At 46.5% G+C, this 57,671-nt stretch carries 53 protein-coding genes, 8 tRNA genes, 1 riboswitch and 1 other annotated feature (1 of these 63 running past the window's edge); of the genes, 41 read left to right on the top strand and 20 right to left on the bottom strand.

Annotated elements, in window-relative coordinates:
- From AAA939_RS04605 to AAA939_RS04615, 3 genes are all read right to left on the bottom strand, one after another.
- On the bottom strand, positions 1-337 hold a 337-nt coding region (locus tag AAA939_RS04605; RefSeq protein WP_338230428.1), incomplete at its 3' end, for a transposase family protein.
- Between the two features lie 212 nt (positions 338-549).
- Positions 550-1,077: a histidine phosphatase family protein gene (locus AAA939_RS04610; RefSeq protein ID WP_338207927.1), complete on the bottom strand. Its 528-nt coding sequence runs from the start codon at positions 1,075-1,077 to the stop codon at positions 550-552.
- 144 nt (positions 1,078-1,221) lie between these two features.
- On the bottom strand, positions 1,222-5,061 hold the full coding sequence (locus AAA939_RS04615) for a MucBP domain-containing protein (protein WP_338207928.1): 3,840 nt from the start codon (positions 5,059-5,061) through the stop codon (positions 1,222-1,224).
- A 644-nt stretch (positions 5,062-5,705) separates the two neighbouring features.
- Here AAA939_RS04615 and AAA939_RS04620 point away from each other — a divergent pair.
- The 4 genes from AAA939_RS04620 (at position 5,706) to AAA939_RS04635 (ending at position 8,049) form a co-directional block, all read left to right on the top strand.
- Positions 5,706-6,275 carry a helix-turn-helix domain-containing protein gene (locus tag AAA939_RS04620; protein ID WP_338207929.1) on the top strand — a complete coding sequence of 190 codons (570 nt, stop codon included), beginning with the start codon at positions 5,706-5,708 and terminating at the stop codon, positions 6,273-6,275.
- 80 nt (positions 6,276-6,355) lie between these two features.
- A complete protein-coding gene (locus AAA939_RS04625) occupies positions 6,356-6,475 on the top strand; it encodes a putative metal homeostasis protein (protein WP_157060957.1) in 120 nt (39 codons plus the stop codon).
- Between the two features lie 259 nt (positions 6,476-6,734).
- A complete protein-coding gene (locus tag AAA939_RS04630) occupies positions 6,735-7,226 on the top strand; it encodes a kinase (protein ID WP_338230518.1) in 492 nt (163 codons plus the stop codon).
- Between the two features lie 79 nt (positions 7,227-7,305).
- Complete coding sequence (locus tag AAA939_RS04635) at positions 7,306-8,049, top strand: helix-turn-helix domain-containing protein (protein WP_338207931.1); 744 nt, start codon at positions 7,306-7,308, stop codon at positions 8,047-8,049.
- Positions 8,050-8,232: 183 nt separating this feature from the next.
- Here the strand turns inward: AAA939_RS04635 and asnA are convergent, their stop codons facing one another.
- The 4 genes from asnA to AAA939_RS04655 form a co-directional block, all read right to left on the bottom strand.
- Positions 8,233-9,240, bottom strand: coding sequence for an aspartate--ammonia ligase (gene asnA / locus AAA939_RS04640; protein WP_338207932.1), 1,008 nt, complete (start codon positions 9,238-9,240; stop codon positions 8,233-8,235).
- A gap of 83 nt (positions 9,241-9,323) precedes the next feature.
- Positions 9,324-9,576: a binding site (T-box leader), on the bottom strand.
- Between the two features lie 123 nt (positions 9,577-9,699).
- Positions 9,700-11,106: a C69 family dipeptidase gene (locus AAA939_RS04645; RefSeq protein WP_338207933.1), complete on the bottom strand. Its 1,407-nt coding sequence runs from the start codon at positions 11,104-11,106 to the stop codon at positions 9,700-9,702.
- A gap of 36 nt (positions 11,107-11,142) precedes the next feature.
- A complete protein-coding gene (locus AAA939_RS04650; RefSeq protein WP_338207934.1) occupies positions 11,143-12,390 on the bottom strand; it encodes an RNA polymerase sigma factor sigma-70 region 4 domain-containing protein in 1,248 nt (415 codons plus the stop codon).
- Positions 12,391-12,439: 49 nt separating this feature from the next.
- A complete protein-coding gene (locus AAA939_RS04655; RefSeq protein WP_338207935.1) occupies positions 12,440-12,703 on the bottom strand; it encodes a hypothetical protein in 264 nt (87 codons plus the stop codon).
- 213 nt (positions 12,704-12,916) lie between these two features.
- On the opposite strand from AAA939_RS04655, the gene AAA939_RS04660 reads away from it, so the two are divergent.
- Together AAA939_RS04660 and recQ are read left to right on the top strand one after the other, a co-directional pair.
- A complete protein-coding gene (locus AAA939_RS04660) occupies positions 12,917-13,117 on the top strand; it encodes a helix-turn-helix domain-containing protein (RefSeq protein ID WP_338207936.1) in 201 nt (66 codons plus the stop codon).
- 231 nt (positions 13,118-13,348) lie between these two features.
- Positions 13,349-15,142, top strand: coding sequence for a DNA helicase RecQ (recQ, locus tag AAA939_RS04665; protein WP_338207937.1), 1,794 nt, complete (start codon positions 13,349-13,351; stop codon positions 15,140-15,142).
- On the opposite strand, the gene AAA939_RS04670 is transcribed toward recQ, so the two are convergent.
- Positions 15,139-16,317 (bottom strand): serine hydrolase domain-containing protein, encoded by a 1,179-nt coding sequence (locus tag AAA939_RS04670; protein ID WP_338207938.1) that lies wholly within the window; start codon positions 16,315-16,317, stop codon positions 15,139-15,141. The genes recQ and AAA939_RS04670 overlap by 4 nt on opposite strands.
- A gap of 133 nt (positions 16,318-16,450) precedes the next feature.
- Between AAA939_RS04670 and AAA939_RS04675 the strand changes: the two genes are divergently transcribed.
- Positions 16,451-17,329 (top strand): RluA family pseudouridine synthase, encoded by an 879-nt coding sequence (locus AAA939_RS04675; protein ID WP_338207939.1) that lies wholly within the window; start codon positions 16,451-16,453, stop codon positions 17,327-17,329.
- An 84-nt stretch (positions 17,330-17,413) separates the two neighbouring features.
- Here AAA939_RS04675 and AAA939_RS04680 read toward each other — a convergent pair whose 3' ends face one another.
- Positions 17,414-17,740, bottom strand: coding sequence for an ArsR/SmtB family transcription factor (locus AAA939_RS04680; protein WP_338230520.1), 327 nt, complete (start codon positions 17,738-17,740; stop codon positions 17,414-17,416).
- A gap of 391 nt (positions 17,741-18,131) precedes the next feature.
- Here AAA939_RS04680 and AAA939_RS04685 point away from each other — a divergent pair, with 391 nt between their 5' ends.
- From AAA939_RS04685 to AAA939_RS04720, 8 genes are all read left to right on the top strand, one after another.
- Complete coding sequence (locus AAA939_RS04685) at positions 18,132-18,896, top strand: flavodoxin family protein (protein ID WP_338207941.1); 765 nt, start codon at positions 18,132-18,134, stop codon at positions 18,894-18,896.
- 23 nt (positions 18,897-18,919) lie between these two features.
- Positions 18,920-18,991: transfer RNA gene (locus tag AAA939_RS04690), tRNA-Arg, on the top strand.
- Between the two features lie 150 nt (positions 18,992-19,141).
- Positions 19,142-20,143 (top strand): hypothetical protein, encoded by a 1,002-nt coding sequence (locus AAA939_RS04695; protein ID WP_338207942.1) that lies wholly within the window; start codon positions 19,142-19,144, stop codon positions 20,141-20,143.
- A gap of 86 nt (positions 20,144-20,229) precedes the next feature.
- The gene (locus tag AAA939_RS04700; protein WP_338208020.1) at positions 20,230-21,348 is read left to right on the top strand and encodes a YibE/F family protein; all 1,119 of its coding nucleotides are present in this window, start codon (positions 20,230-20,232) and stop codon (positions 21,346-21,348) included.
- Entirely contained in the window at positions 21,345-22,112 is a 768-nt protein-coding gene (locus tag AAA939_RS04705) for a YibE/F family protein (protein ID WP_338207943.1), read from the top strand. The genes AAA939_RS04700 and AAA939_RS04705 overlap by 4 nt, the downstream gene beginning before the upstream one ends.
- Before the next feature lie 53 nt (positions 22,113-22,165).
- Positions 22,166-22,750, top strand: coding sequence for a GNAT family N-acetyltransferase (locus tag AAA939_RS04710; RefSeq protein ID WP_338207944.1), 585 nt, complete (start codon positions 22,166-22,168; stop codon positions 22,748-22,750).
- A 168-nt stretch (positions 22,751-22,918) separates the two neighbouring features.
- Positions 22,919-23,587, top strand: a complete 669-nt coding sequence (locus AAA939_RS04715) for a histidine phosphatase family protein (protein ID WP_338207945.1) — start codon at positions 22,919-22,921, stop codon at positions 23,585-23,587.
- Positions 23,588-23,607: 20 nt separating this feature from the next.
- Entirely contained in the window at positions 23,608-24,264 is a 657-nt protein-coding gene (locus AAA939_RS04720) for a histidine phosphatase family protein (protein WP_338207946.1), read from the top strand.
- A gap of 520 nt (positions 24,265-24,784) precedes the next feature.
- On the opposite strand, the gene AAA939_RS04725 is transcribed toward AAA939_RS04720, so the two are convergent.
- The 3 genes from AAA939_RS04725 to asnB form a co-directional block, all read right to left on the bottom strand.
- Positions 24,785-26,266, bottom strand: coding sequence for a UDP-N-acetylmuramoyl-L-alanyl-D-glutamate--2,6-diaminopimelate ligase (locus AAA939_RS04725; RefSeq protein WP_338207947.1), 1,482 nt, complete (start codon positions 26,264-26,266; stop codon positions 24,785-24,787).
- A 191-nt stretch (positions 26,267-26,457) separates the two neighbouring features.
- Positions 26,458-27,660 carry an aspartate kinase gene (gene dapG, locus AAA939_RS04730; protein ID WP_338207948.1) on the bottom strand — a complete coding sequence of 401 codons (1,203 nt, stop codon included), beginning with the start codon at positions 27,658-27,660 and terminating at the stop codon, positions 26,458-26,460.
- A 6-nt stretch (positions 27,661-27,666) separates the two neighbouring features.
- Positions 27,667-29,565 carry an asparagine synthase (glutamine-hydrolyzing) gene (gene asnB, locus AAA939_RS04735; RefSeq protein WP_338207949.1) on the bottom strand — a complete coding sequence of 633 codons (1,899 nt, stop codon included), beginning with the start codon at positions 29,563-29,565 and terminating at the stop codon, positions 27,667-27,669.
- Positions 29,566-30,067: 502 nt separating this feature from the next.
- Between asnB and apf the strand changes: the two genes are divergently transcribed.
- Entirely contained in the window at positions 30,068-30,739 is a 672-nt protein-coding gene (apf, locus tag AAA939_RS04740; protein WP_338230521.1) for an aggregation-promoting factor, read from the top strand.
- Positions 30,740-30,761: 22 nt separating this feature from the next.
- Here apf and AAA939_RS04745 read toward each other — a convergent pair whose 3' ends face one another.
- Positions 30,762-31,262, bottom strand: coding sequence for a hypothetical protein (locus tag AAA939_RS04745; RefSeq protein ID WP_338207951.1), 501 nt, complete (start codon positions 31,260-31,262; stop codon positions 30,762-30,764).
- A gap of 214 nt (positions 31,263-31,476) precedes the next feature.
- On the opposite strand from AAA939_RS04745, the gene AAA939_RS04750 reads away from it, so the two are divergent.
- Together AAA939_RS04750 and AAA939_RS04755 are read left to right on the top strand one after the other, a co-directional pair.
- Positions 31,477-32,325: an alpha/beta hydrolase gene (locus tag AAA939_RS04750; RefSeq protein ID WP_338208021.1), complete on the top strand. Its 849-nt coding sequence runs from the start codon at positions 31,477-31,479 to the stop codon at positions 32,323-32,325.
- Positions 32,326-32,412: 87 nt separating this feature from the next.
- A complete protein-coding gene (locus tag AAA939_RS04755; protein WP_338207952.1) occupies positions 32,413-33,720 on the top strand; it encodes an APC family permease in 1,308 nt (435 codons plus the stop codon).
- Between the two features lie 505 nt (positions 33,721-34,225).
- Here AAA939_RS04755 and AAA939_RS04760 read toward each other — a convergent pair.
- Positions 34,226-34,552, bottom strand: a complete 327-nt coding sequence (locus AAA939_RS04760; protein WP_338207953.1) for an AzlD domain-containing protein — start codon at positions 34,550-34,552, stop codon at positions 34,226-34,228.
- Positions 34,549-35,250, bottom strand: coding sequence for an AzlC family ABC transporter permease (locus AAA939_RS04765; RefSeq protein ID WP_338207954.1), 702 nt, complete (start codon positions 35,248-35,250; stop codon positions 34,549-34,551). Before AAA939_RS04765 ends, AAA939_RS04760 begins: the two co-directional genes overlap by 4 nt.
- Positions 35,251-35,434: 184 nt before the next feature.
- Here AAA939_RS04765 and AAA939_RS04770 point away from each other — a divergent pair, with 184 nt between their 5' ends.
- Positions 35,435-35,653, top strand: coding sequence for a helix-turn-helix domain-containing protein (locus AAA939_RS04770; RefSeq protein WP_338207955.1), 219 nt, complete (start codon positions 35,435-35,437; stop codon positions 35,651-35,653).
- A gap of 685 nt (positions 35,654-36,338) precedes the next feature.
- Here AAA939_RS04770 and AAA939_RS04775 read toward each other — a convergent pair.
- The gene (locus tag AAA939_RS04775; protein ID WP_338207956.1) at positions 36,339-37,061 is read right to left on the bottom strand and encodes a DUF4811 domain-containing protein; all 723 of its coding nucleotides are present in this window, start codon (positions 37,059-37,061) and stop codon (positions 36,339-36,341) included.
- Positions 37,061-38,533: an MDR family MFS transporter gene (locus AAA939_RS04780; protein WP_338207957.1), complete on the bottom strand. Its 1,473-nt coding sequence runs from the start codon at positions 38,531-38,533 to the stop codon at positions 37,061-37,063. Before AAA939_RS04780 ends, AAA939_RS04775 begins: the two co-directional genes overlap by 1 nt.
- A gap of 129 nt (positions 38,534-38,662) precedes the next feature.
- Here AAA939_RS04780 and AAA939_RS04785 point away from each other — a divergent pair, with 129 nt between their 5' ends.
- On the top strand, positions 38,663-39,115 hold the full coding sequence (locus AAA939_RS04785) for a MerR family transcriptional regulator (RefSeq protein WP_338207958.1): 453 nt from the start codon (positions 38,663-38,665) through the stop codon (positions 39,113-39,115).
- Between the two features lie 426 nt (positions 39,116-39,541).
- On the opposite strand, the gene AAA939_RS04790 is transcribed toward AAA939_RS04785, so the two are convergent.
- Complete coding sequence (locus AAA939_RS04790; protein ID WP_338207959.1) at positions 39,542-39,886, bottom strand: hypothetical protein; 345 nt, start codon at positions 39,884-39,886, stop codon at positions 39,542-39,544.
- A 237-nt stretch (positions 39,887-40,123) separates the two neighbouring features.
- Between AAA939_RS04790 and AAA939_RS04795 the strand changes: the two genes are divergently transcribed.
- The 4 genes from AAA939_RS04795 (at position 40,124) to AAA939_RS04810 (ending at position 42,626) form a co-directional block, all read left to right on the top strand.
- A complete protein-coding gene (locus AAA939_RS04795; protein WP_057705115.1) occupies positions 40,124-40,771 on the top strand; it encodes a metal-dependent transcriptional regulator in 648 nt (215 codons plus the stop codon).
- Positions 40,772-41,025: 254 nt separating this feature from the next.
- Complete coding sequence (locus AAA939_RS04800) at positions 41,026-41,226, top strand: cold-shock protein (protein ID WP_003641227.1); 201 nt, start codon at positions 41,026-41,028, stop codon at positions 41,224-41,226.
- Positions 41,227-41,414: 188 nt separating this feature from the next.
- Positions 41,415-42,158: a threonine/serine exporter family protein gene (locus AAA939_RS04805; RefSeq protein WP_338207960.1), complete on the top strand. Its 744-nt coding sequence runs from the start codon at positions 41,415-41,417 to the stop codon at positions 42,156-42,158.
- Between the two features lie 12 nt (positions 42,159-42,170).
- Entirely contained in the window at positions 42,171-42,626 is a 456-nt protein-coding gene (locus AAA939_RS04810; RefSeq protein WP_338207961.1) for a threonine/serine exporter family protein, read from the top strand.
- 118 nt (positions 42,627-42,744) lie between these two features.
- Here the strand turns inward: AAA939_RS04810 and AAA939_RS04815 are convergent, their stop codons facing one another.
- Positions 42,745-43,776: an LCP family glycopolymer transferase gene (locus tag AAA939_RS04815; RefSeq protein WP_338207962.1), complete on the bottom strand. Its 1,032-nt coding sequence runs from the start codon at positions 43,774-43,776 to the stop codon at positions 42,745-42,747.
- Between the two features lie 270 nt (positions 43,777-44,046).
- On the opposite strand from AAA939_RS04815, the gene AAA939_RS04820 reads away from it, so the two are divergent.
- A complete protein-coding gene (locus AAA939_RS04820) occupies positions 44,047-44,709 on the top strand; it encodes a phosphatase PAP2 family protein (protein WP_338208022.1) in 663 nt (220 codons plus the stop codon).
- A gap of 69 nt (positions 44,710-44,778) precedes the next feature.
- On the opposite strand, the gene AAA939_RS04825 is transcribed toward AAA939_RS04820, so the two are convergent.
- The gene (locus AAA939_RS04825; protein WP_338207963.1) at positions 44,779-45,576 is read right to left on the bottom strand and encodes a lp_1002 family arylesterase; all 798 of its coding nucleotides are present in this window, start codon (positions 45,574-45,576) and stop codon (positions 44,779-44,781) included.
- A 61-nt stretch (positions 45,577-45,637) separates the two neighbouring features.
- On the opposite strand from AAA939_RS04825, the gene AAA939_RS04830 reads away from it, so the two are divergent.
- The 16 genes from AAA939_RS04830 to AAA939_RS04905 all read left to right on the top strand — a co-directional run.
- Positions 45,638-46,213 (top strand): GNAT family N-acetyltransferase, encoded by a 576-nt coding sequence (locus AAA939_RS04830; protein ID WP_338207964.1) that lies wholly within the window; start codon positions 45,638-45,640, stop codon positions 46,211-46,213.
- The gene (locus tag AAA939_RS04835; RefSeq protein ID WP_057706114.1) at positions 46,200-46,724 is read left to right on the top strand and encodes an RrF2 family transcriptional regulator; all 525 of its coding nucleotides are present in this window, start codon (positions 46,200-46,202) and stop codon (positions 46,722-46,724) included. The genes AAA939_RS04830 and AAA939_RS04835 overlap by 14 nt, the downstream gene beginning before the upstream one ends.
- A 192-nt stretch (positions 46,725-46,916) precedes the next feature.
- Positions 46,917-48,599, top strand: coding sequence for an acetolactate synthase AlsS (gene alsS, locus AAA939_RS04840; protein WP_338207965.1), 1,683 nt, complete (start codon positions 46,917-46,919; stop codon positions 48,597-48,599).
- Positions 48,600-48,657: 58 nt separating this feature from the next.
- A riboswitch (Lysine riboswitch) is annotated at positions 48,658-48,839 on the top strand.
- 135 nt (positions 48,840-48,974) lie between these two features.
- Positions 48,975-50,423 carry an amino acid permease gene (locus AAA939_RS04845; protein WP_338207966.1) on the top strand — a complete coding sequence of 483 codons (1,449 nt, stop codon included), beginning with the start codon at positions 48,975-48,977 and terminating at the stop codon, positions 50,421-50,423.
- Positions 50,424-50,651: 228 nt separating this feature from the next.
- On the top strand, positions 50,652-51,410 hold the full coding sequence (locus tag AAA939_RS04850; protein WP_338207967.1) for a M15 family metallopeptidase: 759 nt from the start codon (positions 50,652-50,654) through the stop codon (positions 51,408-51,410).
- Between the two features lie 202 nt (positions 51,411-51,612).
- Positions 51,613-52,248, top strand: a complete 636-nt coding sequence (locus tag AAA939_RS04855) for a deoxynucleoside kinase (protein ID WP_338207968.1) — start codon at positions 51,613-51,615, stop codon at positions 52,246-52,248.
- A gap of 292 nt (positions 52,249-52,540) precedes the next feature.
- Positions 52,541-53,818 (top strand): serine--tRNA ligase, encoded by a 1,278-nt coding sequence (gene serS / locus AAA939_RS04860; RefSeq protein WP_338207969.1) that lies wholly within the window; start codon positions 52,541-52,543, stop codon positions 53,816-53,818.
- 836 nt (positions 53,819-54,654) lie between these two features.
- Positions 54,655-54,736 (top strand) — tRNA-Leu (locus AAA939_RS04865).
- Positions 54,737-54,739: 3 nt separating this feature from the next.
- Positions 54,740-54,812 (top strand) — tRNA-Thr (locus AAA939_RS04870).
- 21 nt (positions 54,813-54,833) lie between these two features.
- A tRNA-Gly gene (locus tag AAA939_RS04875) sits at positions 54,834-54,905 on the top strand.
- A gap of 8 nt (positions 54,906-54,913) precedes the next feature.
- Positions 54,914-54,999, top strand: a tRNA-Leu gene (locus AAA939_RS04880).
- 9 nt (positions 55,000-55,008) lie between these two features.
- Positions 55,009-55,082, top strand: a tRNA-Arg gene (locus tag AAA939_RS04885).
- A gap of 14 nt (positions 55,083-55,096) precedes the next feature.
- Positions 55,097-55,170, top strand: a tRNA-Pro gene (locus AAA939_RS04890).
- 53 nt (positions 55,171-55,223) lie between these two features.
- A tRNA-Pro gene (locus AAA939_RS04895) sits at positions 55,224-55,297 on the top strand.
- Between the two features lie 238 nt (positions 55,298-55,535).
- Positions 55,536-57,332, top strand: coding sequence for a UvrD-helicase domain-containing protein (locus tag AAA939_RS04900; protein WP_338207970.1), 1,797 nt, complete (start codon positions 55,536-55,538; stop codon positions 57,330-57,332).
- A gap of 231 nt (positions 57,333-57,563) precedes the next feature.
- Positions 57,564-57,671: the start of a CtsR family transcriptional regulator gene (locus AAA939_RS04905; RefSeq protein ID WP_057706107.1), read on the top strand. 360 nt of this gene lie beyond the right edge of the window; only the first 108 of its 468 coding nucleotides appear in the window; it begins with the start codon at positions 57,564-57,566; the stop codon falls past the right edge of the window.

A 57,671-nucleotide genomic window follows, 5' to 3' on the forward strand; every position in this document is an offset into this window, starting at 1 on the left:
AGATAATCATTTGCTTCGTATCTTCTGATATCTGGCAATGCGGTTTAACTAATGATGTTTGTGCGCTAAAAGTATGCTTACAGGATTTACACCGATAACGTTGCTTACGCAATTTTAAAATAATTGGTCGTTCTTTGACTGGGGGCATTCTGACATTAATTAGATTAGTCCCAAAACGTACTACTTCGGGCTGGCCACAAAGTGGGCAGTTCTTTAAAGGATAGGTCAGTTTAGCGTGAATGACCTGTTTGCTTGGATTACTACTATCAATATCAGTACAAATAATATTTGGGTCTTTAATTTGAAGAGTATCTTCGATAAAATGATTTTGGGACATCTTTTCTCACTTGCCTTTACTTTTACTTTGGTCGGTACGGGTGGTGCATTGGGGGAAGTTGTCCTTTTATTTTACACAAAAACTGGGTGTTGATGGATTTCCATCAACACCCAATATTCTAGAGCCTTTTAATTGCGATTAAAGTGAGGTGTATCGGTGGGCAGATTCATTGAATAAATAGCCGTTGTCACTGATATATGACTGACAGAAGGTTAAATATTCAGCTGCTGAACGTCACAGTAATCCAAACCGTCCCATGGGCCCATTTGACTGATGATGGTACCATGACTAACATAGGCGATACAATCATATTGGGTGGCGTAGCGTTTTAAAACTCCCATGAAACGGTTTTGCATGTCTTCAATCGTATCGTAATGGTAAGGACAATCTGCTGGACGTTCGTGGGGATGCTTCAAAAAAGCTTGGTAGGCGGCTTCAGCCAACTCATCGTTGTCGATCCGAGCACCGGTATTGTCGGGTTGCCATTCGCGTAAATCTAATTCAACTTTTAGGGGAATATCATGATAGCGAACGAACTCTAAAGCCGTTTGAAGGGCGCGGGTATAAGGTGAAGCGAGCACTAGTTGAACTTCTTTGAAAAGCGGATCCTTTGCCCGTTCCCGTGCAATTTGAATGCCCCGGTCGGTCAGTGGCCGTAGTTCGCGACCGTAACCACGTAATCCCGCGGCGGCAACTTGGTCGTAAGCAGGTTCAGAGTGTCGAATTAAGTAGACTTTCATGATCAAAAACTCCTTTGAATTAGGTTTATTTTGTTAACCCAAGTATACGCCGGTGGCGGGTGTTATCGGGAAAAGAAAAGCGCTTCGTTAACCATTAATATCAGTGGTTAACGGAACGCTTTTGGAATGTCTTGAAATCAAGGTTTAATCTTTACGCTTTTTAAGACCAAGGGTTGCTAAGAGGGAGAGGACCCCCATCCAAAGCAAGCTAAGCGCTGAGGCCTGTTCGTTAGTTTGTGGTAAAGCGGTCGTATCTTTTTGAGCCGTTGCCTTAGCTTGAGCGGGCTGAACCTTAGCTGGTTTAACAGCAGTCTTTGGTGTTGTGACTTGGTCGCGGTCGACCGTAGTGACCTGTCCTGGTTTGTCCGGTTGTGCTGGTTGAGTCGGTTGTTCCGGCTCAGTTGGCTTTTCGGGCGTGGTTGGCTTTCCAGGATCCACGTGGTCGCCGTCACCACCATCCGTTGTTGGCACGGCGTCGTAAACATAGGTCACGTCTTGGTTGCCTTCAGCAAATTGGCCGTTAGCGTTAGCCGGAGAAGTGACGAGTCGATAACCGTTAAAAGTTAAAGCAGTCGTCTGGTAAGCCGTACCGGTATTTCCAGTAAGGGTAGTTGTCTTCAAGGTCTTTCCATCGGCAGTGACATAGTGGACTGTGACGGTTCCCGTGGTATTAGGGTCAACTGGTTGATCCTGAGTGTAAACGTAGGTCACCGTTTGGGCAGCGGTACTGAATGTCCCGGTTGGATTGCCGTGGACAACCTTGAACGTGTAACCGTCGATGGTTAATTGTTCAGTCGTGTAAGTGTCGCCGAGGAAGCCGTTTAAAACGGTCTCTGGATGAATAGCTTTGCCGTTTTCATCCTGATACTGGACGGTGACGGCCTTACCGGCATTACGCGTGTAAATGTAGGTAACGGTTTGTGAGGCGTCTGTAAAGGTTCCTGTTGTGTTACCTTGAACGGTCTTGAACGTGTAACCATCGATGGCTAATTGTTCACTCTGGTAAGTGTCGCCGAGGAAACCGTTTAAAACGGTCTCTGGATGAATGGTTTTGCCATTTTCATCTTGATACTGAACGGTGACGGCCTTACCAGTATTCCGAGTGTAAATGTAGGTAACGGTTTGTGGTGCATCCGTAAAGGTTCCCGTTGCGTTACCTTGGACAGCTTTAAACGTGTAGCCGTCGATGGCTAATTGTTCAGTCGTGTAAGTGTCGCCAAGGAAACCATTTAAAGTTGTGTCAGAGTGAATAGTTTTGCCATTTTCATCCTGGTACTGAACGGTGACGGCCTTACCGGTATTGCGCGTGTAAATGTAGGTGACAGTTTGTGGCGTATCAGTGAAGGTTCCAGTTGCGTCACCTTGAACAGCCTTAAACGTATAACCGTCGATAGCTAATTGTTCGGTGGTATAGGCGTCGCCTTCGTAGCCGGTTAACGTTACATCGGCATGTAATGATTTGCCATTTTCGTCTTGATATTGAACGGTGACGGCTTGACCGGCTGTGCGGGTATAAATATAAGTGATTGTTTGCGGTTTGTCGGTAAAGAGACCATTGGCGTTACCTTGAACGGTCTTAAACGTGTAACCTTTGATTGCCAATTGTTCGCTGGCGTACGGGTCGCCTTCATAGCCGGATAGAACGATGTCGTCATGTAACGATTTGCCATTTTCATCCTGGTATTGAACGGTGACAGCTTGGCCAGCGTTGCGGGTATAAACGTAAACGATGGTTTGTGGATGGTCGGTGAAAATTCCAATGGCACGGGTCTGAAGTTCTTTATAGGTATAACCTGGAATGGCCAGTTGCTGATCTGGAATTTCCAGTCCCATTTTACCTTGACCGGATAAGTTCAAGTCATCGGAGAGTTTATTGCCGTTCTCATCTTGGTACTTGATGGTCACGTCGCCAGCGTCGCTTCGTTTGTAAACGTAAATGATATCGTGGGCGGAATCGGTAAACGTTGGGTCACCGATAACTTGGTCAAAAGTATGGTTTGGAATATCGATGGTTTGATCTGCTACAACGGTGTTGAGCTGTTCTTTACCGCTTAAAACCTTGTCAGGCGCTAACGAGTTACCATCGGCGTCTTGGTATTTGATGGTGACATCAGCGGCATCTTTACGAGTGTAAACAAAGATGTAGGTCTGGCTTTCAGTGGTCAGTGTTCCGGTGGCGTTAGCGGGTGAGATGTAGTCTTGGATTGCGGGTGCTGGAATATCGAAGTCGAGTCCCAGCAGGCCTTTACCAGGGACTGTTTGGTCAGGCGCTAAGGTGTTTCCGTTTTTGTCTTGGAATTTAAAAGTTATATCGCCGGCGTCCATCCGGGCATAGGTGAAAATCACCGTTTGGGCGGCATCCGTAAAGGTCCCGGTAGGATTACCACTGGTGCTGACCAATTGGTAGTTGGTGAACGACTTGCTAGGAGCCGTATAGGTTTCACCGATGAGCCCGGTTAAAGTTTGATCCGAGGCTAAGGTGTTGCCGTCAACATCTTGGTATTTGACGGTAACGGGTTGGGCGGTATCGGTTAGTTCGTATGTTTGCGCGATTGCGAAGTAAACGGTACCGACACTGTAAGAACCAATCATGTAGAAAAAATCTTTGACTGGAACGACGGTAGACCCATTAAACTGGCCGTTAGCATCGCCGGCCCACCAGTTACCAGGTTGTGATTTCAAACCAGTAAAGATTAGGCCCCCCTTGCCATCCTGGGTGGTGTTGTCAACACCAGCACCGTTGAAATAATACTTGTAAGAAAAATGTAAATTAGTACTGTTATATGTTACTGGTTCGGCAATTCCGTTAGAACTACTTAGAATGACGGTTGAGCCGTCTTGATTGCGAAACGGGCTAGGCAACGTGTAATTAGGATTGTTTTTATCGATGAAAATTGGATTGAGGTTGACGACGACTTGGTTACCGTATGACAATTTAGTTAAGTTGGTTAAGTCTTTTAGGCTAGAAAAGTCAGAAATGTGGTTGAAATCGACGTACAGCTTCTCCAAGTTTACTAGGTTTTTCAAAGGTGAAATATCAGTGACCCGATTGTCTTGAATATCGATTGCTGTTAGGTTTGTCAATCCGGCGAGTGGGGTAATGTCAGCTACGTCCCCATAATAGTGAACAGGGATACTACTATTTAACCCCTTATTGAGGGTAACGCTTGTTAGGTTAGTGGCGTATTGTAAACCGTCGAGTGAATAATCCGTTTTACCGTCAATATAGGTATCAGTTCCGTAATAGGTTTTGAGCAGCAACATATCATCTTTAGTAATATCAGCCGCTGAATTCCAAGTACGATCCTTATTTTGCGCGCGGAGCTGACGTAGGACTTCTTGTTGCAACAGCTTATTGGGCATCCAAGTATCGATGCTTTCATCGGCTATCGCCGCCATCCGTGCGCGTGGCGCCATTGCGGGCTGAGCTGCTTGTTTAGTTGTAAGCTGATCTTCAGGCGTTTCTTTTTGGACGGATTCCGTCGACGCTTGTGAAGCTTCGGCTAAAGCAGTGGTTGCGGGTGCTTCCGATTTTGCGCCAGTTGATTGTACTGGCTGCTCGCTATTAGCGGATTCTTTTGCAGCTGGTGACGCCGCACTACTCGTTGGGGCAGTAGCGCTATTTGCCGGTGCTTCGCTAGTTGGTGCGGTCGATTTAGTGTTTTGCTCAGATGCGGGTTGGGTGCCTTCACTGGCACTTGATGTACCAGTATTATTGGCAGAATTGGGCGTTGTTGGCGCCTGTGAAGTAGTTGGTTCAGTTTTTAAATTAACGTTATTTTGTTGTAGCGGACTGGCCGTGACGGTCTGGCTACTTTCAGCCTGACTAGGTTTTGGTGTTGCCGTGACCTCGTCTGCAGATACGGTTTGATTGGTGATTGCGGTGACAGTTAAAAGCATGGTCGTAACCCCAGTGATCAGCCAACGCGATTGGCGCTGGTTATTAAATTGCTTATTTAACTGTTTGTTTACTGATTTTTTCAAAGTATCCCCATCCTTTAGAAAGAAAATCGTTTTAATTAATTATTATATAACCCAGTTAATAGTTAGAGTGTAGCACCGTTAATGCTGATAGTCTAATTAATGATAATTAAATTAAAATATCATTTTATTGTGATTTGATATAGGTTATGGTCTCAATTATTAATAATAAATGTGTTGGTTAGTTACAGCTTGATAAGCCAACGTTTGATGAAATAGCAGGTGTGAAAACGTTATGCCTAAAGGATTAATACGATGAACTAACGATATTGAGATGTACTGAGGGTAGTATGCAATTAAGATGGTGATGACTGAATTATTTAGATGGAAAATAGTAATTATCTATTACTAATTTTTATATCAATCAGGGTTAACTTTAGAAATATTTGTGTATGTATAATCTGATAACCGCGTGTTTTTCCGTGTTTAGCTAGTATTCATCCGACTAACATGGGATTGGTAAACTCAACTAATCATTTGCTAACCTGACGTGTAAAATGGAAGTGTTATGGTGATATTGCAGTAACTTTATCAAAACTACAAACCTTGATTTAACAAGGGTGCAACGGCACGTTGCGGGTGGTATTTGGTGAGGCAACTAATTGGTGCGGGGGAAAGGATTTTATTTTAAGTGGAGGTGCGGTACAGTGAAAATTGAAATTGGACCAAAAATCAAGGAGCAACGTGAACAGCGGGAATGGTCGCAACAAGTGTTGGCAGAAAAGTTGCGAGTATCACGCCAAACAATTTCTAAGTGGGAACTGGGCAAGAGCTATCCCGACCTGGAAAGTTTAGTCATGCTTGCGCAGTTATTCGGAGTTTCAGCGGATTACTTGCTGGGAATGACTCAACCAGTGGCGAAGCGCCCGTGGTATCGCGTTTGGTTTCGTAAGGGGAGCAAAAAGGCAATGGGGACAACTGAAAATCATTCCGCCAAGTGGTATAGTAGCGGACAAGCTCGAGCAAAGGCTGCGACGGCCATCATGATGGATTTAGTCGCTAATTTAAATCAAACGACGGAACGGCCGTTTCGAGAACTGATTGGAAGCTATTATCGTGAGCTGGTGCAGCAACAATCTGGTTCGAACATGTACGTTTTTGAGCGAATGGGACTCGAAATCTCGGCTTGTTTACGGAAGAATGGCATCGTGTTATCACCGGAGAATTCCAAACGGGTGGATCAATTGATTGCCATGAACTACGTTAGGTATTTGTAGGCAAATGCTTTGGATTTTTTAATGGTTCATGATATATTTAAATCGTAATGATTACGATTTAAATATAAGGGGTTTTGAATATGGAAAAACAAGATTTAGCAAGTGCACGGCGTCGCTTGAGAAGTTCGAACTTAAAGTCGCGTAAACGCGCGTTAAAAGTGTTACACGATTATCGACGCAATTTACAAAAGAGTAAGTAAAACAGGTGAGAGTGGGCCAAAGGGCGATTAGTTTGCGAGCATTAACGTGAAAGTAGCGATTATTCCTGGGTTTGGAATAGTCGCTGATTTCGGGTTAAGCGGAACAAACTGCCGTTTGGCGAACGTTTTGACAATAGTAATAGGAAGAGCCAACCAGAAATTTTCTGATTGGCTTTTTGAGTTTCGTCTCGGAACCACCTGTTTTAGTCCTATAATGGCTATTAGAAAGTGAAGTCGTAGCATTAAGGGGACTTGTGGAATGGAAACAACGTTAATTATTATTCGCGGAAATTCTGGTAGCGGCAAAACCACCTTAGCAGAAACGTTACAAAAACGCTTAGGGCGTAACACGTTGCTAGTTGAGCAGGATGTGGTGCGGCGTGAGATGTTAATGAGCCGTGATAACCCGGGAAATTTATCAATTGATCTTATTAAGCAGATTGCGGCCTATGGTAATCACCGGGTGCCCGTCGTTATTGTAGAAGGAATCTTGGCCCGTAAACGCTATGAAGAAATGCTAAGAAAGTTGGCGGGGCCGTTTGCGAAGGCACTGACTTACTATTTTGATGTTGATTTTAAAACGACCTTAACTCGGCATCAGACTCGAACGCGGGACTTTGGCCCCCAAGAGATGAAACGGTGGTGGCTACCACACGATGTGTTGGGCTGGTCTTCAGAACAGTTGATTAATCAGCAATCAGATCTGGAAATGGAAGTTCAGCAAATCTTGAATGACTTAAATGCCAAGTGAAGTGACCATCAACCATGAGTTGATTGCGACTAAGCGGCATCGAACGTATGCTAGGGAGGAAAATTAGGGGGGCGAGAAAATGCGGTTACAGGCGATGTTAAAATTACGACGGCAGCAGCGGGGGTTAACACAATCCCAACTTGCAAGTCAGCTATTTGTGACGACGCAAGCTGTCTCTAAATGGGAAACTGGTAGGGCAGTACCGTCGATCGATAACTTATTGGCTTTATCGGATTTTTACAATATTTCATTAGATGAACTTGTCCAGGGAAGCCCATTTTTTAAAAAGCCTTATTTGGTTGGAAAACGTTTCAACGTGAAACGAGCTGTGGGGCTAGTTTTATTTTGGCTATTGGTTAGCTTACTATTCACAGGATTTGGCTACCAGCCATGGTGGCTTTTTGGTGCGGTTATGGGGCTCGGTGTAATCGTCGTCTTACCCGTTGCAGTTAGCGATTATTGGGTGATCACCCAATCAGGTCTTATCCTCAATCAGTATTCCACTAAAACATTGGTTAAATTTAAGGAGCTGCTCATGCGGCAACCTACTAAAACGGTCATTCGCTATGAACAGTTACGGGGTGTGGCGCTTCAGTACCGCACTCGCAAGCGAACTTCAGTGTTTGATATTAACCCGGATTATTTTCAAATTATGCTAATGACGGCGAAGCGGACGTGGACGCTTGATTTAAACGCTCAGGTACGGGATTACTTACCACAATTACTAGATTACTTAACGCGTCATGGAATTCAAGTTAGTGATTCACAGGGCATAATGCCAATAATCATTAGCGGGCAATCATTATATGAACATTTTCATTAAGTGAAAAATAGCTCACGGAAAATTTCAAATTTTCCGTGAGCTATTTTGATATTTGATGGTTGTGTCACTTTAAACGTATTAGGTTTGGTTTTAGATTGAATTCAGTGACATTGGTAGTTAACTGGTTACTAGTTAAGCCAAGCTAACTAACCAATGGGAACCCGCAACTAATATCAATTTTTATTAAAGTAAGTGGATGTTGTTAGCTTCGCACTTATCGATCATGGCTTGTGGCCAAAGTGCGGCTTGGACTTCACCAACGTGGGCTTTACCAAGCAATAACATGCAGAGCCGGGATTGACCAATCCCACCACCAATGGTGTAAGGGACGGAGGCGTCCAAGATCATCTTGTGATATGGCAAGCTTAACCGGTCTTCAGCGTCGGCGTCTTTTAATTGGGCCTTCATTGAGTCGGCGTCAACCCGAATTCCCATGCTGGAAATTTCAATGGCTTGGTCTAATGGTTCGTACCAGAAGAGGATATCGCCGTTTAATTTCCAGTCGTCGTAGTCAGGTGCGCGGCCGTCATGACGTTTGCCACTGTTTAACTTCCAACCAATTTGCATTAAGAAGACACAGCCTAATTTTTTACAGATGGCGTTTTCGCGTTCGCGCGGCGTCATGTCAGGGTACATATCTTCTAGTTCTTGAGTGGTGATGAAGTGAATTTCGTCTGGTAAATGGTGAACGGCTTTAGGGAACTTGTACCAAACTTCGTGTTCCATATGTTTGATAACTTTGAAAATGGTTTTGACCGTGTCTTCCAAAGTTTGGACGTTACGTTCGTCTTTGGCAATCACTTTTTCCCAGTCCCACTGGTCAACGTAAGCTGAATGGTAGTTGTCTAAATCTTCGTCTTTACGAATTGCGTTCATGTTCGTGTAGAGGCCTTCGTGCATGTCGAAGCCGTAACGTTTCAAAGCGACCCGTTTCCACTTAGCTAATGAGTGGACGATTTCAATCGTTTCGTCGCCCATATCCTGCATTGTAAAGGAGACCGGTTTTTCAACCCCGTTTAAGTTATCGTTTAAACCAGTTTTCTTTTCAACGAACATGGGAGCAGATAACCGTGATAGGTTTAATTGCTTACCAAATTCTTCTTGGAAAGTTTCACGAATATAACGAATCGCTTGTTGGGTTTCTTTAACGGATAATTTTGGATCGTAATCCTTTGGAATAATTAAATGCATAAGTCGGAACTCCTTTAAAATAATTTATTGATTAACATAGATTTTTCAAGATAAAAGAAAAAAGCCTTCCGTCCCTTGAATTATCAAGGGACGAAAGACTTCTTTCGCGGTACCACCCAAGTTGTCTGCCAAAATGCAGACCAGCTCTAAATAGAGTACGAACATACTCCACCGATGATAACGTACCGGTTAACGGCTAATCCTACTTTAACGTAGTTATTTCAGTTAGCAACTAAGAAAGTGTTTTTCGGATTAATCAAGTACTGGTCGGGTTTCCACTCATCCCCGATTCACTGGCAGGTTGATTAATCGTACTCCTCTTTCCTACGTTTTTTATCTTGTGCCATTTATATTAGCACTATTTCTGTGATTGTAAACAATAAAATTAAAATTAAATTAATTATCACTCATGAAATCACCATTTAAATGCAAGATCAACCTGCACCGTTGAGCGATTTATTAGTCGTTCAAATTATAACGTAATTTCATTTTTTCAGAACCAGCAATGACCATTTCGCCCAATAATTTGGTTTGGAGTTTCATGGCAGTGTCGGCCAGTTGTTGGTTAGCAGCTTCCAAGTAGGCGGTGGTGTCAGCGTGGTTGCTTAAATCAGCGTCGGTGTCGTTTTCAAGCTTACGGTAGGCACTCATGGCTTCAAGTTCGTAGCTGTTCCGCATGTCAACGTAGAAGTCGTAGTCGGTGTCACCAAGCAAAGCAGTGGTGCAGCTCAACCAGTACATGTCGTTTAAGTTAAACGTGCCGTTCGCGTCCTTGTAGCTTGCTGGCGTATCGTTAACGTTAGCGTAGAAAGGAACGACCGTGTTAAACGTGTTGGCACCGAAGGCTAACCAGTGAATCCCAGCGATTTCGGCGGGAACGTCGTTACGAATTTGTAAGATGTGGACATCGTGGTTCCGGTTGATCCCGATTGGCCGGAATAACTTCTTTTCGGCTTCAGTGCCACTCCCGTAAACGTCATACTTCGTGTTTTCAAAGTGGGAGCTCAAGACAAACTTCACGTCTTCAATCGAAATTTTGCGGTTGGCGTGGCAAATGAATGGTAAGTCTTGTTCCATTGGGTCTTGTTGAACGTCCGGTGTAAAGTATTTCTGACCGAACCAAGCCCGGGGGTTGTTATAAACCGTGTCTTTGATGGATGAACTACCGAAGATGTGGCGTAAGTTAACCCGGTCAAAGTCAGGGTTTAAGTGATAGGTCGCAATGAGGTCTTCTAAATCGTCAGAAGCCATCGTATCGGCGGCGTTGAAGTCAAAATCGTCGATGTTCATGCGATTAGGTGCGACCACGTAAGCGTCATCGGGGATGCGTTTAGCAGCCCAGTGATGCCCGCCAATGGTTTCTAACCACCAGATTTCGTCTTTGTCAGAAAAGGCGATCCCGTTTGGTTCGTAAGTCCCGTATTCTTTTAAGAGGGCGCCTAAACGGGTGACCCCTTCTTTAGCGCTGTGAATGTAAGGCAACACTAAGGTGACGAGGTCTTCTTCACCGATACCACCCGCAACCAACGGATCGGCACCTTGAATGCGTGAGTTGGTCGTAATGGTTTCCGTCGCGGACATTGCGATGTTTTCACTGTTGATACCGGCAGCTGGCCAAGTCCCGTTGGTTAGAATTGAATTAGGAATGGAAGTGTAGCGCAGTGGGTTATCAGGTAATGTCACCTGAACCTTACTGATAACTGACTGGTAGTGCTTAGGTTGGTCTTCAGGATTAACGACAACTAACCGTTCTGGGTCGAGGGCTTCGTGCCCGTCGTCGTTACGTGAAATAATGGTTGACCCATCGATTGAAGCCTTTTTACCGACTAAAATCGTGGTACAAGAGCCCTTGATACGTTTTTCCATAGTTTAATAACACTCCTTTGTGTACTGTTAAGCTTATTATACGCTTTCCAGGCCGGGGGTTACACCGTTAGTGGGACTAGTCGTCACTGCCTTTTTTAAAATGTAATTGACGCCGCTGATGCTGATGCCGGTCACCGCCGCAATCTCCCGGTAAGTCTTGCCCCGGGCGTGTAACTTGTGAACGAGTGCGTACTTGGCATGTTTGCTTTGCTGACGGGTCCGCATCGCGGGGGTGCTGGTAGGCGTCGGGGCAAAGATGGGTGCGGGTTGCACGGTCTTGACCGGGGTCTGTGCGTAGAGGTGGGTCATCTTACGCATGACTAGTTCAGTTGTCTGAACATCCCAGATGGCGTTATGTTGGTTCGGATTCGTAATGTTAAATAGCGCGGCGAGGCCGTTTAAGGGCAGATCATGGTAGCCAGACTTGTGGTTGCCGTGATTGATGATGGTATTCGTGAACGCCTGCGCGTCGAAGATGGTAATGGGGGCCGTGACGACAGCTTGTTCTTTGGGGGTTAATTCAGCATAGTGCGTCGCAATGGTGCGCCGTAAGTATTTGATATCTTGGGTCTGATCCCAAAAGACTAACGGTAATTGTGGCGTTAGTACTTGGGAGATAAACGTCTGGATGATTGCGAGTGCATCACCTTGCCGCTCATACTCAGGAAGGGTCAGCCCCGTTTCCGCTAAACCGGTAATTTTCTTTTCGGGTAGGAAGTTCGGGTTGTCAAAATAACGATTGAAGAAAATCGCGGTCTGACGATGGTCCTTAAAACTGATTGCGCTTAGTTGGAAAATATTGGTTTTAAGTCCTGAAAACTTGAAGACTTGCCAATTGATCGTATTGGAAGCACTAGTTCGGCGGAAGAGGTTGCCGAATTCACAATCGATAATGATGTAGTGGTCTGGCATGTTAGGCAGTACGTTTGCGGACATTAAAATGCTAGGCCGATTGATTGGGGTAAGGGTGCCGACAGGTTCTTCGGTAGGTAGGTGGTAGCCAAATGATTGCAAGAAATCGTGATATGATGGTGATATGTTAGCGTCACTGCAAGTGAACACTTTCTTTTCAGCAATGACGAGTTCGTTGCGGTGCGTAAAACTGATGTGACACCGTTGCTGGTCATCCTGAAAGATTGCGGTCACGTTACCGGCTAGGGAATATTCTTTAGCCAGCGTGAGTCGCTTATCAGTTTGAACCTGATAAACCGGACGATTCAGTAAGTAGAGGCAATTGAGGTTGTTCGAAATTCGACGTTCCAGCATAGTCAAAGCTGATGACATGTACATCACTCCTCTGGTCTGGGTAAGTTCATTGTACGCAGATTGTCCGTTAACTTGCCAATGATTGCACTGGTGTCCGCACCATAAATTTTGTAATGACAAACTGGTGACGACGGTTGTAATGGCCATACAGTGCTAAACGCGCGTCAGGTTGCAATTGGTATAATAAAGTCAGGGCGTGTTTGACGATAATGCAGTGAATGGGCTGAGTTTGATCAGCGATGGGGGTTACTTTTAGGTAGAGCATAAAAGGATCGTATTTTAAAATTTTATATTGATTAGCGTAGTTAACCGTTAAGCTTTGTTCATTCATGAAAATCACCTCGATAACATTATACGAACATACGTTCTAATTTGCAACTAAAAAGCAAACTATCAAAAATTAAGTTTGGCAGTTGAGTTATCGAAGCGCTTGGTAGTGCTGGTTAAAAAAATAAATGAATCGATAAAGTTACGTGAAAAAAGCTATAAAAATTGAGTGACTCTTGGTATGATGAAATCTGGACGAATGAAAGGGGGCCTTGCCATGGAGCGTGGACGACGCGCAACGCTAGAAGAACGAATCGCCATCGTGAAGTATACGTTGGCCCATGAGAACAACTATCAGCAGGCAGCCGATCAATTTAACGTCTCCTACCCGCAAGTTTATACTTGGGTTCGCAAGTATCGTCAAGGCGGCATGGAAGGCTTAGTTGATCACCGGGGTCGACCTAAGCAGGCTAAGTAGGGTTACATACGAAAAACGTGTTCAGAGTAGCGGGTAATTGTCGTGTTATCCGGCGAAAAGCACGTTGCGCCGATGGTGTTCAATTTTATAATAAAGGAATCGTGATTTTGGTCACGGTTCCTTTTTCATTTGGCGTAAATAGGAAATAGTAGGTTCGAGAAGCTAAGTTGTATCTGCCTAGGATACCCTGTAAAATGAAACCAATGATTACACAGAAAGAGGAGTGCGGAGATGGATTTAGCGGCGGCGCAACAAGTATTGAAAACGACCTTTGGGTACGATGAATTTCGGCCCGGTCAAAAAGCTGTCATCGAGCAAGTTTTGGCTGGTGAAAATACACTGGCCATCATGCCAACGGGTGGCGGTAAGTCTTTGTGCTACCAAATTCCGGCGTTGCTTTTTTCGGGATTGACCGTGGTCGTTTCACCACTGATTTCATTAATGAAAGACCAGGTCGACGCGTTAAATGACAACGGGATTGCGGCGACCTTCATTAACAGTTCGCTGAGCAACCAAGCCATTAATGAACGGTTACAAGAATTGCGTGCAGGGGATTACACCCTGCTGTACGTTGCACCGGAACGTCTGGATTCAGATTACTTTATCCGGGCGCTGGGGCAACTGCCGATTGATTTATTGGCGATTGATGAAGCGCACTGTATTTCCCAGTGGGGTCACGACTTTCGCCCGAGCTACCTAGCGCTCAGTACGGCAATCGAACAATTGCCGACGCATCCGCAAGTCTTGGCGTTGACCGCAACGGCTACGGAACAAGTGGCCCAAGATATTTGTCAACGGCTGGCAATCGATCCTAAAGGAGAAGTCAATACGGGCTTTGCCCGGGATAATTTAAATCTAACGGTCGTTAAGGATCAGGATACGGACCGCTATATTTTAGACTATTTAAAGGTCAATCACGGTGAAGCGGGAATCATCTATGCCAGCACGCGTAAGGAAGTCATGCGCTTAACCACTTTGTTACAAAAACACCACGTTAAGGTCGCTCCGTACCACGCGGGGTTAGATGACGATGTACGTCGTAAAAATCAAGAAGATTTCTTATTTGACCGGGTCGATGTGATGGTCGCAACCAACGCGTTTGGGATGGGCATTGATAAGAGTAACGTGCGCTTCGTGATCCACGCGCAGGTGCCGGGAACGTTGGAAGCTTATTATCAGGAAGCTGGGCGTGCGGGGCGAGACGGCTTGCCGAGTGAAGCCATTCTTATTTTTCGACCGGCCGATACTCAGTTGCAACATTTCTTCATTGATGAATCCGAGATGGACGATGAACATAAACACCGCGCTTACCATAAATTGCAGGTCATGACGCAGTACGCCAATACGCAAGGGTGTCTTCAACAGTTTATTTTGAAGTACTTCGGGGAAGCTTCGGAACCGTGCGGCCGGTGCAGTAACTGTACCGACGACCGGGAAGCGCAAGATATTACGACTGACGCGCAAAAAGTCTTGTCCTGCGTTGTGCGGTTGCACTCGCGGTTTGGTAAGGGCGTGGTCGCGCAAGTCTTGACCGGCGCCAATAATCAACGTATTCGTGAGTCCAACCTGAGTACGTTATCGACGTACGGGTTAATGTCTAATCAGCGGCAGAAGAGTGTCAGTGAACTGATTGATTTCTTGACCGCGGCGGGCTATTTGCAAGCCGTTGGTGGCCAGTACCCAACGTTATCGGTGACCCAAATGGGCGTCACAATTTTGAAAGGCGAAGGGCAAGTTTACCGCAAAACGGCACGAACTGTTCAACAGTCCGTGCCGGAAAATAGTGCGTTATTTGAACAGTTGCGAACCTTGCGTCGTCAGTTAGCCGAAGATCAGCAAGTGCCACCGTTTGTTATTTTCTCTGATAAAACGTTACATTCAATGTGCGACGTGATGCCTGAAACGGACGCGGCGTTCTTGACGGTCCGCGGCGTGGGGCAAAGCAAGCTCGAAAAGTATGGCGAAACCTTTATGGCAACGATTCGGGCTGCGGCGCACGAATCGCCTTCCGATACGCCAGCCTAGTTTTTGGCAGGCTGGGCAGTTGCGTCTGTGTCGGCTTGGTTCAACAGACCGTAAATGTTACCAGTGACGTGTCCGAATGAAGCAATGTTATTTTGAACATTCGTCATGATGACGACGTACGTTAGCCCGCTGGGACTGAAGCTATTGGCGACGTTCCAGCCGCTAACGATCCCGTGGCTGCTATAGCTGCCGGGATTACAGTAAAAGCCCATACCGTAAGTCGACGAGCTGCCCGGTGTAAACATGGCTTTACGCGCTTCCTTGGAAATTAGCCGACCAGTCATTAGGGCGTGGTCGAACCGGTACATGTCGTCGACCGGCATGTAAAGATTACCAACGCCAAACAACTGTGACAAGTCGCCTAGTTGGGGATGAACGTACTGCCCGTTTTTGACTTGGTAACCGACGGAATGGTTAGAAATCTGATCAAAAGTCTGGTAAGTGCCAGTCTCGGTCATGCCCGCCGGTTGGAAGATGTTTTTTTGTAAATAAGTCATTAACGATTGGCCGCTCAACTTCTCGACCAAGTAGGCGAGCACCGTGTAGTTACTATCAAGGTAGTGCCACTGACCGGGTTGTGCGCGAATCCCCTGTTTTTCGATATCCTTAACGAGGGCGGCGGGCGTCATTGCAGTGCTGGTTTCGTGGTGACCGACGATGCCGGACGTGTGGTTGAGCAAGTTCTTTAACGTGATTTTATGACCGTTAGGAAAGTCTGGAAAATAAGTTGCGATTGGATCGGTCACTTTTAATTTGTGATGATCTTGTAATTGTAAAATTGCGGTCGCGATGATGGCTTTTTGAGCTGACCCAATGTAGTAAGGGGTCGTGGTTTCGTTGGGTGTTTTTGCTTCCCGGTCGCGTTCGCCGTATGCTTTTCTTAAAATGACCTGATGATTGCGAACGACTAGGGCGGTACCTGAAAAGTGTAGCTTAGTCAGGTACTGGTCAATATTGGTATTTTTGACAACCGTTGGGAGTGGCTTGTCGGCATGTTTAGTCTTGTGCGGACGGGACTTAGCCCGCGTAATAACGGTGGTTGGTGATGCTTTAGTGACGGTGCGATCGGCATTGAAACGGTTGGTAATCATGAAGAAGGCCAGTCCAATTCCCCCAAGGATGACCAAGCTGAGCGTAACGTAATACCACTCAGAACGACGTGGAAAATGCATCATTAATTCCCCCAAATTATGGCATTATAATGACCTAACTATACCATGCTTGTATAAGCATAATTGTTAAGATTTGGTATAAAGACCAACAACTAAGGGTTATTTTTTAGCCTGAGTTTCAGAAAGGATTTTCAATATGCAATTTGTCTGGCAGCACCGGGGCGCCCCGGTTTCCATGAAGCACTTTTTAACGACTCACGGAATCAGTATGCGGCTCATCAAGGCCGTTAAACACGGTGAGGGGCAGTTTCTCGTCAATGATCACCCGGTGACTGGTGTCATAACGGTCAATAACGGTGACGTAGCGGGGTTACGGTTAGCTAACGAAGCCCCGGACCCGGAAATTGCGGTCAATAACGAATCGTTAGCGGTTATTTTTGAAGATGATAATTGGTTAGTTGTCAATAAACCGGCAGGACTCACCAGTGTTCCGGGTCCCAGTGACCGGGAAGCGACGCTCGTTAACCGGATCAAGGGGTACTTAATTGCACAACAAGCGCCTAATCAGCGGCCCCATTTGATTACTCGTTTAGACCGGGACACGAGTGGGTTAGTGTTAGTTGCAAAGCACCGGGTCGCTCAGAGTATCTTGGCTGACCCGCAGTTGAAGGCCACCTTGCATAAGACTTATTTAGCTTGGATTCAGGGAACCATTCAACCATCTAAAGGCGTCATTGAGCAACCAATTGGCCGACCAGATGAGTCGCCGCGGCGCCAAGTGATGGCGACGGGGAAACACGCTGTGACTAAGTATGAGGTGGTTGCGACTAATGCGACCGCTGATGTTAGTCGGGTTCGCTTAGAACTCGTGACTGGCCGGACGCACCAGATTCGCGTGCATCTGACCAGTTTAGGGCACCCGTTACTCGGGGATGCGCTGTATGGCGGTGATCAGCAGTTGATTCAACGCCAGGCGCTGCACGCAGCTACCCTGAGTTTTTACGACCCGTTCGAACAAACTCAGGTCTACTTTGAAGCCCCGTTACCGGATGATTTGAGTCGATTGCCGGTTTAGCTGTCAGTATAAAATCAAACGTCTAAATATAACAAAAAATGGTATTTCAGAAAAAATCTTCTGAAATACCATTTTTTGTTAAACCTATTTGCCACCGGCAGTGAGTGTGTCGGCCGCTAAAGTATCAAAGGTTGCTTGCAATTGCTTCAACGGATCACGCAAGGTGAGAAAATAAATGTGCTCGACCCCGTTACTCCGCATGTCAATCACACCCGCTTCGCGCATTAATCGCAAGTGGTGTGAGACGGCGGGGCGCGAAATGTTGACCATGGCGGTAATATCCGTCACGTTTAGGCCATCATCACTGTTCCCCAGAGCAATGATGATTTGGCGCCAAATCTTCTCAGAAAAAATGTTGATTAAAGTAGCGCTCTTTGCGAGTGCAGCTTCAGATTCTTGATAGTTAGCCATATCTAACTGTGTCCTTTCGGCTTCAATTTAGAGTGACTGCACGACGGTCCCCCATTGGTGCGTACGCCAAACCATTATGCAGCTTCTCAAAGTGAACAACTACGCCATCCCGGCGTTTGCGGCCTTAAGCGTCGCAATAAAACCGTCCCATCCGTCTGCGTATTAGTCCGGAATAGGTTGGCTGTTTTTAAGTCTGCAAGTTGTCGAACAGACTGTACAAGATTGGTAAAGTTGTACTTACGTTTATTAAAACAAGACCTTAATTGATTGTCAATCGTTTTTGTCAAAAGTGAACATCATTAGCCACTTTAATGGTTTGCGTTCGTTTTGTATACGTATTTGAACGTAAAAGTGCGGTAAAATGGAAATGACGAATAAAGGAGGGATGGCTATGAGGGTTATTGGAATTCTAGGAACCCATAATCCGGACGGGGTTACGAGTCAAATGCTGAAAGCCGTATTAAAGGGTGCGGCCACTAGTGCTGAAACGGAACTAGTCAATTTAAACGATTACACCCTAGTTCCGGACCATGATAATTTGCCCAATCCTGAGTTAGACCAGTTATCGGCTAAGTTGCAAGCGGCCGACGTGTGGGTTTTGGCAGCACCAACTTATTTAGGCGGTTTATCCGGTGTCATGAAAAACTTTTTGGACTGTTTCCGTAGTCGGATTGCCCGGTATAACGCGGTTGGCGAGGCAGTCCCGGATCAGTTTAAAAATAAGCACTACGTCACGATTACTGACTGCTACGCTGGAGGCGTTGAAAATTACCTGACCGGAGTAACCGACGCAGCGTTTAAAACCATGGACAAATTTTTGACGATGGGTGGTCTCATTAAGTTGCGCGAGATCGTCATCACGCGTACTTGGGGGATGAAGAAATTAACGCCTAAAAAACAGGCAGAAGGCGAACGCGTGGGCCAAAAGGCGGCTCGCAAAGTGGAAAGGGATGATAATACGATGAAACGTTACGTTGAACTGTTCTTCATGATTGCCGTCATGGCGTTACTGACTATGGGGATTGAAGCTGGTTTGGGCCGGTTGATCCCACTTACTAATTTCTGGACGTACTACGGCGCCTTCGTCGTTATCTTTTACATTTTGTTGGCTAGCATTTTGCACTTTTTCACCGTGGTCAAGCATCGCCGGCGTTAAAAAGTGTTACCATGAAATTACGGGCGTCCTTAGTGTAATGGATAGCACGCGAGATTTCGGTCCTTGCGATCTCGGTTCGATTCCGAGGGGACGCATTTTATTAATGAGCAGTGACCGCTGTCAAAAGTAAAGGTTTGACCAAATGAATGGGTGGTTCGCTACGGGTAACCGTAACGGACTGCCTTATTTTGGTATAATGGGCATATTAATGACGATAAAATCAATTTTTAGTTGGAGGAATTTAAATGCAGGTTGTTGGATCATTTATTGCCACAATCGGGTGGTTAGGGTTGGCGCTAATTGCCAGTGAACTACTCGCTACCCTGATTTATGATCTCGGGCAGTGGGTTGGCTATCGCCTCATTGGGGCGCGGGTCGTGGCCCTGGTTGGGTTTCGGTATCAACTTTGTAAAGTTGACGGTCACTGGAAATTTCAACGCCCACTGACGGCTTATCCGCACTTAGTCGCAATGCCGCCGGTTGATCCTAAACGCTTTAATCACGCCCTGTACTGTTTTGGGGGCGGGCTGTTTAATTTATTGGCCATTGTCTTGAGTCTCGTCACAATGATGCAGTTTACTTGGGACTTCAATCTGTGGTTGTTTATTTTTATTATTTGGGTCTGGGCAAATACGTTAAAAGTTGGTCAGTTGTTACCGATGAATTTTCATGGTCGGCCGACCGCCGCACAAGAGTTTCGGGCTGCCCGTGAATCAACGGCCGCAATGACCGCTGCGTACGTCACGGCTACTGCGACCGCACTAAAAATGCAAACTGGTAGTGTTGCTGATTTAGATGCTGCAATGATCGTCATGCCCCGTAACGGCGGGAACCAGAATTATTTAGTCGTTCGCCAGGCCTTTTTGATCCTAGAGTGGGGACTACAACACGGGCTCAGCACGCCGGATCTCTTAGCTGGGTTGAGCCGGTTGGAACCGAGCTTTAACTTAGTGCCGCCAGCTGATCTGGCCCGCTACATGACCGCAACGCTTTATTGGAACCTATTCAGTGAACACCCGGCACCACAAATTATCGGGTGGTATCAGGATCAGGGCGTTCAGCAATTATTGAAACGGTATGAACCACTGGCTAACTTTAAGTTACAAGCCGTGTACGAGTGGCAAGTCAATCATCAGCCCAAACGTGCGCTCGAACTGATTGATGCCGGCCTAAAGTTTGCGCAACGAAGCAATGCCAATGAAGAGTTAGTTTGGTTAAAAGCCTTAAGAGTTCGAGTAGAAGCTTAGTTTCTGGTAAAGAATGGTTGACTAAAACACTGCTGATAGTAGTGAAGTGCTAAGCTTAAAGTTAGCTTAGAACGAAAAAGGGTGAAATTTTGAAACAGCGGATAAAACAACGCGGGGGCCTGTGGCTGACCATCATTATCGTGGTGGTCGGCCTAATTGGCGTGGGCCTAACGCGCTTTAACGCCGGCTTCTACCGGCAGACGGTCGCCCAGGTCACACACGTCACGGCCAGCAGCCGGACGAAAACCACCGATGAGTTTGAAAATAAGGATGTGGATGCGGTTCAGACCGTCACGGTGCGGATTTTGAACCATAAGCATCAGGGGAGAACTTATCGGATTAAAAATAATTACACGCAATCTGGCGCGATGGATCAAGCGTACCGGCGCGGGGATCAAGTCTTCGTTCGAATCCCGGCCAATCGGCACAGTGCGGTCACGATTCAAGGCTTAAAACGCGATACGGCGTTAGCGTTTGTCGTCTGGCTAGCGTTTGCCTTATTGCTATTAATTATGCGGTTTAGTGGGTTCATGGCATTTTTGAGCGTGGCCTTAAACGCGGCGTTGTTCTACGCCGCCATCCAAATCGATTTGGCGACAAACGGTGGGCACGTTTACACGTTGTTTGGCATTCTCGCCGTTATCTTTGCGGCGCTGACCCTGTGGCTCGTCCTGGGGTGGGGTCGTCAAATGTGGGTCACCTTTGGCGCAACCATGGCTGGGACCGGCCTGGCTGTCGTGATTAGCCTGACCGTGTTTGCGGTGACGCATGAACGCGGTGTGACTTATGAATCAATGCAGTACGTCACCCAGGTGCCGCGGCCTTTATTTTTAGTTGAAACGATTTTAGGGTCGCTGGGCGCCGTGATGGACGAATCAACGGATATTGTAGCGTCGCTCTTTCAGTTGAAAACGGAGCGACCAGACATTGAACCTAACCAGATTTTTAAATCCGGGTTGCAAATTGGCCATTCAATCATGGGACCGCTCATCAACGTCTTATTCCTGATTTTTATGGCGGATACGTTTGCGATGACGTTACTCTATTTGCGAAACGGCAATAATTGGGGTTACACCTTCACAATGAACATGTCCCTTGGAATGGTCCAAAGTTTGATTTCTGGGATTGGGATCGTCTTAGCGATTCCGGTGGCGAGCTGGCTGGCTAGTCGGCTGATGCCCGGGGAGCAGGTGAAGCCATCATGAGTACGATTACGGTTTTAGGATTGGTATTATTTATTTTGATGACGATCATCGGTGGCAAAACCGGTGCGACCGCCTTTCTCAGTTTGATTTTTAATTTTGGCCTGCTATTTCTAGCGGTCGTCTTGATTTCGTGGGGCTTTCCAGCGATGGGCGTCTCATTAGTGATCGGTACGATTATCTTGGCCTTCACGATATTCTTTGGCGAAGACAACGAGTTAGCGGCTAAAACGGCTTACATTGCCGCATTGATCGTAATGGTCGTTTTAATTCTCATTATTTTTCCGGTCGAGCACTGGATCATGGCGCAGGGCTTTAGCCTAGAAGATAGTGAAGATTTGGAAGGCATGTCGCTGACGATTGGCGTTTCGTTTGTCGGGGTCGCGGTGACGGAAGCCATTCTGAGTACACTCGGTGCGATTGCGGAAGCTAGCATTGCGATTGCGGCGGGATTGAGTGAGATTATCGAACAACATCCGCAGGTGACGGCTAAGCGCCTCTACATTGACGGGATTAGTGTTGGTAAGCAAATTATTGGGACGACGTTTAACACGCTGTTCTTCGGTTTTTTCGGGGGCTTTTTGGCACTGTTTATTTGGTTTTCAGGGTTACACTATTCCTTTGGGAGTGTGATCAATAATAAGATTTTTGTCGCGGAAGTCATCATGGTTTTGTTTTCTCTGATGGGGGTTATTTTGACCGTACCAGTGACGACTTGGGTGATGACAATCGAACATCGCCGCAATCAAGGTAAGCTAAAAGATTGACGATGTGTTGAAAGATTTGTTAGGGTAGAAAAAACGACGGAGGTAGGACAAGTATGCAGATTCGTAAAGCGCAGCCACAAGATGGCGCACAGATTGCACCGTTGATTGCAATGATTTATCGGGATATGGAGATGCCGGTGTTGAAGGATGTCAGTGAGGCTGACTTGCTAGACATGTTAACTAAGCTCTATTCGTTGCCGGAAAACCTGGATGGGTTAGCGCAAACGTTTGTGGCGACCCTTAAAGATAAGGTCGTGGGGGTCGCGTTTGGGCATCCCGCCCACAATGAGGTTGCGGTCAACGACTTGTTAAAACGTGTTTCTGGTGAGCATTCCGGCTTTACGGCGCCACTAGAATTAGGTGGTGAAGCGCGTCCTGGCGAATGGTACCTCAGCATGCTGGCCGTGGACCCGCAAACGCAGGGTCACGGGGTTGGCAGCCAGTTATTAACGGCGTTACCGAAGTTGGTCAGTGGTTTGGGCGCTGCCAAACTCAGCTTGAACGTTGATGATGGCAATCCACGTGCGGCCAAGTTATACCACCGCCAAGGGTTCACCGTTGACGGTCAGTTAATGATTGGTGTGCATCCATATGAACACATGGTCAAACCGATTACTGAAGGGGCCACTGAAGCCTAATTTCTTAATTTGAAACTACTATCAGAGCAGTCTTACGATTAAAACGTGGGGCTGCTCTTACTTGTTATGGAATTAATTTTTGTGGTTGCGCGTAAGCGGATACTTTATCAATTTAAAGAACACGGGTAGAATAGAGAAGAATAAGGATCGTTGGAAGGATGAAGTCCCATGCAAATTTATTTTGTTCGGCACGGCCGGACGCAGTTTAACCTGGAACACCGTTTTCAGGGTGGTCGTTCTGATTCACCGTTACTACCGGATGGAATCGTTGATGCACAAGCCGCTGGCAAATATCTAGCGGACACACAATTCGCCAAAGTTTATAGCAGTCCGCAAAAGCGGGCAATGGATACGGCGAAGTACGTGGTGGCTGCCAATCAGTGGCAACCGGAAATTACCGTCGAACCTGGTTTTAAAGAGTTCGACTTTGGGACCTGGGACGGGCAGGCCGAAAATGAAGTGCAACCTCGGGCTTACGCGCAAGTCTTGTTAAAACAACCGGGGGAGTACGACCCTAGCCAAGCGGGTGGCGGTGAAAGCTACGCGGCGTTTGTGGATCGAACAACGGCGGCGGTTCGTAAAATCGTGGCCGCAGCTGGGACTGATAACCCGCTACCTTTACTAGTAGTTGCGCATGGGCTAGTTACGACGATGACGGTCAAGACCTTGCTCGGTGTGCCGGTTGCACAGTTACGTGATCCGTTTTACATGAATGGTCAGTTAATGAAGACCATCGGCAACGGTATCGTGGATAACGGCAGTGTAACGGTCATTGAAACGACAGATAACGAACATTTTAATTTAAAAAAATGGAACGAAACTAGTTTTCTGAAGTAACCCCCGAACGGAGGGATATAATGGAACTTTATTTTATTCGCCATGGCCAAACGCAGTATAACGTCGAGCACCGCTTTCAGGGCGGTGGCTGTGATTCGCCGCTGCTGGCAAGTGGCATCGATGGTGCCAAGCGGGCCGGAGCGTATTTAAAGGACGTTCGCTTTGCCAAAGTGTACAGTAGCCCCCAGCTGCGAGCACTAAATACGGCCGAGTACGTGGTAGCGCCCAATCGCTGGCAGGATGAAATCACGCTGGATTCAAGGCTGAAAGAAATGGATTTTGGCAAGTGGGAAGGTCAAATTGAGGCGACAGTTGAGCCCCATGAGCAGTATGACGTATGCGTTAATCAACCAGAAAAGTACCAGCCTGAGTTATCTACCGGTGGTGAGAGCTACCCAGAATTTTTAAACCGGGTGACGGCGGCGATTCACGATGCCGTCGCAACGGTCGGGTTGGACAGTCCCTTACCGATTTTGATTGTTTCGCACGGTTTAACGACCACTTTTGGCATTAAAGGGCTATTGAACGTTGCAGTCAAAGACTTGCGTCAGCCCCTCGTCGTAAACGGTCAGACGGTCGGGACGGGAATCGTTGACAACGATAGTTTAACGGTCTTAGAGACGTACGATAACCAAAACTTCACGATTAAACGCTGGAACGAAACCAGTTATTTGTAATCCGGTAGATGGTTAGAAACCAGTCCGGTTGGCGCTGACAACATACGGTCGTGGGACCGGGGCTAGCCTGGGGAGCGGTCTAGCCCCTCGCCCGAAACAGTTGCAAATACCGCAATTGTCCCGGACCGTCCGTGGTGTAAGCTCGGCAGAAAAGGCGCCGCGCCAACACCACCGTCACAACCGATGTTATCAGCGCCAACCTCCGAGTATTTAACTGAACTAACAATAATACATTAGCTTTAGCGGAGTCGGACAGGGCTGATGTGCTGTGTCGGCAAGATTGGCGGGTGAATTTTGCGCCAAGCTTGCGGGGCGATTCAAAGACGTGAATTGTCGGCTTTGAATCGAGGTTCCAGACCGTGCTGTGGCTGGGACCGTCCCCCCACAGCACCCAACCCTGTCCGGCGGAGCGGATAGTCTAAGCATAATTAGTATTGTTAATATAATTAAAATAGTCCCAGTTCAAAGCCAAATTATGACTTCGAACTGGGACTATTTTATATAACTGGAATTATTATTACTAGTTAATGGTTGGTTTCAATGCTAACGCCTTGGCAGCTTCTTCGTAGTCGTCGAAGTGGTGCTTAGTGCGACCGATGATCTGGTAATCTTCGTGACCCTTACCAGCAATCAAAACAACGTCGCCTGGTTGAGCCGCTTCAATGGCCTTCGCAATTGCCACGTGACGGTCTTCATAGACGGGAACACCAGCATCCGGAACGCCGGCGACCATGTCGTGAAGAATAGCCGTTGGGTCTTCTGTCCGGGGGTTATCCGAAGTGAAGATTGGTTTGGTGCTGCGTTGAACGGCAATCTTAGCCATCTTTGGTCGTTTGCCCTTATCACGGTCGCCACCACAACCGACAACGCAGTAAATGTCTTTTTTAGCGAAGTCTTGAATGGTTTCAAGTGCGTTTAACAGGCCGTCTGGTGTGTGTGAGTAATCCACAATGACACTGACGCCGGTGTGTGAAGGCACCGCTTGGAAACGGCCTTTGACCCCGGTGACCTTTTCAAGTGAAGCGATGATTTGTTCTTCGGGAATTCCACTCGCGTATGCGGCTGAAAAGGCGGCTAACATGTTGTAAACGTTGAACTGTCCGATGAGCTTCATGGTGACGTGGGTGACGTGACCGAAGACGGAAAGGTCGAATTCAGTACCGTGGCTCTGAATCTGAACGTTTTGCGCGTTGATCATGGCGTCTGGTTTGAGCCCAAACGTTAAGACGTGCGCAGCGGTGTACTGTTCGAATTCACGGCCCACTGGATCGTCGGTGTTGAGGACCGCAACTTTGTTGGTCCCGTTAGCGCCGTACTTGTTGCCTAATTGGGCAAATAACATGGCTTTAGCTTCAGCGTAGTTGGCCATGGTCTTGTGGAAATCCAAGTGATCTTGGGTGAGGTTTGTGAAGACGGCAATGTCGTAGTCGATGCCCCAAACCCGTCCAAGCACGAGGGCGATTGAGGATACTTCCATGGCAACGGTCTCCACGCCAGCGTCACGCATTGCGGCGAGTGTCCGTTGCGTAGTAATGGCATCGGGGGTCGTATTCGCCGTTGGTAACTTTTCATCCTTGATTTTGCGGTACATCGTTCCAATTAAACCGGTGGCTTGTTGTTGGTCCCGGTAGATTTGTTCGATCAGGTGGGTGACGGTGGTCTTCCCGTTAGTCCCGGTGACCCCAATCATCCGCATTTTTTGACTCGGTGCGTCGTAAAAGACGTCCGCTAAGATGGCCATAGCCCGTTCCGTATTTTGTACGTAAATGACAGGGACGTTCACGTCGATGGGTTTTTGTGCGACAAGGATCTTAGCACCTTTTTCCACGGCTTGGCCAGCTAAATCGTGGCCGTCAACGTGATATCCGTCAACACAGATGAACATTGCGCCAGGCTTAACTTCCCGGGTATCCTGTGTCAGCATGGTGACGTCGAAGTCATCTTGCAAGGCGGGTTTAACTTGCTTAAATTTTAAACTATCAATTAATACGCTTGCTTTCATTTTTAGTTACGTCCTTTTCAATAGAATCCGTAAATAACTGTTTCTAGAATACATGCAAATAAGCGAATTGTCGAGGTAGGGCGCAAAGGGCCTACCTCGAAGCTGAGGTTAGTTAAGTTAGTTGAATAAAAATAAAGCGAAGGCGCACATTACTGATTCAGTAAGATGCGCCTTCACTTCATTAATATGAGTTATTCAATGCCTAAAAATTCGTCATGTAACGCGTTCATGGCTGGTTTTAAATCGGCTTCTTTGACTAACACCCAAATCGTGGTGTAACTGTCAGTCGATTGTAAAATGTCAATGTTTTGCGTACTCAAGGCCGTCACAATGCGAGCCGTTACACCGGGTGTCCCAGTGATACCGGCGCCAACGACTGAAACCTTGGCACAGTGATCAATGACCTGACAGGTGACGTGGGCGTTTGCGAGTAAGTCTTTGGCAACGGTCGCGTCGCCGTCCACTAAGTTGAAGACAACTTGGTGTTGCGTGATGTTGATAAAATCAACGCTCAACCCGTGTTGCGCCATCAACTGGAAGATTTCGCTCGAACTTAACGTATCGGTTGGCACGGTAAACTGAGTTAAATCAGTTTGGTGCGCGATCCCGGTAACGGTCCGGTAGTGTTCGATCTTTGTCGTTGTGCGGTCACTGACTAACGTTCCGAGGGCGTCCGGTTCTTGATAAGTGGACCGAATCCGCATTGGAACGTGGGCCTGCTCAGCAATTTCAACCGCGCGGGGATGAATCACTTTCGCACCTTCGTGGGCCATGTTGGCGAGCTCTTCATAACTGATACTCTTGATGAAGCGCGCGTGGGTGACCAAGCGGGGGTCAGCCGTCATCATGCCGTTAACGTCGGTAAAGATATCGACCCGTTTAGCGTGTAAAGCCGCACCGAGAATGGCAGCGGAAGTATCGGAACCACCGCGACCAATCGTTGTGATGTGACCATTTTCGGTTGCGCCTTGAAAACCAGTTACGACAACCACGTCGGCGTCGACGAAGGCGTCTTTAATTGGTTTAGGATCAACGCGCAAAATTTTTGCGTTTTGATAATCGTCATTGGTGACAATCCCCGCGTCGTGCCCGGTCATGGCCGTCACGTTAAGGCCTTGTTCACGAGCGAGTTCGGTAAAGACCGCCGTCGAAATCGTTTCACCAACTGAAACGAGCATATCTAATTCCCGATTAGTGAGTCGGGACTGGTCCGCACCGACTAAACCGAGCAATGAGTCGGTTGCGTAGGGCGCCCCCTTACGACCAATTGCGGAAACGACAACGATTACTTTGTCACCTTGGTCGACCGCGTACTGCACGTGTTTTAAGGCTTGTTTACGTGCGGCCATGTCCTTGACGGAAGTGCCGCCGAATTTTTGTACAATAATTTCCATCGGGTGTTACTCCTCAACCTTTGATGCTAGGGCGTTGGCTTCAGGGCTATCCATCAAGTGGTCACTTTCAACGTAGATCTTGTGCCACATCATGAACGTCAAAACGGTCCAGAGTTTCCGGGAGTTATCGCGAAGACCAGCTTTGTGGTCGTCTAATAACTTCAAGAAGTAAGATTTATCAAAGTACTGGTCCGTTTGTGAGTCGTTAATAATCTGCTTAGCCCAATCGTACATTTCATCTTTAAGCCAGAAACGAATTGGCACTGGGAAGCCTAGCTTCTTACGGTGCAAGACGTGGGCGGGAACGATGTCCTCAACGGCTTTCCGTAAAATGTACTTCGTTGTGCCGTGGCTGATCCGTAAATCAGCTGGAATCTCGGCAGCCAAGTTGTAAACTTCGCGGTCCACAAATGGTGTCCGTAATTCTAAACTGTGCGCCATTGTTGTCCGGTCAGCGTTGTGCAACAAGTCACCGTTAAGCCAAGTATGCATATCGATAAATTGCATCCGGCTAATTGGATCGTAGTCCGCTGATTCGTCGTAGAATGGGTGCGTAATTGACTGGAAGGGATGGTTGCGATTGTAATCTTTCATGAACAATTGTTTTTCTTGTTCACCAAAGATAAAGGCGTTACCAACGTAGCGATTTTCTAATGGCGTGGTCCCACGCATTAAGAATGACCGGCCGCGCATTCCTTCTGGCATCATCGTTGCGATTCGCTTCAAGGCACCGTTGATTGGCTTCGTGTAGCGGAATGGTTTCAATGATTCGGGTTCGTGGTAAATCGTGTACCCACCGAATAATTCGTCGGCGCCTTCACCGGTCAAAGCAACCTTAACGTGCTTAACAGCTTCTTTAGCTAGGAAGTACTGCGGCACAGCGGCCGGGTCAGCCAACGGATCATCCATACTCCAAACGAAGTGTGGGAAGGCCTTCATAAAGGCTTCTGGCGTAATCGTCATACTGAAGTTTTCCACACCGAGCTTTTCAGCGGTTTCTTGGGCGACGTCTAATTCGCTGTAGCCTTCGCGTTCAAAACCAACGGAAATGGTTTGAAGGTTCGGGTTAAAGTTTTTAGCGATGGCCACGATGATCGAGGAATCGATCCCACCAGATAGGAAGGAACCAACTGGGACGTCGGAACGCATGTGAATCTTAACGGAATCAATCAAAGCATCCTTAATCTTTTGGGCGTATTCGTCCTCAGAACGTTTAACGGGATGGAATTCACGGTGATAGTAGCGTTCGATCCGTGGTGCTGAACCTAACTTCTTAGTTAGTGAGCAGCCCGGTTCGAGCATTTTAATTTGTTTAGTCAGTGTTTCTGGTTCTGGTACGAACTGGAAGGTCATGTAATCTTGTAAGGCGTTCTTATCAAACGTTTTATCCTTCAAGATCTTATAGATACTCTTACTTTCAGAAGCGTAGTAGAAGTCGTCACCAGAGACGGCGTAGTAAAACGGCTTGATCCCAAATTGGTCCCGAGCCGCAAACAGGGTCTTTTCCTGTTTATCCCAAATAACAAAGGCAAACATCCCACGGAGATACTTCGTGGCGTTTTCCTTGTATTTGGCATACATGCCAAGAATAACCTCAGAGTCGGAGTTGGTCTTGAATTCATAACCTTCTTGTTTTAATTGCGCGCGCAATTCAACGTAGTTATAAATTTCCCCATTAAATGTCATCCAGTAACGTTCATTATCGTAAGACAATGGTTGATGTCCACCGGCCAAGTCAATGATACTTAAACGCCGAAACCCCATGGTAATGTTGTCGTCGGCAAAGTAACCATCGTCATCGGGTCCCCGATGGACAATCATTTTCGTCATTTCGTGGATGGTCTGATCGTAAGCGGCGTTATCCGTCTTCGTCCGATCAGTTAAGCAACCAGCAAAACCGCACATGTATGTTCATCTCTCAATCTTTAAAGTTTGAATGGTTAAAATACTTATCTTATAGAATACTTAGTGGTCCGCTGTCAATTTACCCAATTACAATCTTGAAGTAAAGCAGTTTGGATAATTGTAATGGTTTCTTACCGAATTAAATTGTGTTAATCCAATTGAACATTAAGGCTAACGAAAACTAAATATGCTCCCATCATTATACTTGCTTTAGCACATAAGATAAAGCCACGGGCGCCACTTTAGAGCGGTTTCATGGGAAAAGAATGCGGATTTCTTGAGTTAATCTAAACTAACGTACCCAACCAATCCCGGGCTTAATGTTACAAAATATTACGAAATCCTCGATATATTACAGAAATTGGCCAAAATAGTAATCCGGTTGCTATTGGGCTGTTACATTCGGTCGGTATACTAACTCGTGTTGTTAAGTACTGCAACCCACTGGGTGTAGTGCTACAGATTACTAAATACAAAACCACAGGAGTGAAGAATTTATATTATGAAGATCAAGAGTTTATTATTATCAACTGCCGCCGCAGCTAGTTTGCTAGTTTTAGGGGCTACCGCTGCAAATGCCGACACCATCACGGTTAAAGCTGGCGACACGGTAAGTTCCCTTGCTGAAACTCATAACACGACGATTTCTGCCATCGAAAAAGCTAACGCGTTAAAGAACGTTAACTTGATTTACGTTGGCCAACAATTAGAAATCAATGGTGTAACGCCAACTTCAACTGTCAACGTACAAGCGCAATCCGCAGCACCACAATCAGCTGCCGCTTCACAAGCACCCGTTCAAAGCCAAGCACCACAATCGGCCGCAGCTTCACAGGCACCTGTTCAAAGCCAAGCACCACAATCAGCAGCTGCTTCACAGGCTCCCGTACAATCAGCTGCACCGGTACAACAAGCACCGGCTGCACCCGCAGCTCCTGCAGCTAATACTAATGGTGACAGTGCCGCTAAAGCATGGATTGCTAACAAGGAATCCGGCGGTTCATACACTGCTCGTAATGGCCAATACATCGGGAAGTACCAATTAAGTTCATCATACTTGAACGGTGACTATTCCGCTGCCAACCAAGAACGCGTAGCTGAAAACTATGTTGCCAGTCGTTATGGCTCATGGTCCGCAGCACAAAGTTTCTGGCAATCAAACGGCTGGTACTAAGATTCTGGCCAACTAATTTAAACTAAACAGACGAACCACCAGTTGAATTTTGGACTGGTGGTTTTTTTGAACCGTTTTTAATGTGCTTTTTTATTAAATGAAACAAGAGGGTACCGACTAAAACTGGAATGGCAACTAGCAGCAGGCCGCCCTGGATGAAAAATGAGAGTTCCGAAGTCATTAGGCCGTCCTTGGTTTCTTTTTCCATTAATAGACGTTCACGGCTAGCAACTGGGTTGATACTGTTGCGGTAACCACGGCCACTGTCACGATCGTCTTGGATGCCTTGACGTAAGGCTTTAGTACCTACTGAAGTTAAGACTAAGCGGGGTTTCTTGAAGTGCGGGAAAAGATAAATTAATGCCGGGTAAAATAAGCTATAGGAAGCGGTCAGTAAAACGTTGAAGAGCGTCCACTTGAATCTGAAGGGTCCCGTTGGCGGGGCGGTGACTAAGTACATCGCGACAATGTAAAATAGCAAAACGCGAAAGTAACTACTTAGAAATGATTTTAGGATTTTCATAACTAGTCGCCCCCTTTGTAGATAGCATCTTAGGGCGAGCGGCAAGTCGCTGCAACTTTGGCTATTTAATTGAAAGGCTTATTAACTGATGGCCTCGTCGTACACTGTTACTAACAATTCCAACTTTTTTGAAATTTAGGCTTGTGTTCGCCTTACTTGAAGGCTGTATAGTTAAGGACAGTTAATCAGAGGAGGGACGGCAATGCGTCTAAAAATGAAATTGGGGTGGCTTGGACTACTCTTATTGGTTGCTGTAGGTTTGAGTGGTTGTGGGCGGCAACAAGTGGCTAGTAACGTGGTTCACACGAATCGCCCAACACTATTTTTCCACGGTGGGGGTAGTAGCTACCACGCCGAAGAACACATGGTGGATGCGGCAAAAAAGGCCGGTGCGACTAATACGGTCATCCGTGCGATGGTCGCAAAGAACGGTCAGGTAAAATTAGTGGGGCGAATCAAAAAAGGCGCCGTTAACCCAATTGTGGAGGTAAATTACGCCAATAATCGGGAATTGAACTTTAATCAACACGGCCGGTGGGCTAAAAATGTCGTTGTGGCGTTGCAAAAGCAGTACCACTTCACGTCCTTCAACATGGTGGGACACTCACTAGGCAACATTTCGTTGATTTATTACTCATTACAAAATAGTCAGAATCGCCGGTTACCTAAGCTACGGAAACAAGTCAACATTGCGGGGCACTTTGCGGGGCTGAACTTCAAAGGGGTTCCGAAAAGCGTGCAACAACCAGCTGGATTAAAGCTCGCTGCAAACGGTCGTCCCAATAAAATGAACGCCACGTATCGGCAGATGACGAAGCTGCGCCAAGTATTACCGGCAAAGCAGGTTGCCGTTTTAAATTTATATGGTGACATCGGTGGACATACGGACGGGACGGTACCGAACGTGTCGTCACTAGCGTTGAAATATTTGGTTGCGCCGCGCGCCAAGTCCTATCGGGAAAAACGATTCACAGGTAAGTTAGCGCGTCACAGTAAGCTGCACGAAAATCCACAAGTTGATCAGACGTTGATTAAGTTTTTATGGGGCAAGGGTCAAAAGTAACCCTTCCAGTAGGGCGAAGTGCGTTCGTTAAATTTGCCAGCTAACGGAGATTCGTTAATAATAGAATCGTGGCAAAAGAAGAGAGAGATGATAGTGTTGAAAGCCAAGTTTGGCATGTTAAGTGTTATTTTGTTAGGAATTAATTCAATTATTGGGTCAGGAATTTTTCTCCTGCCCGGACAAGCGGAAGGCCTGATTGGTCCCGCAAGTATTTTAGTCTTTATTTTTGATATGTTGCTCATTATTTCGATTGCGTTATGTTACGCAGAAGACGCGACGTATTTTAAGGCAAACGGGGGACCGTATCTTTACGCGAAGTCAGCGTTTGGTGACTTTGTTGGTTACGAGGTCGGATTCAGTGTTTGGGCCATCAGTATTATTGCGTGGGCCACGATGTCAACGGCCTTTGCGACGGCGCTAGGTGCAATTTTTCCGGTCGTCCAGCAGCCAGTATGGAAAGCAGTCACGATCTTTGTCTTGTTAGGTACGCTGACTTTAATCAACATTTCCGGGGTGACGTTAACTAAGTTAGTCAATAACGTGGTGACAATCGCCAAGCTCGTTCCGTTAGTTTTGTTTGTCATTGTTGGGTTATTCTTTATTAACGGCGCGCACTTTACGCCGTTTGTAGTCACAACCACGAACTTCAATAGCGCATTTGGTTCCGCTGCAATTTTAATTTTTTACGCGTTTACTGGGTTTGAGGCCATTGCCATCGCCGCGCAGGAGTTCCATAACCCACAGCGAACGATTCCACTCGCCATTGTGGTCGTGCTCAGTGTGGTTGCGTTACTTTATATTCTGATTCAAGTCGTGTCGATTGGGGTCTTAGGGTCCCACTTAGCGGGCAATCCAGCACCAATTCAAGCCGGATTAGAAAAAATGATTGGACCAGTTGGAAAGACGATCGTTGCGGTCGGCACGCTAGTCTCCATCTTGGGGATTGCGACTGCGCAGTCATTTTACTTGCCCCGAATCGGATCGTCGATGGCGGATAACGGGGTCATGCCTAAGGTCGTCGGGTACCGTAACCGCCGTGGTGTTCCAGCCGTCGCAATGTTAGTTTCATTTGTCATCGCCGTGCCACTGGCTATTTCAGGGACGTTTCAAACGTTGGCAGCTATTTCGGTGGTCTCCCGATTTGCACAGTATATCCCGACGATTTTAGCCGTACTAGTCTTCCGGCGCCGGAAGATGACGCCAGGTGGGAGCCGTTTTCGGGTGCCATTTGGGCCGGTACTGCCAATTGTCGCGGTCGTGGTGAGCTTATGGCTCTTGTCCAAAGCATCCGCGTTCCAGTTGATCATGGGACTGGGATGTCTAGTTATCGCCGTGCCGTTTTACTTTTTAAACCGGCACTTCAACCATTCGAAACGGGTCGATCAACAAGATTGATTAGATTGACATTTAAAGGTTGAAAAGTCTAAAGCCGCTATTAACACCACAACAATAGCGATAGTTATTCTTAAATTATCCGCTCCGTCGGGTAGTCCTGATGTGCTATGGGGGACGGCCCCAGCCGGAGTGCGGTCTGGCGCCTCGATTCAAAGCCGACAGCCCACGTCTTTGAATCGCCCCGCAAAATTGGCAGAGAAGAAACACCTGCCAATTTTGCCGACACAGCACATCAACACTACCCGACTGCGCTCAAAATAGTTTTACTATCGGATAACCGGGCTAACTCATAAGTAGTTAATTTGTATGAGTCTAAATACTGATACAACAGTAATCAATCCGTAAATTTAACTTTCAAGCTTTAAATTGCCTTAAAAAGATAATCGTAAAAGCCGGTATTTCATTCGCTGAAATACCGGCTTTTTGATGTAAATCTAGCTAATAAAAATTAGTGTTTATGGACCTAGTCCGGATGTCGCTGATAACATGCGACCGTGAGAACGGATTATGCCCAGCCAATTAAGCGCATCAGTGCCATGGCAACGACGCCGGTAATGACGACGGCGAGCAAGCTCTTAGTGAGAACGCCGGCTAGGATGGCTGGAATTGATGCGTAAATATTAGGCAGGTTGAATCCCGGCCAGTGCCCAGCGTGGTACGTTAATAGGCTCTCAACGAAGATGGCCGTCATGATGGCGACCGGAACGAAGGAGAGGAAGCTGATCAACCAGTGCGGAATCGACATATTTTTAATGATGGCAAACGGCACGACGCGGGATAGCCACGTCACCAGCCCGCAGAGCAGGATCGTAACTAAAATGTAGGTGCTCACTTTGGACTCACCACCATTCCAAAACTACAGCCGAGTAGGGTGGCCAGTAATAACGCAATATTTCCCGGGAAAAAGCGCATCAAAAAGTACATGGCAATTGCGACGAATAGAACGACCAACAGTTGGGTCGTCAGGGGCTTGCTACGGTCCGTAATGATTTGGAGGTATAGTAACCCGATAAACATCCCCACGACCGCAAAATCGAGTCCAAACTGGTTGGGGTCGGTAATTAGGTTTCCTAACAAACAACCGACGACCGTTGCAGCCGCCCACACGAGGTAGGCGACGACGTTAGCGGCGTGCAACCAGGTCGGCTTGAGTCGTTGGTGTGTCAAGTTGACCTTATTCATGCTGAGCGCGAAGGTCTCATCAGTCAGTAGGGAACCCAACCCGATGTTTTGCATCAGTGAATCCTTTTTAAAATATTGCGCAATCGACATACTCATGAGAATCATGCGTGAATTAATTAGAAAGGTTGAGAGAACAATGGCTGAAACCGGGCTACCCGCAAGCAGCATACTGATAATAATAAATTGCGCGGAACCAGCGTATACGATCAGAGACATTAGTAGGACGGCCAGTACGGAAAGGTGGCTTGTATTAGCCACGATGCCCATTGCTAGACCGACCCCAATGTATCCGAACACGGTGGGAATGACGTCTTTGATCCCGCTTTTAAACGTAAGACTTGAATCCATAGTGTACCTCCAAACGACCAATAAAAAAGTTAATAGATTATAGTTTACACTTATTGGTGAAAATAATGAAGATTATTATCATTGAAATCTAATTTTGCCGTCATGAAATTGTTGCTTGCATTTCAAAACCAGCGGGCGTAACATAAGCACATTGATTTTTTGAAAGGACAAATGGTACGGGAAAATGACTCTGGAACAATTAGCAGCCCAAAGCGGGGTCGCTGCTGATAAAATCGTTACTTATACGCAGGCAGGATTACTGCCTTGCAAGGATACTCACGCGGTCTTTAGTGAGGACGATCAATATTGGCTAGATATGGTCAATTGCTTCTTAGAAAATGGCTCCTCCGTTGAGGACTTAAAGGATTTAATGCCACTGTGCGAACAGTGTGCGACCAACTAATTTTAACGCTATCAAAAAACGGTTTTTCTGGAAGGATGCTTCCGGAAAAACCGTTTTTGATTGGTGAACTAAAGTCTGAAAGCATTAAAATAGATCATATCAAAGGTTAATGGTAAAAACAGGATTCTCCATCGCTCCGCCGGACAGAATCAGCGGGCTGTGGGGTCGGCTACAGCCAGAGTACGGGCTTCCACCTCGCTTGAAAGCCTAAAGCCCAAGTCTTTCAAGACGCCCCGCCATGTCGCCTGGCAGTGTATGCAAAGCGACATGACCGACACTGCCCACTGGTTCTGCCGGCTGCGCTAGGATTGGTTAAAAACAAGCTGAATCAATTTTCGCAGAAAGATCACCTTAGCTGGAGGTCGGCCATGATGAATCTGCCGCGAAAGTGGCGTTGACCGGTGTTCTTCCGGTTTACGCCACCGACGTCTTGCGAGACGTGGGGTTGCGGCTTGCAAGCGAGGACTAAGACCGTTTCTCAGGCTTAGTCCGGTCGCCGCGGTAGGTGAAATCATGGGTGGCCGGAAGCGAAAAATTTACTGAATTTGTTGGTGTCAGGTGTTTAATGACTTTAAACCCTTAGTTGATTAATTCACTTGGTTGCGTGATGATTAGCCGCTCAATAGTTGGTAATAAAAGAACCGCCCATTCAATAACGATGGGCGGTTCTTTTGATGAGATGCGATTATTGGTTCTGTTTGACCGTGGCGAGCATACTTTGGATGGCGTTAGCCTGGTATTGCGCGGCAGCGGCCTTGCTGATCTTAGCAATCTGCGCTTGGCTCATGGTCGGGTTCTTGACCATTGCGGCCTTGACCTGATTTTGAACGTAAACTTTAGCGCGTGCTTTAAGCGTTGCTTGTTGCTGTTTCATCAGCTTACTGAATGCTTTAGCTTGAGTTGTGCTAAGAACGACCCAGTTTTTATTGACGTAAAAGTAATTGGTTCGTTTAACGAGTTGGTTATCGTTGTCGGCAAGCCCGAACCAGAACTTTGCGGCGTTACTTTGATAAGTCCAACGGGTTGTTTTGGTGACCAGTTTTGGTGTACTAGTCGTGGTCTTAACGTGATTGGCAACCTTGGTGTCAGCCTTAGTGTGCTGAACCTTCTTTTGGCTCGCCGTGTTCTTGTAAATGTAAACACGGTGTTTGTCAGCCGTTCCAACGGATTGATAGAGTAACAAGTCCATTTGCTTACTACTACCCGCGGAGGCTAACGTGGTCGTCTTGGTGGTCGTCGTTTTGACCATGCCATAGTGCTGGCCGTCATTTTCAGAAATGAAGACTAACGACGTCAGAAGTAACAGACCAAAGATGACGGTTAAAGTCAGACGTAACGACTTGCGATGAACGTAAATAAATGATAGGAACAGCGCAATCGTACTAAAAACTAAGAGAACTAAAATCATTAGTCATGCACCTCCTCAGTGACGGGTTTAACGGAATGTTGCTTGTCCTTCATGAAGAAGGCGACAACGAGTCCGATGACACAGAATGCTACCGCAACCCAGAAAGCGGCGTGGTAACCACCTAACGTTGCGTTAAAGTAGCTGTCCTTGTAACCGAGTGGGTTGCTCTTAAGCATACTGTGTGCTGGTTCGGCACTGGTGGTGACGTTGGATAAGACGGAGGTCAAGATGGCCGTCCCAATGGAGCTAGCAATTTGACGCGTCGTGTTGTTAACAGCGGTTCCGTGACCCATTAAGTCAACGGGAAGGGCGTTCATCCCGGCAGTCGTCGCAGGCATCATCACCATCGCAATCCCAAACATCCGTAACGCGTACAGGAAGACAATGTAGATCGTTGCGGTATCACGCGTAATGAAGACGAATGGTAACGTTCCGACCGTTAACAGGAACATCCCTAAGATGGATAAGCGGCGGGCCCCGAAACGGTCAAAGGCACGACCAGTAATTGGGCTCATAATCCCCATCATCAAGGCACCGGCTAATAGTGAGAGGCCGGATTCAAAGGCGGAAAAGCCGTGAATAATTTGTAAGTAAAGTGGAATGACCATTTCGGCACCGACCATTGCCATGTTAGCAACGGAACTCAAAATTGCCGCAATCGTAAATTCAGAGTGCTTGAAGACCCGTAATTCAAGGAATGGGTTTTTCATTGTTAATTGACGCCAGATGAACAGGGCAATGAAAATGACCCCGATAATAAGGGTGGAAAGCACGATGGTGGAAGTCCAGCCATTATCACCAACGGATGAGAACCCGTATAATAGGCTCCCAAATCCAATGGTGGAGAGCACGAGTGACCAGAAATCTAATTTTGGTTTAGCGGTCTCCAAAACGTCAGCCATAAAGAAGAATCCTAGAATGAGGACTAAGCCAACGATAGGAACGATTAGACCAAATAAGTCACGCCATGATAGGTTATCAATGACCCACCCGGACAAGGTTGGTCCAATCGCTGGTGCAAGCCCAATAACAATTCCGGCCGTCCCCATGGCAGCGCCACGTTTATCGGCGGGAAAAATTGTTAACATAATGGTTTGAAGCAGTGGCATGGTGACCCCGACTCCAACGGCTTGGATTAAACGGCCAGCTAATAAGAAAGCAAAGCTAGGGGCGGTCCAAGCAATCACAGTCCCGATTTCGAAGATCGTCATGGCTGATAAGTAGAGCCATTTCGTGGAAAAACGGGAACTAAGCCAGGCACTAACGGGAATCATGATCCCGTTGACCAGCATAAAGCCGGTCGTTAACCATTGGACGGTCGACGTTGTAATGTCGAATGCCTTCATTAAAGTTGGAAAGGCCGTCGTTAAAATCGTTTGATTAAGAACGGTACAAAAAGTACCAATCAGTAAAATTGCAATCAGCAAACCGCGCTTGTAGGGTTTGCCATGCGTATCAACAGTTGTTGACAAGTAGATCCCTTCTCTCTAAAAATGTACGTTGTCTAATATAATCGGATTTTGTATCTTTGTCAACAAACTTGACATTAATATCAAAAATTATATACTGAATACTGAAATCATTAGAAAAGGGGTAAAAATGTGAACAATCAAGACGCAGCGTTTTTTAAAAAGTTTAAAGCCCAAATTCATAAACACCAGTTTACGGTTGGCATTAGTGATCTCGCCAAGATGACGGGCGTTTCGCAGACCCAGCTTCGTTACTGGGAACAAAAAGCTTATATTCACAGTATTAAAGCAGTTGAAAAAAATGCGGTTCATCGGTATTCGTACGGAACGTTGATGCGGGTCCATTTCATTAAAATGATGCTGGACGAAGGTTTTACGCTAGCGGCCGCTGCACAGCGGGCTGATGAACACGGGGCGCAGATGGAAATGATGCGGATTTTTATGATGAGTGCGTTTCAGGGGATGGAAGAACGCGACGGTCATCATATGATCAAATTGGGGTATTTTGATGAAGATCACCAGCAGGAATTGTATTGTTTCATTAAGGATGAAAAGCCCCATTATCGGGTGTATCCAGTGAAATAAGTTGGGCATGCCCGACTTCAAACTTGTGAAAACGGTTAATTAATGGTAGATTTAAGTCGGTAAGTGTCGGTCAGTCATTTGGGCATTCAAGTTTCCCGCTCGTCAATCGATCTTATGGCTGGATTGACCGTTGTCATGTTGGTCGTGTTTTGAAGTTTAACTTTGTAAGAGGATTTACAACAGAGCGCGAAGCAGCGCTGAAGAAACCCGGTCTAACCGGGTAGAAATCGTGCATAAAAACAACGTGTAATTGAAACTAGTAGTAGTATTCAATCGCCCGGTGATGATACTTACCAGTGGGGCCCAAGTGATGCGGGAAAGCTTGGGTCCTTTGCTATAGGGTACGCAGCGCTTGCGTTGGTTATGAGACCACAAAAAAAGCTTCGGCGTTGGCCGAGGCTCAATTGATCAATATAATGTGGTTAATTATGAATTAGCGAGCTGTAAGAAGTGAGTGGCGTACCATTCATTCCAGGCAGTGGCCGGATTACCGTTTTCGAAGTACTTTTGATCGAGTTGATCAATCATGCTGAGGTAATCGGTAAACGAAAAGCTGACGCTATCGGCTAGTCGTTGCTTTTTGGTCATGTAGCGGCCATAGGTCAGATGTTCGTTGATGTCGGTCATGTATTTGACCACGTCATAGTTGGACATCAGTTCGAGGTTGTTAACATCGAAAAGTCCCATGTAGAATTTAGCGAAATCTTCTACGGCCTTACGCTGTAAACTCTCATTAAGTTGGGTAATTGATAATTGAGCATCATTGTTCACGATGCGGTTCCTCCTTAGTATTGAAGCACGGTCCCAAATAAATTACGGTAAGTGTAACCAAATTGACTGGTTTGCGCTACAATTTAATTATGACACGATTAGTCGTGATTTACAAAATTTTACCGGACCTTATTTTGGTTACTAGTGGTAGGTTCGTGTTGGTTGTAGTAACATAGTGGAATTAGCGTTGAAGATAAGAGTCGAGACGTAAATATTTAGTTGAGGTGAAGTATATTCATGACCCCCATGAAGGAAGATTACTTAAAAATTATTTTCGAACTTGGTGGTACGAAGAAAAAGGTGTCCAACAAGCAGATTGCACTGAGCTTAGACATCGCAGCCGGTTCCGTAACGGAAATGGTTGGTAAATTAGTGCAGGAAGGCTTGGCTAAGCATACGCCTTACGCTGGGATCTCGCTGACTAAGAAGGGTATCCGTTACGCGGAGACCCTAGTTCGTAAGCACCGCATCTGGGAAGATTTCTTAGTTGATAAGTTGAACTACGGTTTGCCAGACGTCCATTCGGAAGCGGAAGTTTTGGAACACGTCACGAGTGAGCGGCTAGTGGATTCCTTAGAAGCCTTTTTGGGTAACCCCAAGCACTGTCCGCACGGTGGCGCCATTCCAGATAAAGATGGTCATTACCAAGAAGACAGTCATACGAGCTTGGCTGACACGGAAGACGGCGCAGAAGTGTCGATCGAACGCTTTATTGATAACCATGACTTATTGATGTATTTGCATGACATTGCATTGCAAATTGGTCAGCAGGTCACGGTGGTCAAGCACGATCCCTTTGAAGGCCCCGTCACGATTGAAGTTAAAGCGACTGGTCAGCAGATTCCGGTTAGTTACAAAGCCGCCCATAACGTGTTTGTAAAATAAAATGAAATATTCGCGTCGTCCTGAACAAAATTTTCATGACGGTGCTAGTTATTCTGTTTTATTTATCGCGACATAAAGTATTTTAGGAAATACTGGGGATTGGGTACCTTTTTTAGCAACAATATGCTACAATTACTCATGTAGCTTGGTTAGGTAATTTTGGTCAGATCGTTTCAATAAACTATCCCCATTTGCACCGAATCATGATTTACATTATTTTATACGTGCAAAAAGCACTAGGAGGATTTTTTATTATGGAACATGGAACAGTTAAATGGTTTAACGCCGATAAAGGTTTTGGTTTTATCACTCGCGAAAACGGTAGCGATGTATTCGTACATTTCTCAGCTATCCAAGAAGACGGCTTCAAGTCACTTGACGAAGGCCAAGCTGTAAACTTCGACGTTGAAGAAAGCGATCGTGGCCCACAAGCTGTTAACGTTACTAAAGCGTAATTTAAAAGCTTAAATGGCTAAATCGAACCGGCAATGGAAAGCAATTTCCGTTGCCGGTTTTTTGTGTCCACAGATTTTGCAATGATTGGCTGGATTGTTAACCAAGGGGCGTGATTGACATTTGATAGCCCTTTCGTAGATACTAGGAATAGTTTTGAAGAATATCGGTGAAAATAAGGGGTGGTCGAATGACTGCGGATGAATTGATTATTACGACTTGTTTACAGGCTGGCCGGATCATGGTTGAAAATGGCTCAGAAATTTCGCGGGTGGATGATACGATGATGCGGATTGCGCAAAATGCGGGTGTCATTTCGGCAAATACGTACGTGACGATTACTGGGGTCATGATGTCGATTCAGGGCCGGAATGCGACTCAGATTGCGGCGGTGACAAAACGCACGATTGATCTCGAGAAAGTGGCGCAGGTTAATCAGCTGTCACGGGAATTCGCGGCAAACGCGATTGACTTGCCAACGTTGCACCATCGTCTCAGCACGCTGGATCAGGCATCGCGGTCATTCCCATTATGGTTACAATTAGTGGGGGCGGCGCTAGTTAGCGGGCCGCTAATGATCATGTTCCGTCAAGAAATTACGAATACTTGGCCAACGGTGGTGATGGGAACGCTTGGTTACCTGATTTTTTACTTATTGAACCGTTACTTAAAGATCAAATTTTTGAGTGAACTAGTTGCGGCTTTGATGATTGGGTTTGGTGCCGAATGGGCCGTCCAGATCGGTTGGGGAACGAACGTGAATGATATTATTATTGGCGCGTTGATGCCGTTAGTACCCGGTGTCCCACTGACCAATGCAGTTCGCGATACCTTGGCCGGAAACTTTGTGAGTGGTCCGGCACGTGGGGTGGAAGCGTTGATTAGTGCGGCGGCGCTCGGATTTGGCATTGCCGTTGTAATCACGTTATTTTAGGAGGACGGACTAATGGGAATTATTGGACAACTGATTTTGGCCTACGTTGCCGTTCTAGGGTTCGGCCTAATTATTAATATTCCGCACCAAGCGCTCAACGTGGCGGGCTGGATTGGAACGCTGACGTGGGGCGGCTACCTGATCGTGCAAGCGTTCGACGGTGGCGTCGTTTTTGGTAGCCTCATCGGGTCACTCGGAATCGGCGTGCTGAGTAGTGTGGCAGCCCATTATAAAAAGATGCCAGCAATTATTTTTAACATTCCGAGCTTAGTTTCCTTTGTGCCGGGGAGCCAGGCTTACCAAATGGTGCGTAACTTTGCATTGGGCCAGTACCGGCAAGCGGTCGGGTTCACGTTGCAGGTCATTATGATTACGGGTGCCATTGCGTTGGGGTTCTTATTGGCAGAACTCCTTAACCGGTTGATCGCGTTTTGCATGCTCCAGTGGCGACGCGCGCACATCGAATAGCATTTTGAGCAGCAATTAATTTAAAAAGCAGTTAGCAAAAACACGTCGGTGATGCGGCGTGTTTTTTATTGGGCATAAAAAAACCACCCGCATGATTGCAGATGGCTTAGAGACCTGTTTAGTTTTGGTTAGCGAAACGTTCGCCAGTAGTGGCTGCCTTGAGGTCCAAGGACTTACGAAGAACGTTGGTAACACGTTGCTTTTCTGTTTGAGGAACGACTTCGAAGGACTGACCGCTAATCATCTTACCGTTACCTTGGGCGTGGTCGGAAACCACGTTCTTAGTTGCAACCCGGTAATTTGAGAAGAGGCTAGTTAGGTTACTAAACGTTAAATCGGTTCTCGTTTGTTTAGCTAATGACTGTAAGAAATCTTGTTTTAACAAGTTTGAGGCACTAGTACTTTCACCCAGAATGGCCGTGATTAACTGACGTTGCCGTTGTTGCCGGCCGTAATCACCTAATGGATCTTGATAACGCATCCGTGAGTATTGTAAGGCTTTGTCACCATTCATGTGGGTCTTAACGCCCTTCGTGTAATGGTAACCTTCGTAAGTAAACGTTCTGATCGGTGTAATGTCGACGCCGCCGATTTCATTGACAACTTTCTTCATACCACCCATGTTGATCAAGGCGTAGTAGTCAATTGGAACGTTTAACCATTTTTGAATGGTCGTAATCGTTGTCCCGGCACTACCGTAAGCATAGGCCGCGTTTAGCTTAGTCGGAAAGTCTTGCTCAAAACCAGAAACGGCAACTTCTGAGTCACGCGGTAGGCTCACTAACGTTGTTGTCTTTGTCTTGGGGTTGATAGTGGCCAAGATGATTGTATCGGTCCGGCCTTTATAGTCCCGGCCAAGCGCACCGGTATCAGTACCTAATAATAGGATCGATACTGGCTTTTTGCCGTTTAAAACGGCACTCGTATTCCGTGATTTTTTGATACCACTACTATTGAAAGCTGTGTTAGCAGCTTTACGAGCGTTAAAGTAGGTTCGAGCTGCAAAAGCCCCGGTCCCAACCAATAACACGGCAATAATAATTAAAATTGTATTGCGAACGGGATGTCCCTTTTTAGGGCCTTTTCCCTTGGGGCCATTGCCCCGGTGTTCATCGCGATGCAATTCTGAACGACTTGGCATATCTTCCATGAACTCTTCCTCCAATGGTAATGTAGAAAAACTTTACCTAAGTTTAGCATTTTTTGGGGCTGACGGGAACTGAATCCACGTAACCTTTCATCCCCGCGTTCTAAATTCCGTGTTTAATCATACCGGTTTTTAGAAGAAATAGTGCGGAAATCGTGATTTCTTTGGTTTTTTTTAATGTTCAGCCCACCAGATATTAAGGTTTTGCTCGGTCAATTACTGGATTATGGTATAATTTTACTAATTTTAATATTAATGGGGGTTCTTGTTTTGATGATCGATAAGTCGCGTAGCCGGCCGATCAAGTTTGTCATTGGCGTCATTTTGTTTGCTTACCTCAGTTATTTTATTAGTGCTGGTGCGATTGGCATTGACTTGTTCGATGCCGGGACAACTTCGCTAGTGCAGGTTAGTAACAGTGGGTTCTTTGTCGCCTTTTATAAAGTGGTTAGTTGGATTGCTTCACCAATGAAAGACGTGGTGTGGTTGGTGATCCTGTCATTTTTAATGTATGGATTTAAGTACAAGATTCAAGCCGCCTGGTCGCTTTGCTATATGGCGGGTGCCATGGTACTTGGGGCAATTGCCAAACACTTGATTGCGCGGGTTCGGCCCATCAATCACTTGGCAGCTGATACGGGGTACAGCTTCCCGAGTGGGCATGTTTTGGGAACGTTCGTCCTAGTTAGTGTCGTGTTAATCTTTGTTGTTCCGGAATTGCCTAGCTTTCGCACCGCACAAATTGTGAAGTGGGGTAGCATCGTGTGGCTATTGTTAGTCATCTTTTCACGGGTATACTTATCCGCACATTACCCAACCGATACGATTGGCGCGGTCTTACTAGCGTGGACGTGGGCCCAAGTTATGGAGTGGTTCTACGTCTTGTGGGCACGGCACTTGCTACAGTGGAAGCTATTCTATCGTTCTTATTTATAAAGTCAATTTACTAATTTAATCGCAATATAAAAGGAGACTCGCAATGAGTCTCCTTTTTTGATGCCATTTTTAAATCTGGTTGGAACGCAACCATTCTAAAGCCAACGTTAGCCAGTGAGCGGCGTGGGGCTGATCAGCATCGGCCTTCCACGCAGTCTGTTCATTAGCTAGTGCTAACCCGTGCGGCCCGTGTTTGAAAACGTGGAGCTCGTAAGGAATTTTGGCCTGGGCTAACGCCGTGGCGTACGCTAATGAATTGGTTGCCGGAACGATTGGATCGTCAGCGGTTACCCAGATAAACGTTGGTTGGTTGTCGGCGCTAACGTGCATTTCCGCGGCAATTAAGTCCGGAGTGCCACTCCAATTGGTTATGGCCGCAGCGTCCTTAGGAAATCCTAAGTTAGGACTAATGACCGGGTAGCCTAAAATGACTTGTTGTGGACGCAAGGTTGCGGGTGCAACGGCTAATTGATCAGCGACCTTAGTTGACCAATAGTCGTTGTACAGCGCAACCACGTGACCCCCGACACTGAAACCAGCCGGTGTAATCTGGTCAGTATCGATATGCCAAGCGTCCGCTTTTTCGTGGATCAGCTGAAAGGCGCGTCCTAAGTCGAGGACTGGTGCCAGTTCCAATGGGGTTTGGTCGCCGAGCAACGTGTATTCTAGGTAGAATGCTTGGTAGCCGTGACCAGCAAAGGCCATCGCTAAAGTTTCGGCTTGACCGGTTGGAATGTGGGTATACGACCCACCGGGAACAATAATGATTGCCGGCAGGGTCGTTTGGTGCGCATTTTCGTCCGGTTGGTGTAAAAAGCCGGTTAATTGGGCAGAACTGCCCGCTAATTTTTGTTGAATAACTTGCATGCAATCACCTCAATTGATATGGTTAACATAACTATTATAACGCAAGACGGGTGGAACAAAAATGGGAATGGTTACGGTTACAGCACAGGGAGAACAACTCAGGTTAAGGCCGTTTACGGCATCAGACGTGATGGACTACTATGAGTTGGTCGCTAATCAAGCGATTGCCACACCGGCTGGGTTTACGGTCGCCCATAGTGTGACCGAAGCTGGCTTCTTATTGAAACAGCAGCTAAACCTGCCTCAGGTTTTTGCGCTCGAACTAGTTGCGACGGGGAAAGTAATCGGCAGTGTTGGCCTGTACGAGCGGATGAACCGTTACGGAGAACCGGCACCGCGACAAATGGACCTGGGCTACATGTTGAATATGGATTATTGGCGCCGTGGAATGATGACGGCGGCCGTGCGTCTAATCCAACAATATGGCTTTAATGAGTTAAAATTAAGACGAATCACGGCGAGTTGTTTGGCGGACAACCGTGCGTCTAAGTTAATCTTAGAGCACGGTGGGTTTCGGCAATACGATGCCGTGACGCATCCAGACTACGCGCCGTTTGGAGCCGGTCAAACGGAATTGTTTTATGAATGCGTGGGCTTAGCGACCACGCTAGGGGATGAACAAAATGCAACTTGCTAAATCATTTGAACAGGCTGCTTGTGTCCTTGTTTTGTTAGCGACACAGCAGCCAGAAAAACCGCTGACTGCCGATGTCTTGCACGAGCGGATCGGCGGCTCTGCTAGTTATATTCGCAAAATTATTCGTAAATTGGTTGTTGCCGGGCTCGTGTTATCGAGTAGTGGCAATAATGGTGGGGTCCACTTGGCTAAATCACCAGAAGAGATTTCCATTAAGGACGTGGTGTCAGCCATAGAAGGAACGTTACACACGTTTCCTGATCGCGGCTATTTTGACCAGGTCTTTAAAGACGTTGAACCCGTTGCTTACGAGGGGACAAAGGTCGTCAACACTATTTTTTCACAAGCGGATCAGCTGTGGCTGGAATTCTTAGACCAACAGAAGATTGCGACCTTAATTAAGGAACTGCTAGCCGTTAAAGAGATTCCCGTCCTGGATTGGACCAACCAGTCAGAGGATAAAATGGCGCAATTAAATACGATTTTGGCGCGGTTACGGGCGGACAAGTGAGCAGGCCCACAAAGTTAAGTTGAATTGTATGCGTTTTACTAGACTTGGATTCGACCTATCAAGGTTTAGCTTATCTTTTCAGAACTATCAAGTTATAAACTTTTTCACAAGCTTTAAATTCCTATGATTACAACGTTATTTATGGTATTCTAACAATGATTTTCACAAAGATAGAAGATAGGGGAAACAGAAATGGCAGAGAATAAATACTATGGTGCGGACGCAATCGTTGATAGTCTGATCAACCATGATGTTAAATATGTATTTGGGATTCCCGGCGCAAAGATTGACCGGGTTTTTGAACGACTTGAACACCCAGTTAATCCTAAGAGTCCCAAAATGGTGGTTACTCGCCATGAACAAAACGCGGCTTTCATTGCGGCCGGTATCGGGCGAATTACGGGTAAACCAGGGGTTGTTCTGACGACGTCTGGTCCTGGTGCCAGCAACTTAGCTACTGGGCTAGTGACCGCTACGGCGGAAGGTGATCCCGTCTTGGCCATTTCTGGGCAAGTGCAACGGGCTGACTTACTCCGTTTAACGCATCAAAGCATGAATAACGCTGCGCTCTTTAAACCAATTACGAAGTATACGGCTGAAGTACAAGAACCTGAAAACATCTCAGAAGTCATTGCGAACGCTTATCAAGAAGCAACGGCTGCTAAGCAGGGGGCTAGTTTTGTCAGCATCCCACAAGATGTGACTGATTCAGTCGTACGCACACCAGTCATTACGCCACTTCAAGCACCTAAATTAGGACCAGCGAGTCCCGTTGAAACGACTTTATTAGCTCAAAAAATAAAAGCGGCTAAGTTACCGGTCTTGCTAGTTGGGATGCGGGCTTCATCACCAGAAGTCACGAAAGCCATCCGTAACTTGGTGACCGCGGCTAACTTGCCAGTTGTTGAAACTTTCCAAGCTGCCGGGGTGATTTCACGGGACCTTGAAGCACACCACTTCTTTGGTCGTGTCGGGCTATTCCGGAACCAGCCAGGGGATATGTTGCTTAAAAAGTCTGACTTGGTGATCGCCGTGGGCTACGACCCAATCGAATACGAACCACGGAACTGGAACGCTGAAGGCAAGGCTCGAATCGTTGTCATCGATGACATGCGCTCTGAAATTGACCATAACTTCCAACCAGAGACGGAACTTGTGGGCGACATTGCGCAAACCCTTGATTTCTTATTACCATACATGAACGGGTATAACTTAAGTGCTGATTCACAGACTTACCTTGATGGTCTACAGGAACGGTTACAAAGCCGCGACTTTGTGCCCAACATTGATCAAAAGTCCGACTTGAATCATCCGTTATCCGTTATTTCTGCCTTGCAAAAACGGGTGACTGACGAGATGACCGTGACGGTTGACGTTGGGAGCCATTACATCTGGATGGCCCGCCATTTCCGGAGTTATGAACCACGCCACCTGTTATTCAGTAACGGGATGCAAACGTTAGGTGTGGCGTTGCCTTGGGCGATTGCCGCAGCGTTAGTTCGGCCAAACACGCAGATCGTCTCAGTTTCTGGTGACGGTGGGTTCCTATTTTCTTCGCAAGACTTGGAAACGGCCGTGCGGATGAACTTGAACATCGTGCACTTGATCTGGAATGATGGCACCTATGACATGGTTAAGTTCCAAGAAGAAATGAAGTACGGTGAAGACGCCGCGGTCAAATTTGGCCCGGTTGATTTCGTGAAATACGCGGAAAGCTTTGGCGCTACTGGTCTTCGTGTGGAAAAACCAGAAGATTTAGATCAAGTCTTGGACCAAGCGTTCAAGACAGAGGGCCCGGTCGTCGTGGATATTCCAATCGACTACTCGGACAACAAAGCACTGGGTCAAACCATGCTGCCTGACCAATTTTATTAAAATGAATCACCAACCCCAGTTGTCAAACCAACTGGGGTTTTGTATAATGGTTGAGTATATCGAAAGAAGAGGATGCGGTTAACATCAGTAACCAGCGGGAGACGGGTCACCGTCTGCGAGCGTTGGTGAAAGGGACGACCGCCGAAATCGACAAACTGGTGACCGGTTTGTCCGTTGGGCCTTGGTTGAATAAATCAAGGACTGTCGCAGCTGGAATAGTTGCGGGGCGCTATCGACGATGAAATCAGCATTAGTCAATCAATCTGATTAAAGTCTTTTTGCGCAGTTTGCAAAGGGACTTTTTTATTTTGGTTGAGCTTACCTGAATCGGTGTGAACACTTTTAGATATAAATCGATTTTTTGGAGGTTCTGCAATGGCAGAAGAACAACATCAGGAAGTGCACCGATCGTTACAAACGCGGCACTTATCCATGATTGCATTGGGTGGTAGTATTGGGACCGGCTTGTTTGTGGCATCCGGTTCAGCAATTTCAACGGCGGGGCCCGGTGGTGCGCTACTGGCCTACGTTGGTATTGGGATAATGGTTTACTTTTTAATGACTAGTCTCGGTGAAATGGCGACCTATTTACCCGTATCAGGGTCGTTTTCAACGTACGCGACGCGGTTTGTTGATCCAGCGTTAGGATTTGCGATGGGCTGGAACTACTGGTTTAACTGGGCGATTACGTTGGCGGTGGATATTAGTACCGCGGCAATTGTCATGCAGTTCTGGTTACCAAATATTCCGGGATGGGTCTTTAGTTTAGTGGCGTTGATTTTGATCTTTACGATCAATGCGTTGTCAGTACGGTCGTTTGGTGAAACGGAATACTGGTTGTCACTAATTAAAGTGGTCACCGTTTTAATCTTCTTAGTCGTTGGTGTTTTGACGATCTTTGGTATTATGGGCGGTCACGCGACCGGCTTAACCAATTTTGCTTATAAGAAGGCGCCGTTTGTTGGTGGGATTCCGACGATTTTAAGCGTCTTCGTTGTGGCTGGTTTCTCATTCCAAGGGACTGAATTAATCGGAATTACGGCGGGCGAATCAGCAACGCCGGAAAAGAGTATTCCCAAGGCCATCAAACAAGTCTTTTGGCGGATTTTGTTATTTTACATTTTAGCGATCTTCGTGATTGCCGCGATTATTCCTTATACATCAAAAGATCTATTAGGGTCATCGGCGACGGATATTGCAATTAGTCCGTTTACTTTAGTCTTCAGGCGGGCGGGCTTAGCCGCTGCGGCGAGTGTGATGAACGCCGTTATCTTGACCTCGGTATTATCTGCAGCCAACTCGGGGATGTACGCCTCAACGCGGATGCTGTATTCATTGTCATTACAAGGATACGCACCGAAAACCTTTGGTCGGGTCAACCGGCGCGGGATTCCAATCGTGGCTTTGTTAGGGACGACGGTCATTGGTCTGTTAACTTTCTTATCAAGCCTCTTTGGTGAACGAATTTACATTTTCCTAGTCTCAGCAAGTGGTTTGACCGGGTTTATTGCCTGGTTAGGGATTGCCATTTCACATCTGCGTTTTCGTCGAGCTTTTGTGAAGCAGGGTCACCAATTGAGTGAACTTCGCTACCATGCGAAGTGGTTCCCATTTGGCCCGTGGTTTGCATTCTTGTTGTGCGTGATCGTTATTATCGGACAAGATCTGCATTCCTTTGCCACGTTAGACTGGCAAGCAATCGGGATCACTTATATGAGTATCCCATTGTTCATTATCCTGTACGCTTACTACAAGATTCGGTACCGAACTAAGGTGATTCCGTTGGATAAAGTTGATCTGACGAAAACTCATCATGATGACTAGTTAAAGCACACGTTTCGACGATCATAATTAAGAAAAGCCGTTCAGAAATAGCCAATATTTCTGAACGGCTTTTTTAGTCTAGTCGCAGACGATTTTTATACTTTTTTATTATCGAATTGCTAGTTTAATTATTACAAATTCGTTAAGATAGATTGAAGAAAGTTTTAGTAACACCTTATGGCTTTGCGAGGTATGCTAACCTAAGTGAGAAAGGCAGCGAGAGAGAAAATGACAAAGAGAGTAGTATTGAAAGGGCTGGCCTTCGTTGCGTTAGCGGGCGTGTTAAGTGGCTGTGGTGCGACGACGAATAAGGCTAAAACGGCGACTGCGAGTCAGAAGACTAGCCAGCAGTCGCGGCGACAACAACTGATCAGTGCGCTTCCTAAGGGTGTTAAGTCTTCGGATAGTGACCTAGTGCTGGTTAATAAGTGGCATAAGCGTGCTGAAATGACGTTCAGCAAGTCGGATGTTGATGGGATTGCGGTTCGCAGTTCAATCGTGAAACCGTTAGAAGCTTTCTTAGCCGGTGCCAAGAAGGCGGGTTACCCAACCACGATGGTTTCGGGCTACCGGTCAGTGGCTTATCAACAAGAAGTCTGGAACCAGTCGATTCAGACTTATGAGAATGAAGGCAAGTCTGCTAAGCAAGCGCTGAAGTTGACGAAAGAGTTTGTGGCAGCACCAAGTGAGAGTGAACACGAGACCGGTTTAGCCGCGGATATCATGAACACCCAGTGGTTCAATGCCCATGACAATCAATTATTGTCCGCTTCAGATAAGAATAAGGGGCAACAATGGCTGATCAAACACGCTGCTGATTACGGGTTTATCCTGCGTTTTCCTAAAAACGGCGAAAAATCGACCGGAATTGATTACGAGTCGTGGCATTTCCGTTACGTGGGTAAAAAGAGCGCGGCGTTTATCACTAAGCATAATTTAACCTTAGAACAATACGTTAGCTTGTTAAAAGCGCGAGAAAATAAATAGCAAAATAGGTCTTCTAACTGATAAGCTGGAAGACCTATTTTTGACGCTAAATACTCATCTGATAATGTTTCAGCGGATGCTGTAAATTTCTATTAACATAACTCGCCCTAGATATTGCATTTTGCTAAACAGGTGCGTACAATATGTAGTGTTGCTTTGAAGAATGAACGAAATTGTACGTATATTAAAGGAGAGACGCCCCATGCTTGTAATGTCAGGAACAATCGGTGCCGGCAAGACGAGTTTAACGCAGCTGGTTGCCAAACATTTTGACTCCCACGCGTTTTACGAATCCGTAGATGACAATCCCATTTTACCGTTATTTTATAAGGACCCTAAAAAGTACGCCTTTTTACTCCAAATTTATTTCTTAAATAAACGGTTGGACAGCATCAAGTCCGCATTTGCGAACGACTTGGATGTGCTAGACCGTTCGATCTTTGAGGATTCGCTGTTATTTCACTTGAATGGCGACCTTGGTCGTGCGACGAGTACTGAAGTCGATATCTACGATTCTTTGCTGAATAACATGATGCAAGAATTACCAGAAGCAGAACACCAAAAGAGTCCGGACTTACTGATCCACATTAACATCTCGTTTGACACGATGTTGAAACGGATTCAAAAGCGGGGCCGCTCATACGAACAGATCGACCAAGATCCCGATCTTTATAAATATTATCAAACGTTAAACGAACGTTATACTAACTGGTATGCGAACTATGATCACAGTCCTAAGATGCAAATCGATGGTGATCAGTTAGACTTTGTTGCGGATCCAGAAGCCCGTAAAGAAGTCATTAAGTTGATTGATGAAAAAGTTGCTAGTCTAAGCTAGTTGCCTTTTAGCAATCCATGCCTTATAGTAGACATTGAATATTAAACACGGCGCGTTTTAAGTAGACGTTCAGAGAACCGGTGGGTGGTGTGAACCGGAAGTCGAAACTCCGACGCGACAATGTGGGCAGGTAATACTGCACGGCTAGGTCCGTTATCCGTTTTAAGGGTGGAATTTTAATTAATTCTGAACTTGGGTGGTACCGCGAATCGCAGTCTCTTCGTCCCAATTAGTTGGGAGAGAGACTGTTTTTTTTATTAGCTAAATTACTGAAAGGGACGTGGATTAGAATATGTTAGATCTTAAAATGATTCGCCAAAAACCAGACTTTGTTAAGGAACAACTTGGAAACCGGAACGTGGACCCAGCCGATATTGATGCTTTATTAGACGAGGATACGGCACGCCGTGACTTGATTGCTAAGAGCGAACAGCTGAAGTCAACGCGGAACCAAGTTTCGGGTGAAATTTCAGCTAAAAAGCGGAACAAGGAAGACGCTAGCGGCGAAATTGCTGAAATGCAAAAAGTTAGTGCTGAAATTAAGGAATTAGATGAACAACGCCGTGCGACTGAAGCTAAGGTGTACGACATGGCTGCGCACTTACCAAACATTCCACACCCAGACGTTCCAATCAGTGCAACGGAAGATGGTTCGGTTGAACTTCGCCGCATCGGCACCCCCCGTAAGTTTGACTTTGAACCTAAGCCTCACTGGACGTTAGGTGAAGATTTAGGCATCTTAGACTTTGAACGTGGTGCTAAAGTTTCTGGTAGTCGTTTCTTATACTACATTGGCGATGGGGCCAAGTTGGAACGGGCCGTCTATAACTTCTTCTTGGATCAACACGAAGCGGAAGGCTATACCGAAGTCTTACCACCATACATGGTCACCGACGAATCAATGTACGGCACTGGCCAATTCCCTAAGTTCAAAAATGACGCGTTCCGGATCACGACGCAAGATTTGAGCTTAATTCCAACGGCGGAAGTCCCATTGGTTAACTACTACCGCGATGAAGTAATTCCAGCTGAAAAGTTACCAGTTTACTTTACGGCGTTAAGTCCTGCTTTCCGTGAAGAAGCGGGGAGTGCTGGCCGTGATACTAAAGGCTTAATTCGGTTACACCAATTCAACAAGGTTGAAATGGTTAAATTTACGAAGCCTGAAGATTCATGGGATGAATTGGAAAAGCTGACTAACAATGCGGAATCATTATTGAAGAAACTTGGCTTGCCATACCACGTTATTACGTTAACCACGAGTGACATGAGCTTTACGGCTGCCATGACGCATGACTTGGAAGTTTGGTTCCCAGAACAAAACAAGTACCGTGAAATTTCAAGTTGTTCAAACTGTACTGATTTCCAAGCACGGCGCGCGCACATTCAATACCGTGATGACGATGGTAAGCTTCAATATGTCCACACGTTAAACGGGAGTGGGTTAGCCGTTGGCCGGACCGTTGCCGCCATTATGGAAAACTACCAAAACGAAGATGGTTCGATCACGATTCCAGACGTCTTGGTTCCTTACATGCACGGTAAAACTAAAATTGAAAAACAAGCTTAATTAAGTCGTCAACTGCCTACGGGTACGACGCTCGACATTAATGCTAAAAGTGGCTATCAGAAATCAACAAATTTCTGATAGCCACTTTTTGACTTAATTCGTAGTCTTGTTAAGTTAGGAGATTAATTGTAGTAGTACTGAGGTTAATGCATATAAAGCTATTCTGGTTGGTACTGATTATCTGTTACAAATAACAATAGCAAAGCAAATTTTAGCGGAGTTGGGTAGTCTTAGGTGCTGTGGCGGCAAGATTGGTAGGCGGTTCTCAGCTACCAATCTTGTGGGGCGATTCAAAGACGCGGGTTATCGGCTTTGAATCGAGTCCTCAGACCGCACCATGGCTGAGGGCGTCCCCCATAGCACCCAAGGCTACCCGACGGAGCGGAAAAAGCTCAGCAGTATTACTGTGGCGATGGTAACAATTTTAGACTTTGAACAAATGTATTAATTTTGAATGATGATCGTGGCTAATTTAGAAGTGACGGGGTGATTTGAATAGGAAAATGGCCACTTTATGGTGGAAATCAACATTTTTTAAAAACGGTCTTTAAAGCATAAAGTGGTGATATAACAGGATTTATCATGTGATTCAGAAGAAAAAACATGAAATAAATCAACTTTTTTTCAAAATAGGGTTTGCTAAATTTCAGACCCGTGCTATAATATTTCTTGTCGGAAAATATGCGGCTTAAGTAACAGAAACCGCATATTTATCCAAAAAGATTTATAAAAACTTGTTGACAATCATTTGCTTGAATGATAAAGTTAAATAGTTGTCAAAGGCAAGCGAGTAAGGCTGTTAGTTACGACAACGGGCATGATTAAATAACAATCATGCGGGTGTGGCGGAACTGGCAGACGCGCTAGATTTAGGTTCTAGTGTCTTACGACGTGGGGGTTCGAGTCCCTTCACCCGCACATGCCGACTTAGCTCAGTTGGCAGAGCATCTCACTAGTAATGAGGAGGTCGGAGGTTCGAATCCTCTAGTCGGCATTTACAACTTAATATTTTTATGCGGAAGTAGTTCAGTGGTAGAACATCACCTTGCCATGGTGGGGGTCGCGAGTTCGAATCTCGTCTTCCGCTTTTAATTTGCCGGGGTGGCGGAATTGGCAGACGCACAGGACTTAAAATCCTGCGGTTAGTGATAACCGTACCGGTTCGATCCCGGTCCTCGGCATATTAATTTGCACCCATAGCGCAATTGGATAGAGTGTCTGACTACGAATCAGAAGGTTGTAGGTTCGACTCCTACTGGGTGCATCGTAACATAGTATCGGGAAATAGCTCAGCTTGGTAGAGCACCTGGTTTGGGACCAGGGGGTCGCAGGTTCGAATCCTGTTTTCCCGATCGAAATTCACAGTCTTAGTTTTTTAACTAGGGCTTTTTATTTAATTTTTTAACGGGAAGTAGCTCAGCTTGGTAGAGCACTACGTTCGGGACGTAGGGGTCGCAGGTTCAAATCCTGTTTTCCCGATTACGACTAAACCAATTAACTCGGTCAATTCGTTGATTGAGTTTTTTTGTGCGCTCAAATGGATGATATACAATAGTACAAAATGGCCTGATTGTGAGCTACGTTGACGTGCTCACAATCAGGCCATTTGATATGTATTACCTTATCCCCACTATTATTATACCATGGTCGTTACCCCAAAAAACAGACTATTAATTTTAAACAATGCGTGTAAACTAGGTCGTCGGAGGTGTTGCTGATGACGACGGAACAAGCACATTTACAAGGATTGTATCATCAACTGACGACTGATATTACCGCCTTAACGGCCCAACTAGCAGCCTTGACGACGGAGGCCCGGACGGTTCAACAACAATTAAGTATGGATGGTCATTTGGATTTGGGGTCTTATACGGAGACCCTGGATACTTTTGCCAGTATCGAGACTAATAGCCGCCAAATTGACACGTTGAACGCCCGTTACCATACGGCCGAGGTTCGGTTAGAACACGCCCAGCTCTTATTGCCGCAGGCCTACTTTGCTAAGCTGGACCTTGATTACGGTGACGATGTGCCAGAAGCGTTTTACTTGGGAAAAGTTGGTTACGTGGACGAACACGGGACTGACTTGGTCTACGATTGGCGTGCACCCGTTGCTGACACTTATTACGCTAATCGGACGGGAGCGACGAGTTATCAAGCTAACGGCCGCACGATTCCGGTTACCGTCTTAAACCGGCAGCAGTTTATCATCGACCACGACCAGTTACACCAAGTGATCGAGACGCAAACGGCGATTGGTGACCCGTTGTTGTTGGCCGTTTTGGCGACAGATCGCAGCGGTGGGTTACAAGAAATTACCGCCACAATTCAGCAATCACAAAACGCCATCATTCGTGAAGCACAGCACCGCGTCTTACTCGTTGACGGGGTCGCGGGGAGCGGTAAAACGTCCGTCTTACTGCAACGGGTGGCCTATCAGCTTTACCGGCATCGGCAAGATTGGACCCCAGCGGATATTTTGATTTTAACGCCAAATACGGCCTTTAGTCGCTATATTCGTGGGGTGTTACCAGCATTAGGCGAAGCGGAACCGCTCACGGCCACTTATTTTAAATTAATGCAGGCCGTGGGCAAACGGTTTGGCTTGACCATTACATCATTAGCTGATAACCATTTGTCACAACTGGCTGAATTGCTGGCGCAACCTTCGCAGGTGACGCCAGCCGGATTAAATCCCACGGCCTACGATCGAACCGTACCGACGGACAGTTTGAATAAGCGGTTGCAAGCAGCCTGGCGCTGGCTACAGGCCACCCGGCAACTGCCCGCAGACGTTGCAACTTGGTTAGACTGGGATCAATTGGCCAAACAGTGGCAGTTGTCCGGTTTAACGGCCTATGATCGGCTTTATTTACTGATTTGCATCACTAATTATCAACAAACGACGACCAAGGGACTGTTCATTGATGAGGCCCAAGACTATGATCCCGATGTCTGGTTGATGTTAACCAAACTATTTTCAGCCGCCCAAGTGACGATTGTCGGGGACCACCGTCAGCGTTTGACCGGGCAGACACCGGATATCGCGGCCTTCTTTGACGCGTCAGTGACCTTAACCCTCAATACCAGTTACCGAGCGACCGGTGCCATTACGCAGTTCTTTGCGCAATTTGCGGGTGATTGGACTGACTTACAAGCGGTACAAGCAATCGGCGAGACACCGAAGACCTTGCCATTAGCTGATTTGGAAAATATTTTAGCAACCTTGCGCCCAACGACGAGTCAAAGCATTGGCTTGATTGCACCAACCTTAGCCGTGGCTGAAAATCTAGCACAGCGTTTTCCAGCGGCGCAACTACTAACGCCCGAAGCACCTAAAACGGTTCAACCTGGTTTGAACATTTTGCCGTTAGCCGTTGCCAAGGGGCTAGAATTTGATCATGCCATTATTTATGATTGGAACGCGGCGTTTTACAGTGAGCCACAGGTGGGACAAAATCGCCGGTACGTCGCCGCTTCCCGGGGGACTAAGACGTTGACGCTATTAACGTAATACTGATTCTAATCGCAACGAAAAACAGATTAACATGACTTGACCAATTTTTTCGGATAAAACGATGCTAAACCAGTCCAAACAATTGAAAGTAGGTAGTGAGCGTGCTATGCTGAAACAACCGTAGAGACCGCGGTAGTATGCGCTTTAAGTGAAATTCTTTGCTTTTTTCGATTATCCTCGTATAATAATAGTCAATATTAGTCAAAGATAACGAAAAGGGTGAAGCACATGCAAAGTCAAAATATCTCCGATATTATTGAGAAGTATTTAAAAAGTATTTTGGCGGACGCAGAGCACGTTGAAATCCGGCGTTCAGAAATTGCCGACCTTTTTAAT

This window comes from Lactiplantibacillus paraxiangfangensis (assembly GCF_036246185.1).
Lineage (GTDB): Bacteria > Bacillota > Bacilli > Lactobacillales > Lactobacillaceae > Lactiplantibacillus > Lactiplantibacillus paraxiangfangensis.

Bases quoted from the DNA above. Each gene is read 5' to 3' on its own strand.
- AAA939_RS04610 (WP_338207927.1), bottom strand. From the start codon at position 1,077: ATGAAAGTCTACTTAATTCGACACTCTGAACCTGCTTACGACCAAGTT.
- AAA939_RS04625 (WP_157060957.1), top strand. From the start codon at position 6,356: ATGGAAAAACAAGATTTAGCAAGTGCACGGCGTCGCTTGAGAAGTTCG.
- AAA939_RS04630 (WP_338230518.1), top strand. From the start codon at position 6,735: ATGGAAACAACGTTAATTATTATTCGCGGAAATTCTGGTAGCGGCAAA.
- AAA939_RS04635 (WP_338207931.1), top strand. From the start codon at position 7,306: ATGCGGTTACAGGCGATGTTAAAATTACGACGGCAGCAGCGGGGGTTA.
- asnA (WP_338207932.1), bottom strand. From the start codon at position 9,240: ATGCATTTAATTATTCCAAAGGATTACGATCCAAAATTATCCGTTAAA.
- AAA939_RS04645 (WP_338207933.1), bottom strand. From the start codon at position 11,106: ATGGAAAAACGTATCAAGGGCTCTTGTACCACGATTTTAGTCGGTAAA.
- AAA939_RS04650 (WP_338207934.1), bottom strand. From the start codon at position 12,390: ATGTCATCAGCTTTGACTATGCTGGAACGTCGAATTTCGAACAACCTC.
- AAA939_RS04655 (WP_338207935.1), bottom strand. From the start codon at position 12,703: ATGAATGAACAAAGCTTAACGGTTAACTACGCTAATCAATATAAAATT.
- AAA939_RS04660 (WP_338207936.1), top strand. From the start codon at position 12,917: ATGGAGCGTGGACGACGCGCAACGCTAGAAGAACGAATCGCCATCGTG.
- recQ (WP_338207937.1), top strand. From the start codon at position 13,349: ATGGATTTAGCGGCGGCGCAACAAGTATTGAAAACGACCTTTGGGTAC.
- AAA939_RS04670 (WP_338207938.1), bottom strand. From the start codon at position 16,317: ATGATGCATTTTCCACGTCGTTCTGAGTGGTATTACGTTACGCTCAGC.
- AAA939_RS04675 (WP_338207939.1), top strand. From the start codon at position 16,451: ATGCAATTTGTCTGGCAGCACCGGGGCGCCCCGGTTTCCATGAAGCAC.
- AAA939_RS04680 (WP_338230520.1), bottom strand. From the start codon at position 17,740: ATGGCTAACTATCAAGAATCTGAAGCTGCACTCGCAAAGAGCGCTACT.
- AAA939_RS04685 (WP_338207941.1), top strand. From the start codon at position 18,132: ATGAGGGTTATTGGAATTCTAGGAACCCATAATCCGGACGGGGTTACG.
- AAA939_RS04695 (WP_338207942.1), top strand. From the start codon at position 19,142: ATGCAGGTTGTTGGATCATTTATTGCCACAATCGGGTGGTTAGGGTTG.
- AAA939_RS04705 (WP_338207943.1), top strand. From the start codon at position 21,345: ATGAGTACGATTACGGTTTTAGGATTGGTATTATTTATTTTGATGACG.
- AAA939_RS04710 (WP_338207944.1), top strand. From the start codon at position 22,166: ATGCAGATTCGTAAAGCGCAGCCACAAGATGGCGCACAGATTGCACCG.
- AAA939_RS04715 (WP_338207945.1), top strand. From the start codon at position 22,919: ATGCAAATTTATTTTGTTCGGCACGGCCGGACGCAGTTTAACCTGGAA.
- AAA939_RS04720 (WP_338207946.1), top strand. From the start codon at position 23,608: ATGGAACTTTATTTTATTCGCCATGGCCAAACGCAGTATAACGTCGAG.
- AAA939_RS04725 (WP_338207947.1), bottom strand. From the start codon at position 26,266: ATGAAAGCAAGCGTATTAATTGATAGTTTAAAATTTAAGCAAGTTAAA.
- dapG (WP_338207948.1), bottom strand. From the start codon at position 27,660: ATGGAAATTATTGTACAAAAATTCGGCGGCACTTCCGTCAAGGACATG.
- asnB (WP_338207949.1), bottom strand. From the start codon at position 29,565: ATGTGCGGTTTTGCTGGTTGCTTAACTGATCGGACGAAGACGGATAAC.
- apf (WP_338230521.1), top strand. From the start codon at position 30,068: ATGAAGATCAAGAGTTTATTATTATCAACTGCCGCCGCAGCTAGTTTG.
- AAA939_RS04745 (WP_338207951.1), bottom strand. From the start codon at position 31,262: ATGAAAATCCTAAAATCATTTCTAAGTAGTTACTTTCGCGTTTTGCTA.
- AAA939_RS04750 (WP_338208021.1), top strand. From the start codon at position 31,477: ATGAAATTGGGGTGGCTTGGACTACTCTTATTGGTTGCTGTAGGTTTG.
- AAA939_RS04755 (WP_338207952.1), top strand. From the start codon at position 32,413: ATGATAGTGTTGAAAGCCAAGTTTGGCATGTTAAGTGTTATTTTGTTA.
- AAA939_RS04765 (WP_338207954.1), bottom strand. From the start codon at position 35,250: ATGGATTCAAGTCTTACGTTTAAAAGCGGGATCAAAGACGTCATTCCC.
- AAA939_RS04770 (WP_338207955.1), top strand. From the start codon at position 35,435: ATGACTCTGGAACAATTAGCAGCCCAAAGCGGGGTCGCTGCTGATAAA.
- AAA939_RS04775 (WP_338207956.1), bottom strand. From the start codon at position 37,061: ATGATTTTAGTTCTCTTAGTTTTTAGTACGATTGCGCTGTTCCTATCA.
- AAA939_RS04795 (WP_057705115.1), top strand. From the start codon at position 40,124: ATGACCCCCATGAAGGAAGATTACTTAAAAATTATTTTCGAACTTGGT.
- AAA939_RS04800 (WP_003641227.1), top strand. From the start codon at position 41,026: ATGGAACATGGAACAGTTAAATGGTTTAACGCCGATAAAGGTTTTGGT.
- AAA939_RS04805 (WP_338207960.1), top strand. From the start codon at position 41,415: ATGACTGCGGATGAATTGATTATTACGACTTGTTTACAGGCTGGCCGG.
- AAA939_RS04810 (WP_338207961.1), top strand. From the start codon at position 42,171: ATGGGAATTATTGGACAACTGATTTTGGCCTACGTTGCCGTTCTAGGG.
- AAA939_RS04815 (WP_338207962.1), bottom strand. From the start codon at position 43,776: ATGGAAGATATGCCAAGTCGTTCAGAATTGCATCGCGATGAACACCGG.
- AAA939_RS04820 (WP_338208022.1), top strand. From the start codon at position 44,047: ATGATCGATAAGTCGCGTAGCCGGCCGATCAAGTTTGTCATTGGCGTC.
- AAA939_RS04825 (WP_338207963.1), bottom strand. From the start codon at position 45,576: ATGCAAGTTATTCAACAAAAATTAGCGGGCAGTTCTGCCCAATTAACC.
- AAA939_RS04830 (WP_338207964.1), top strand. From the start codon at position 45,638: ATGGGAATGGTTACGGTTACAGCACAGGGAGAACAACTCAGGTTAAGG.
- AAA939_RS04835 (WP_057706114.1), top strand. From the start codon at position 46,200: ATGCAACTTGCTAAATCATTTGAACAGGCTGCTTGTGTCCTTGTTTTG.
- alsS (WP_338207965.1), top strand. From the start codon at position 46,917: ATGGCAGAGAATAAATACTATGGTGCGGACGCAATCGTTGATAGTCTG.
- AAA939_RS04845 (WP_338207966.1), top strand. From the start codon at position 48,975: ATGGCAGAAGAACAACATCAGGAAGTGCACCGATCGTTACAAACGCGG.
- AAA939_RS04850 (WP_338207967.1), top strand. From the start codon at position 50,652: ATGACAAAGAGAGTAGTATTGAAAGGGCTGGCCTTCGTTGCGTTAGCG.
- AAA939_RS04855 (WP_338207968.1), top strand. From the start codon at position 51,613: ATGCTTGTAATGTCAGGAACAATCGGTGCCGGCAAGACGAGTTTAACG.
- serS (WP_338207969.1), top strand. From the start codon at position 52,541: ATGTTAGATCTTAAAATGATTCGCCAAAAACCAGACTTTGTTAAGGAA.
- AAA939_RS04900 (WP_338207970.1), top strand. From the start codon at position 55,536: ATGACGACGGAACAAGCACATTTACAAGGATTGTATCATCAACTGACG.